Raw genomic sequence first — 57,671 nt, 5'->3', positions numbered from 1 at the left:
AAGACCATCACCGCCCTCGGCGCCTTCGGCACCAGCGCCATCACAGCCCTGACGGCGCAGAACACCTGCGGCGTCCGGCGAGTCATGTCCGTGGAGCCCGCGTTCGTGGCCGACCAGATCGACATGGTCCTGGAGGACATCGGCACCGACGCGGCCAAGACGGGCATGCTGGCGGGGCGCCCCGTTCTGGAAGCCGTGGCCGACCGCGTGCGCGTGCACGCGATCCGGCCGCTCGTGGTGGACCCCGTCATGGTGGCCGAGAGCGGCGCCCACCTGCTGGAGGACGACGCGCGGGCTGCCATGCGCGACGTGATGCTGCCCCTGGCGGAGGTGGCGACGCCGAACCTGCCCGAGGCGGAGGTCCTGACGGGGATGCGCATCGGGGACGTGCCGACGATGAAGGAGGCGGCCCGGCGTCTGCACGGGTTCGGCTGCCGCTGGGTGCTCGTCAAGGGCGGTCATCTGTGCGGCGACCCGGTGGACGTGCTGTTCGACGGGCACGGCTTCCTGGAGGTGCGGCGGCCGCGCGTGCCCACGCCCAACCGCCACGGCACCGGCTGCACGTATTCGGCGGCCATCGCCACGGGGCTGGCCTGGGGGCTGGCCGTGCCCGCCGCCGTGGAGTGGGCGCGCGACGCCGTGCAGGCCGGCCTGCAGGCGGCCCTGGACGTGGGCCGGTGCTCGGGGCCGCTGGGGCATGGGGCCCTGTTCGGGCGGCCCCGCCCCCGGTGACCGCCACGCGTTTTCGGCCTTGACAATCGGGGGGGCACGGGTAGGATACAGTCGGCAGTGCGGAGTGCCGTGTTCACACTCCTGGACTCAGCGGGGGGGGAGGGCAGCCGCATGAAGCGCGGATTCACGGCGCTGGAGCTGGTCGTCGTGCTGGTGATCGTCGCCATCCTGGGCGCGATGCTCGTGCCGATGCTCGATCAGGCGCGCACCGAGGCGGTGCGCACCAAGTGCCTGGGGCGCATCCGCCAGGTGGCCCTGGCCTTCGAGATGTACCAGATGGGCCACCAGGGGGAGTGGCCGTCGGCGCGCCTGAGCGTGTGCCCGCAGCGGCCCGACGGCGCCGATCCCACCGCCTCCCTGGCCGTGCTCTACCCCGAGTACGCCTCCAAGACCTACCTGTTCCAGTGCCCCGCTGCGGGCGACGTCGTGATCCTGAACGACGAGGGCAACGACTTCCGGAACTGCGAGCACTTCGACGTGCCGCCGGGCACCCGGGTCGCGCGCGGCGAGCCGGACGGGAGACGGCCGCCGTATCCGCCCAGCTACTTCTACGACTGCGCCGGGCCCGGCAGCGCCCCCATCCCTCGCGACGCCCCGCCGACGCGCGTGGTCTACGGCGACGAGTGCGTCCACGGCTACTGGGAGGACGACAGCGGCAAGGGGTTCTGGCTCGGGCAGAACAACCATCCGGCCGAAGGCGGCAGCTTCCTGTTCGCCGACAAGCACGTGGCATGGCTGCCGGTGGAGTGGACGGGCGCGCCGTACAAGAAGGGCGCCTCGGAGCCGTACGTGCCCAACCTGCAGGCCAGGGGCGGCGTGGCCGGCGGCCTGGTCATCTACCAGGACACCAACGTTTTCGCCGACGACACTCCGGGCGACGACCCCGACATCGATGCCGACCTGGCCGGCATGATGTGGGTGGGAGCGCAGTGGCTGGAGTTCTGAGCGCGCGCTACCCGCCGCGGGCCTTCCTGAGGATCTCGCCCAGGTTCTCGACCAGCAGCCGCTTGCGGCCGTCGTCGAAGGCCAGGATCTCCTGCAGCGCCTCGCCGATGTGGTCGATGTACGTGCTGATGTACTCGCGTCGGCGCTGCTCTTCGAGGTGCCGGCGGCGGCCGCTGATGTAGCGTCGCAGCCCGCGCGCGCATTCCTGCAGGGCCAGCACGATCTCGCGTTCGATCTCGGGGTAGGAGGCGATGGCCTCCTTGCTCTCGCTGGTGAAGGGCACCCACGGGCTGGCCACGTGGACCAGGATCAGCAGGGGGCCGGTCGGCAGACTGCCGTTGGACTGATCGACGCCGTACTGGCGCCAGTTGGCGTGCGCGATGGCCTGGCTGATGACGCAGGCGCCCGTGTTGTAGAGCAGGGGCACGCGGTTGGCGAACCGCATGAGCTTGGCCGAGGTGCCCTCCTTCATCTCGCCGCCGTAGGCGAGGCCGGCCTCGACCAGGAAGGGAATGCCGCGGTAGACGGTCGGCGGCCGGGTGACGCAGGCGTAGAAGTCCGCCGCGAAGTGCTTCCTCATGCCCGCTTCGATCAGGTCCTTCCCGATGGGCGAGATGCAGTCCATCGGCGGGTTCATCAGCTTCGTGTCGCGGATGGCGGCCAGCAGGCTGTCGGCCTCCTGCTGGGCGATTCGGCGCGGGCGGGCGTTCTCGTAGACACCCGCGCGCCGGCAGATCTCCAGGGCGTTGGCGCGGCTGACCCGGCTGAAATCGCTGTGGAGGAAGCCCTGGAGGGTGTTGGACCCGGTCTCCTGCAGCATCTTGATCAGCATGCCCAGTTCGATGCCGTACGGGTGCGGCTTGATCTCGCGGGGTTCCTGCGGAAGGACGTCGGCCGCGCGCTCCAGCACCGTCCGCTTGCCGTCCGGGGCCGAGTACACAATCTGCACGTGGGGGTTGGCGGTGGCGGTCTGCTCCAGGTACTCGTCGACGCTCCAGAGGCCGCGCTGGTAGATGCCCTCCAGCTCGATGACCACCTCGGTGCCGCGGCCGTGCTCCCAGTCGATGGTGGCTTCCTTCAGGATGGCCGGCTCGTTCACCTTCGTGTTGATGGCGACCTGGTAGTAGTGGGCCGGCTGGTCCGGGGCGGTGCGGCTGGTGATGGCGACGGGCCGGCCGGTGGTCAGATGGCCGTACATGCCGGCGGCGCTGATGCCGATGCCCTGCTGGCCGCGGCTCATCTTCAGGCGGTGGAACTTGCTGCCGTAGAGGAGCTTGCCGAAGATGCGGGGAATCTGCTCCTTGACGATTCCCGGGCCGTTGTCGCGCACGCAGACCGTGAACCGCTCGTCGCCGTTGGTCTGGCGGATGTCCACGGACACCTCGGGGAGCGTGCCGGACTCCTCGCAGGCGTCCAGGGAGTTGTCGACCGCTTCCTTGACGGTGGTCAGCAGGGCGCGGCGGGGGTTGTCGAAGCCGAGCAGGTGGCGGTTCTTCGTGAAGAACTCGCTGATGCTGATCTCCCGCTGCTGCAGGGCCATGTCGGCCGCCGTCAGGGGCGTTCGGGCTTTTTGGGCCTGCTTTTTCGCCATGTCGCCTCCATCGCTTCCGGCGCGCGCCCTCCGAGGTCGCCGCGCCCGTGTGCCGGCGGCCCTCGGCGGCTGCCATTGCGTTCCGCTGTTCCAAGTGTCGCGCGCGCAAGGACATGCACCGCCATACGACATCTGGCACCCCCGGCCGCCCCGCAGGGCTGCCGGAGGCACCGATCATAGGGTAACGAGAAGCCGCGGCCGAATGCAATCCGCCGCCTTGATTCGGCCGGCCGGAATGCCCTCTCATGTACGGGCTGTCATGTGGCAACCGCACCCCAGTGCACCCTGTCGGGGATGACCGACCGATGCGGAAGATCCTCGTGCTCAACCAGAAAGGCGGCGTGGGCAAGACCACCACCGTGGCCAACCTCGGCGCCGCCCTGGCCGAACGGGGCCGGAAGGTCCTCATGGTCGACGCCGACCCGCAGGCCAACCTGTCGATCCACTTCGGGATCGAACTCGAACGCGGCCAGCCGTCCCTCTATACCTTCATCATGGGGGAGAGCACCGTCCGCGACGTCGTCCGCGCCACGTCGATGCCGGGGCTGGGCATCATCCCGTCCAACATCGACATGGCCGGGCTGGCCGTCGAGCTGGCCGGCCAGCCCGACCGGCTGTTCGCCCTGCGCAGGTGCCTGGCGCAGGTGCCGGACGGCTTCGACTACGTGCTGATCGACTCGCCGCCGTCACTGGGGCTCGTGACGATCAACGGCATGTGCGCGGCCCGGGAGATCTTCATCCCGCTCCAGACGGAGTTCTTCGCGCTGCAGGGGCTCGGGAAGCTGACGCACACCGTGGACCTGGTGCGGGCCAAGGCCAACCCGGCCCTGGAGATCACCGGCGTGCTGCCGTGCATGCACGACCGGCGCACGTGCTTGGCGCACGAGATACTGTCCGACATCCGCAAACACTTCGGGCCGAAGGTGTTCGGCACGATCATCCGCAAGAACGTGCGCCTGGCCGAGGCGCCGGGGTTCGGCCTGCCGATCACGCTCTACGAGCCCGAGTGCAACGGGGCGGCGGACTACAGAGCGCTGGCCGCGGAGGTGGTCGCGATGGAAGCGGGCGCCGCAGCGCCGCCCGCCGCAGCCGATGCTGCGGTCGCATAGGATGCTGCGGTCGCATAGGATGCGTCGTACCTGAGGAGGCAAGGACGGGATGACCAACGAGCAGTCCGTGACCAGGAGCGCCGGCCCCGGCCGGCCGGGCGCCGCGCCCCCAACCGCCGTGCCGACCATCCGCCGTCCCGGCGAGGAGATAGCCAATCGGCCGCAGCTTCGCGTGAAGACCCGCGCCGAGGACGGCGAGGCGAGCGACCAGCCCGCCCCGTTGCGCCGCGTCGCGCCCATCACGACCGTCGCCCCGCCGGCCGACGCCCAGAAACAGCCGGACGCGGAGGAGAGGACCCGGACGGTCGTCCTGGCGCCCCCGCCGGCCCCGAACGGCCGCAACCCGTTTGCCACACACGGGCCTCCGCCCACGGACGAAGAGGCGGCGCGGGCGGAGCTGGCCGTGTTCGGCTCGGGCCTGCCCGAGCGCAGGTTCTCTACCGGATTCGTCCTCGGCGTGGCACTCGTCGTCGTGGTCCTGGTAGGCGGCATCTGGCTCAGCCGCCTGGGCAACAGGGTGGCCATGCTGGAGAACCGGCTCAATCGCGTCGAGGGCATTCCGGTGCAGACGGCCGCCCTGGACCAGCCGGGCCGCTGAGCGGGCCGCCTGAGCGGGCCCCAGGATGACATCAAGGGGCGGGCGCATGCGTCCAGGCAGGAACGGGTAGCGCGGCCGTCCTCGGCCGCGTGGGGCGGGGGACAGCGGCCGCAGCCGGGTGAGGCTGTGCCACACCGGCAACGGCGAGGTTCTTCGCGCCGCAGCATCTTGCCGCTGCTTGGGTGTCCTGTGTTCGAACGGCGAGATCCTTCACGCCGCCTGAGCGGCGCTCAGGATGACACACCGGCCTCCCTGCGCACGACCGGCGCCGAATCCTCTTTCCGCTTGAACCGAGGCCTCATAGGAGGATGACACTCCGGGGGTCGGCGCCGCGTGAGACGCCGCCGACGGCGGGCAGCAACCGCGCGCATGGCCGCCGGGCGCGACGCCCGGCGCTCGCCGCGCCTACTCCACGGCGAACCAGCCCAGGGCGTCCGCCTTCGTGTAGTAGAGCAGGCCCAGGAGCCGCATCTGGACGGTGGTGAGGTAGATCCAAACGCCATTCTGCAGCAGATAGCCCAGGAAGGGACCAGATGCGATCAGTGAGGGCAGCGCAAGGGCCCGAACGGCGCTGATGCCGACGAAGAGCGTGCAGATCGCTGCGTACTCGAGGGGAACACGCGCGATCCCGGCGACGATCGCCAGGGGGTTGAGCGCACTGACGGTCCGGTTCAGCGCGACCCCCAGCAAGGCCATCGGGAAGCAGGCCAGGCCGACAACGCGAAGAATGCCTGTTGCAGGGCCAATGTCTCGATCGACTGCGTGCCCCCATATCAGCAGTGCGATGAAGGGCAGCATGCAGGTGGCGAACGTGACGATCAGCCAGGCGGCGGGAACGAAGACGTCGTCGTAGAAGCTCGTCAGCGACGGCCACCGGGGCATGTCTACGTGACCCGATGCCGACTGCGCCACCACCTCGAACATGAAGGACGCCATGTAGCCAAGGATCAGAAACGTAGCCAGGAAGCCGTAGATCGGCACCATGCACATCAACCCCAGGATGCTGAGCAAGACCGCTCCCATCAGGAGCAGGTACTTGCCGTTCCCCCGCAACGGATAGACGAACGCTTCCGGGATGAGCGCGAAGAAGCTATCTGACTCGACTGTCGGATGCGGCACCATCCACCTGTTGTTGCGTTCGCCCATCGGCGGTCCCTCCTGTTGCGGGCGCACGGCTTTTCTGCGGAAGGATACGCATCGCCCCGCCGCTTTATTCACGCCGCCTGCGCGCGGTGAGCATCTGCACGAAGGCCTCCAGGCGCGTCCTGACCTGGCCGGAGAGGGGGCCGGGGCGGTCGGCTTCGAGCGTCAGAACGGGCAGACCCAGGTTGCGGCGCAGGAGGCCGTCCTCGATGCGGCGGTGGCAGAAGCTCTGCACGTAGTGGATGAGCCCGTGCAGGCGGCGCCGGCCGCACTCCGCCCGGATGTCCTCGATGCGCGGCGTCAGGCCGTACGGGTAGGTGTAGCGGGTGTACTGGGCAGAGAGCGAGTCGCCACCGACCGGCATGGAGAACTGCCGCTGCGTCTCGTTGTAGACGACCAGGGCGCCCATGCTCTCCACGAATCCGTAGAGTTCGGGCACGATGGGGGGCACTCCGCAGAGCCCCAGGCGCAGCAGGTGCGGGATGGGCGGGCGGTGCCCGGCGCGGTCCAGGAACCGATGGGCCTCGGCCCGGTAGCGGTCGGGGTCCGCGCAGAAGTCGCTCGTGCTGACCAGCCAGAGGTGGTTCTCGAGGCCCGTCACCCGGTCGTGTTCCCAGGCCAGGCGGTCGATCTGCGCGGCGGCCTCGCGGGCCGGCTGCAGCCGGGCGCGCCACCGCTCGGCCTCGGCGAGGTCCGCGCCGAGCGTTTCGGCCAGTTCGCGCAGGGCCGCCTGCATGCGGCGGGGCTCGGGTGCGCGCGGGTAGTCGAAGGCGATGCAGTCGATGCCCTCGCTGCGGAGCACTTCCAGGAGGGCCTCGGTGTTGCTGCAGTCGCCCCGCACGACGCCGACGACGCGGCCGATGCGGGCGTCGTGGACGGCGCCGTAGAGGCCCCGGGTCCAGCAGCAGCAGGTGCGGGGGAAGCCGGCGCGTTCGGCGGACTCGACCAGTTCGGCGCGGTGGGGGCTGGCCATGAACAGGTTGTTGACGTCCACCGGAACGAGCCCGGCGGCCAGGAGGACCTCGACGGGCAGGGTCGAGGTGATTGCCACGAGGCGGTCGCGGGGCGGGTGCGCCGGCAGGACGGGGGGAAGAATGGGCTCGAACATGGTGTGGATTCCGCGACGTACGGCGGGCGCCCGGAGCGGCGGGGCCGCGCTCAGGCGCCTTCGAGGAAGTCCTCGACGAAGTGCGTGTCGAACCGGCCGCTGGCGTAGCCGCCGTGGTTGATCAGATCGCGGTAGAAGGGGATGGTTGTGTGGATGCCCTCGATGGTGAACTCGGTGAGTGCGCGTCGGAGGCAGGCGAGGGCTTCGGCGCGGGTCGGCTGATGGACGATGAGCTTGCCGATCATGGAGTCGTAGCAGGGCTTCACTTCGTAGCCGCTGTAGCAGTGCGAATCGATTCGGACGCCGCGGCCGCCGGGGGGGTTGAAGCGGCGGACGGTGCCGGGCGAGGCGCGGAAGCCGTCGGCCGGGTTCTCCGCGTTGATGCGGCATTCGATGGCGCAGCCGCGGAATTCCACGCGCTTCTGCTGCAGCGTCAGCTCCTCTCCGGCGGCGATGCGGATCTGCTCCTTGACCAGGTCGAGTCCGGTGACCTCTTCGGTGACGGGGTGTTCGACCTGGAGGCGCGTGTTCATCTCGATGAAGAAGAACTGGCCTTCGGGGTTGACCAGGAACTCGATGGTTCCGGCCCCGGTGTAGTTGACGGCGCGTGCGATGCGCACGGCGGCGCGGGTGATCTTGCTTCGCAGGTCGCTGTCGATGCCCGGGCTGGGGGTCTCCTCGATGAGCTTCTGGAAGCGGCGCTGGATCGAGCAGTCCCGTTCGCCCAGATGGAGGACGTTGCCGTGGGAGTCGCCCAGGATCTGGACCTCAACGTGGCGGGCGGGGCTGACGACCTTCTCCACGTAGACCGAGGAGTCCTTGAAGGCGGCGCCGGCTTCGTTGCGGGCCAGCGCCAGCATGTTCTTCAGGCTGATGTCGTTGTGGGCGATGCGCATGCCGCGGCCGCCGCCGCCGGCTGCGGCCTTGATCATGACGGGGTAGCCGAGCTGGTGGGCCAGGCCGAGGGCCTCGTCCTCGTCGCCGACCACTCCTTCGCTGCCGGGGATGACGGGGACGCGGTTCTCTTTGGCGATCCTGCGCGCCTCGGCCTTGTTGCCCATCTTGCGCATGACGTCCGACCGCGGGCCGATGAAGACGATGTTGGACTCCTCGCAGATCTCCGCGAAGGTGTCGTCCTCGGCCAGAAAGCCGTAGCCGGGGTGGATGGCGTCGACGTTGGTGACCTCGGCGGCGCTGATGATGTGGGCCACGTTGAGGTAGCTTTCGGCCGGGGGCGCCGGGCCGATGCAGACGGAGTCGTCGGCCAGCTCGAGGTACTGGGAGCCGGCGTCGGCCTTCGAGTAGACGGCGACGGCTTCGACGCCCAGTTCCTTGCAGGCGCGGATGATGCGCAGGGCGATCTCGCCCCGGTTGGCCACCAATACCCGGGTGAACATGCCGGACACTACCTCTGCAAGGGTATCGTTCGCCCGCCCTGGAAGCAGCGGCTACTCGGCGATGGGTTCCAGCAGGAAGAGGACCTGCCCGAATTCGACGGGTTCGCCGTCTTCCACCAGAATCTCCACGACGGTGCCCGGCACCTCGGCCTTCATCTCGTTCATGACCTTCATCGCCTCGATGATGCAGACGACCGTCTCGGGGTCGACCTCGGTGCCGATGCTGACGTAGGGCTCGGCCCCCGGGCTGGACGACCGGTAGAACGTCCCGACCATGGGCGAGGTGATCTCCAGGAGGGTGTTGTCATGGACGGGGCCGCCGGGCTCTCCGCCCAGGCCGGGCACCTGGAGCGCCGTCTGAGGGGGCACAGACCCCTGCGGCGGCAGGGCCGCGTAGGCCAGGCCCGGCGGCGGGCTGTACTGAATGGGCACGTTCCTGCGCAGCTTGATCCTCAGGTCGGGCTCATCCACCTCGAGTTCGGCCAGGTCGTTGCTCGACATGATCTCGATCAGCTGGCGGACCCTTTCCACCGCATCCATCTATGGACTTCCTCAATGTCGGTGTTCAGCCGAATCGGGCGGCGCCAGAGCGTCCGGGCGCCGGGGCAGAGTACTCAACGTCCGGTGGCCGTCGGCCGTGATGACCACCATGTCTTCGATTCTCACGCCGGCCTGGCCGGGCAGATAGATGCCCGGTTCCACGGTGACGATCATGCCCGGCTGCAGCACCGTCTCGCTGTCGGGCCCCAGGCGGGGGGCCTCGTGCACGGCCAGACCCACGCCGTGGCCGATGCCGTGTCCGAATCGATCTCCGTATCCGGCCGCGGCGATCACGGCCCGTCCCGCCGCGTCGACGTCCCCGCAGCGGCTGCCGGGCTTCAGGCACTGGAAAACGGCTTCCTGGGCCTCCAGAACGACCTCGACAAGTGCGTGGAGGCCGTCCGGGATTCTACCGGTGCCCACCACGCGTGTCAAGTCGGAGCAGTAGCCGTCGAGCCGGGCGCCCCAGTCGAACAGGACGGCCGAATCGGGCGGCACCGGCGCCGCGCTGCTGGTCGCGTGCGGCATGCTGGCGCGCGGGCCGGCGGCACAGATCGTCTCGAAGGCGGGGCCTTCGGCCCCCCGCAGGCGCATCTCGTAGTCCAGGCGGGCCGCCAGTGCGCGCTCCGGGCCTCCCGGCTCCACGCGGTTCAGAAGCGCCTGGAACGATTCCTCGGCCACTGCGAGGGCCGCACGCACGGCCTCCACCTCGTCGGCGTCCTTGCACAGCCGCATCCGCTCGGCCGGTCCGTCCGAACGGCTCACGACCGCCGTCGGTTCGCAGGCCGCCACGGCCGCTTCATACTGCGCGTGGCTCACGTTCGAGGCCGTGATGCCCAGTCGGCGGATGCCGGCCGCCGCACAGACGGCGCCCAGCTCGGCGACCATGGGGCGCCGGCGGTTGATGACCCGGTCGGCACAGACCTCGTGCTCCGCCTGCTCGGCGTACCGGCTGTCGGTGATCAGCACGCATTCGGAGCCGGAGACGACCAGCGTGCTGTCGTGGCCGCTGAAGCCGCAGAGGTAGCGGACGTTCGCCGCATCGACGACCCAGTAGCCGTCCAGTCCTTCGGCGTCCGTCATCCGGCGGAATCGGTCCAGGCGGCCGGCGTGGTCCATTCGGGGCACCTCTGCAGTAGCAGGCAATTATACGTCCGCCCGGATGCCGGCTGCAAAGGGGACCGCCGGGGCGGCCGGTGGACAGCCCGGCGGCTCGGCGCCTATAATCGCCCGTGGAAGGCTCCTCTGCTCCCGCAGGAACACGCCGTGATGCGGACGCCGGACGACCAGAACTACCGGGGCGCCGTGCGCGTTGTGCGCCGCCTGCAGGAGGCCGGGCACGACGCCGTGCTGGCCGGGGGCTGCGTGCGCGATCTGCTGTGCGGCGCAACGCCCGGCGACTACGACGTGGCCACCGACGCGCGGCCCGGGGACGTGGAGGCGCTCTTTGCGGACACCCGCCCCGTCGGCCGCCGGTTCGGCGTGACCCTGGTGGTGCTCGACGGCCACACCTACGAGGTGGCGGCCTTCCGCACCGAGTCGGGCTATTCGGACGGACGCCGTCCGGACGCCGTTGCGTTCTGCGGGATCGAGGAGGACGCGCGGCGTCGCGACTTCACGATCAACGGCATGTTCTGGGATCCCGTCGAGGGCCGTCTGCTGGATGTCGTCGGCGGGCGGCGGGACCTCGAGCAGGGCGTCCTGCGCGCCATCGGGGAGCCGGAGGAGCGGTTCGGCGAGGACCACCTGCGGCTGCTCCGGGCCGTGCGCTTCGCCGCACGGCTGGGATTCCGCGTCGAGCCGGTCACCCGGGCGGCCATACGGAGGATGGCGCCCCTGCTGGCCCGGGTCAGCCCGGAGCGGATCCAGAGGGAACTGCGCCTGCTGCTGACCGACCGCGACCCGGCCGCCGCGCTGCGGCTGATGGACTCGCTGGGCCTGCTGGACGTCGTCTTCCCCGAGCTGGCCGACATGCGGGGCTGCGAGCAGCCGGAGAACTACCATCCCGAGGGCGACGTGTTCGTCCACACGCTCCTGACGGTCGAGAAGCTGGGCCCGCATCCCGACTTCGAGCTGGCCATGGCAGCGCTCCTGCACGACGCCGGCAAGCCCGAGGCGGCCCGCCGCAGCGGGGCGAAGCTGTTCCCGGAGCACTGCCAGCTTGGCGCTGCGATCGCCCGGAACGTCTGCCGGCGCCTGCGCCTGCCCACCGCCGAGACCGAGCGCATCTTCTGGCTGGTGAACCGGCACCTCTACTTCCGCGATGCCTTCAAGATGCGGCCGAGCACGCTCAAGAAGGCGTTCGCCCATCCGGGTTTCCGCCAACTGGCCGCCCTGCACCGGGCGGACGCCCTGGCGAGCTGGGGCAACCTGGAGATCTACGACTACGTGATGGCGAAGCGCCGCGAGCTGGCCGACGACCAGGTCGAGCCGGTGCCGCTGCTCACGGGCGACGATCTGATCGCGATGGGCTACCCGCCGGGCCCGCTCTTCGGGCGGGTGCTCGATGCCGTGCGCGACGCCCAGCTCGACGGCGAGGTGACGACCGAGGAGGAGGCGCGGGTGCTGGCCCTGCGCCTGGCCGAAGAGGCCGCCCCCTCATGACCCGTCCAGCAGGATGGGCAGCACCGCCCGCAGGTCCTCGCCGGGCACGACGTGGGCGGCGCCCGCGCGGGTGACGGCGTCGGCGGCGCCGAAGGCGATGCCGATGCGCGAGCGGCGGAACATGGCCACGTCGGACGGGCTGTCGCCGACGGACGCCACGGCGGAGCGGTCCAGTCCCAGTCGGGCGGCCAGGCGCCCCAGCAGAATGCCCTTGGCGGCGTAGGGCACGCGGACGTCCAGTTCGCCCGTGAGCCGGCCGTCGCGGACGACCACGCGGTTGGCGTGCGTGTGCGCGACGGCGAAGCCCTTCGAAAAGCGCTCGGCGACGCACAGGAGGCCGTTGGAGACGACGGCGACGGCGACGCCGCGTTCGGCCAGGGCCGCCAGCACCTCCGGGCAGCCGGCCATCAGGGGCACGTCGGCCGATGCGGCGCGGAGGTCCTCGACGGGGGCTCCCCGCCAGACGGCCACGTCCATGCGGGCGAACTCGTCGTAATCGAGCCCGCCGGCCCGGTAGCGCTCCCAGTAGGGCAGTCCGTGCGACGTCCACGTGTCCAGCCGGCGGTGCATGAGTTCCCACACGGTCGGGTCGGCGGTGAGGCAGCCCTCCATGTCGAAGGCGACCAGCCGGATGGGCGATTCCTTCATGGCGTTACGAGCCTTTGCGGGGCCTGGGGCGACGGCCGGCTCGCAGTTGGCCGCAGGCGGCCGATATGTCGCGTCCGCGCCGGTAGCGCTCGGTGATGTTCACGTGCCCTTCCTCCAGGACGGAGCGGAAGAACTGCACCTCGTTGGTGGAGGGCGGTCGGAACGGGGAGTCCGGCACGGAGTTGAACGGGATGAGGTTGACGAGGGCGTTCAGGTCCCTGGCGATGCGGCCGACGGCGCGTGCGGCGGCGGCGGAGGTGTTCACGCCGCCGAGGAGCACGTATTCGAGCGAGACGCGCCGGCCGGTGGTCTCGGAGTACTCGCGGCAGGCATTCAGCACCTCGGCCAGGGGGTGCATGCGGTTGACCGGCATCAGCTCGCTGCGCTGCTCCTCGAACGGGCTGTTGAGCGACAGGGCGAGTCTCGGGCGCACGGGCGAGCGGGCCAGCGCGCGGATGCCGTCCGGCAGGCCGGCCGTGGACACGGTGATGCGGCGGCTGCCGAGGGCGAGGCGCTGGGCGTCCGTGAGGGCCTCCAGGGCGGGCAGCAGGGCGTCCAGGTTCAGCAGCGGCTCGCCCATGCCCATGAAGACGACGTTCGCCGGCCAGGCGCGTTCGCGGGCCAGATGCTGCACCTGGCCCAGGACCTCGCCGGCGGCGAGGTTGCGGCCCGGTCCGCCGCCGCCGGTGGCGCAGAACCGGCAGCCGAGGGCGCACCCGGTCTGCGAAGAGATGCAGAACGTGACGCGGTCGCCCTTGCCCATCCAGACGCATTCGATCTGCTCGCCGTCGGCCAGTTCCAGGAGGCTCTTGCCGGTGCCGCCGTCCTGCGACGTCTGCTGCCGGACGGGCCGGAGCACCGGGAAGGAGTAGCCTTCCTCCAGCCGCCGGCGCAGGTCCAGGGACAGGTTCGTCATGGCCTCGAACGAGTCGACGTGTTCGGTGTGCAGCCAGCGCAGGAGCTGCTCGAGTCGGTAGCTCGGCTGGCCCTGGTCGGCCAGCCAGTGGGCCAGTTCGCGGGGGGTGGCCGTCAGGATGTCGTGTTGCTGAGGGGTCATCTGTGCCCGGGGTCTGAGGGAGAGAGCATCCTAACACGGGCCGCCGGCCGTGTGAATGCGCGAGGCCGCGTGCTCGCCCGCCAGGTAGCCGGTGGCGAGTGCGGCGTGCAGGTTGTGGCCGCCGGTGGGGCCGTGGGCGTCGAGCAGTTCGCCGGCGAAGAAGAGGCCCGGCACGCGCAGGGATTCCATCGTGCGCGGGTCGACTTCGTCGGGAGCGACGCCGCCCCCGGTCACGATCGCCTCGGCGATGGGGCGGGGGCCGGCCACGCGGAGCGGCAGGCACTTGAGCGTTTGCACGATGCGCACGCGTTCGGCGCGCGTGCACCGGGCCACCGGCAGGGCCGGGTCGAGCGCCAGGACGTCGGCCAGCACGCGCGCGGTCCGTTCCGGCAGCCGCTCGCGCAGGACGCGAAGGACGGTGTGGCGGCTTCCCGAGTCGGCCATTCGCTTCAGGTCGGCCTGCAGGGCGTCCTGCGGGGTCGAGGCGACCAGGTCGATCTCCAGCACCACGCTCCGTCCTTCCTGGAGGGCGCGCGTCACGGCCAGGCTGACGGCCAGCACGGCCGGGCCGGACACGCCGTAGTGGGTCCACATGAGGTCGCCGGCGTGGCGGCCGGGCGTCGCGTCGCCGTCGATGCGCGTGCGCACGGCGGCGCCCCGGGCCGCCGTGCCCTGCAGCCGCCCGGGCCACGTCTCGACCGTGCGGAGCGCGGTGACGGCGGCGTAGGGGGCGTGCACGGCATGGCCGGCCTGCCGGGCCAGTTCGTAGCCGTCGCCCGTGCTGCCCGTGGCCGGGTAGCTGAGGCCGCCGGTGGCGACGATGACGCACCCGGCCGCGTGCACGCGGTCGGCCGTGCGCACGCCGAGCAGCCGGCCGTCCTCGATCAGGAGCCCCTCCACGCGCTGTCCGTGCAGGAGTTCTGCACCCGCCGCGTGCAGGGCGCCCACCAGGGCGTCGCGCACGGACCGCGCGCGGCGGTCGGCCGGGAAGACGCGCCCGTGGTCCTCCTGCACCGTCCGGATGCCGTGCGCGGCCAGCCAGGCGGTCAGTGCGCGCAGGTCCAGGGTGGCCAGGGCCGTGCGCAGGAACCGGCCGGCGGGGCCGTAGGCGTGCAGGAACTGCGCCGCGGGGGCGGCGTTGCTCAGGTTGCAGCGGCCGTTGCCGGTCATCAGGAGCTTGCGGCCCGGTTCCGGCCCTCGCTCCAGCAGTTGCACGCGTGCGCCCCGTTCCGCTGCCCGTGCGGCGGCCATCATGCCCGCGGGGCCGGCGCCGACGACCACGACCTGTTGGGCGGGGGTCATGGCCTCTCCTCGGGCAGGTCGCGGAGCAGCCGGCGGACGGTCTTGCGGAGGACCGGATGGACGGCGTCCGCCGCGATGTGGTCGAGCGGTTCCAGGACGAACCGGCGCACGTGCATGAGCGGATGGGGCACCCGGAGGTCGGCTTCGGCGACGATCAGGTCGCCGCAGAGGAGGATGTCGAGATCGAGGGTGCGGGGGCCCCAGCGGGCGATGCGCCGGCGTCCGAAGCCCTGTTCGACCCTGTGGAGCCGATCGAGCAGCACGCGGGGCGGCAGGGGCGTGGCCAGGGCGGCGGCCGCGTTCAGGAAGGGCCCCTGCGGGGGGCCGCCGACGGGCAGGGTTTCGATGAACGGCGAGGCGGCGAGCACCTCGATGTCGTCCTCGGCGTCCAGCACACGCAGTGCGGCGCGGAGGGTCGATTCGCGGTCGCCCAGGTTGCTGCCCAGGCCGATGTGGACGACGTGTGGTTCGGGCACCGAGTCACCTCAGGCAGGCGGTCGAACGGATCTGAGTTTGCGGCCGTCCTCGGGTCATGATATGATAGGCAAAAGCTGTACTCCATTCCACGCAGCCGGACCAGACCGATGGTTCCTGACGACCGTGTGTATACGAAGCATCACGTGTGGGCCCGTCTCGGCACGACGCTGCTGGAGCTGGGTGCGACCGAGGCGCTGCTTCGGCGCGTGGGCGCGCTCGTGTCGGTGGATCTGCCGGACCCCGACGACGAGCTGAAGCTCGAGCTGCCGTTCGGGGACCTGGAGGGCCTCGAGGGGACGGTGCAGCTCCACTCGCCGGTCGAGTCGCGGATCGTCGAGGTGAATCGGGAACTCATCTGGAACACCGCGAAGCTCGAGAAGGACCCTTACGGAGAGGGCTGGCTTCTGCGGATCGAGGTTCGGGGGCCGGACGACCTGGCCGGCCTGATGAACGCCGAGGCCTACGAGCAGTTCTGTGCCGCAGAGGCGCCGGAGGGCGGGCCTGCCGATGAAGAGGGATGAGCGGGGATACGCGGTCGGCATCGTCGGCGCCGGCATGGTCGGAGAGATACTCGTCGAGGTGCTCGAGGAGCGGGGATTCCCCGTGCGGGCGCTGCGGATCATGGCGACCAGCGCGCGCCGCCAGGTGTTCGGGGGGCGGGAGCGCGACGTGATCGCCGCCTCGCCGGAGGCGTTCGAGGGGCTGGACATCGCTCTGTTCGCCGGGACGGAGGGGGAGTCCGGGGCGAGCCGGCTCTACGGCTGGCCGGCCGCCGAGCAGGGCATCCTGGTGATCGACAACGGCGGGGACTTCCGCATGGACCCGCGCGTGCCGCTCATCGTGCCCGAGGTGAATGCCGAGGCGATGCGCGGGCACCAGGGCTTCATCGCCAACCCGAACTGCAGCACGATCCAGATGGTGGCCGCGCTGGCGCCCCTGCACAGGGCCGCCGGGCTGAGGCGCGTCGTCGTGAGCACCTACCAGGCCGTCAGCGGCACGGGGCGGGCGGGCGTGCGCGCCCTGCAGCAGCAGGCGCAGGCGGCGCCGGCCGGGGGCGAGGCCGACACGGGGCCGTATCCCCATCCGATCTACGGCAACGTGCTGCCCCAGGTGGGCAGCCTGAAGGAGCACTGCCCGGGCTACTACAGCGAAGAGATCAAGATGATCGAGGAGACCCGCAAGATCTTCGGTTGCCCGGACCTCGGGGTGAGCGCCACGTGTGCGCGCGTGCCGGTGCAAAACGGGCACAGCGAGGCCATCAACGCCGAGTTCGAGCGCGAGATCAGCGTCGAGGAAGCGCGGCGCCTGCTGGCCGGCTTCCCGGGCATCCGGGTGGTGGACGACCCGGCCGCCTCGCAGTATCCCACCGCCCGGGAGGTCTCGGGCCGGGACGAGGTTTTCGTGGGGCGCATCCGCAAGGACCCGTCCAGGCCGAACTGCCTGGACCTGTGGTGCGTTGCGGACAACGTACGAAAGGGCGCCGCTCTGAACGCCGTGCAGATCGCCGAGAAGGCCGTGGAGATGGGCCTCCTCTGAGCCTGTGCGGGCCAACCCCTCCTTGCGCACGCGCAACCGCTGCGATGGCCGAACAAACGCCCGCCGGCCTGGGCTTCCGTTCCGTGCCGGCGGAGTACCGGAAGCGAGGCTACCGGCATACCGCCAGTGCCGTCTTCTGCGGCACGTTCACTGCGGTCGTGGCCGGCCAGGGGCCGTTCGTCATCCGCAAGCTGAACGGATCGGCCTTCCAGAGCCTCATCATCGACCTCGGGCTGGCGGTTCCCCTCATCTTCGCGTTCCTGTGGGGGCCGTTCCTCCGGCGGCGCAACCCCGTCCGGTTCACCGGGCTCTCCTTCATGGCCGGCGGGCTCCTGGTGCTCCTCAGCGGGCTGGCGCAGAGCCTGTGGGCGCTGGCGCTGGTGCTGGCCGGCGGCATGCTCATGACCGCGTTGTCCAGGCCGAGCATGGGCGTGGCCTTCCGCCAGGTCTACCCGGACCGGTGGAGGGGCAAGCTGCTGAGCCTGCCGAACGCGGTCGACGTGCTGGCGCAGGTGGTGGCACTGGCCGTGGTGGGGCTGATGCTCGAGCGCGATCTGGCGCTGCACCGCTGCGTCTTCCCGGCGGCGGGGGTCGCGCTGCTGGTGGGCGGCCTGCTGTTCCGAGGCATCCGGGGCAGTCGCGGCGACCGCACCGAGGACGCGGCGGTCGGCGGCCGGGGCGTGCTGGCCCAGGCGGCCCGCTCGGCGCGCGTCGCGCTGGGCAACCACGGCCTGCTGCTGTTCCTGCTGGGCTACTCGGTGACGACTCTGGGCAGCGTCAGCGCGATCAAGATCCTGCCCCTGTTTGCCAGCGACTGCCTGGACCTGACGACGCGCCAGTACGGCTACGCGCTGGCCGCCTACCAGGTCGCCATCGTGCTGAGCCTGTATCCGTGGGGGGTGGTGATGGACCGTTTCGGCGCGCCGGTGACGGCCGTGATGTCGTGGCTGCTGCAACTGGGCCTCTTCGTGGCGCTGTTCTTCGTCTCGACCTGGCCGGCGTTCTTCGTGCTGGTGGCGGCGCGGGGGCTGTTCCAGTCGGGGAACAACCTCGCGTTCTACCCCATCGTCATGCACTTCACGCGGGCGTCCGAGACGCAGCACGGGATGGCGCTGCACTTCACCATCTGGGGCCTTCGCTGGACGGCGATCACCTTCGGGCTGGCCTGGATCGTCGACGCGCAGTTGTTCCCCATGCGCTGGGTCTTCCTGGGGGGGGCCGTGATGGTGCTGGCCGGGGTGGCCGTGATGGTCGCGGCCTGGCGCCGCTACGGGAAGGCCCCCGTGGCCGAGGACGCCTGAGGGCAGGGGCGCCCGGCGGGCATTCGGTTGCAGGCGGTCTCTGCGGGCCGTCAGTGTAGGCGCAACGTGCCGAGGCGCGCACTTGGGAATGAGATGCGGAAGGCCATTGGGGGGCCGGGAGTGGTTTGCCAACAGGTATGTGCTGGGCGCGGTGGCGCTGACGATCGCGCTGCAGGCGGTGGCCGTGTACGCACCCGGGCTGAGGACGGTGCTGAAGACGGTGCCGCCGAAGCGGGCGGACTGGTTGGTGATCGGCGCCTGCGCGCTGATGCCGCTGGTGGTGGGCCAGGTGGTGCGGAGGCTGCGGGCCACAGCCTCCGCACCCTCGGCCTGACGGCTCAGTCGCGCGGGGCCCGGGCCAGGGCGATGCGGCCGGTGCGGGCCATCTCGCGGATGCCGAAGGGGCGCAGGAGGTCCAGGAACGCCTCGATCTTCTCCTCGGCGCCGGAGGTCTCGATCATCAGGTCGTTGCGGCCGACGTCGACGACGCGGGCGCGGAAGATGTCGACCAGTTCCAGAATGGCGCTGCGCCGCTCCTGCGGGGCGTGCACGCGCACCAGGGCCAGGTCGCGCTCCACGTGGGGGATGGCGCTGTAGTCCTGGATCTTGACGATGTCGATGACCTTGCCGAGCTGCTTGCGGACCTGTTCGAGGATGGCCTCATCGCCGTCCACGACGATGGTCATGCGGCTGAGGTCGGGCTGCTCGGTCTCGCCGACGGCCAGGCTGTCGATGTTGAATCCACGCGCGCTGAACAGCCCGGCCACGTGGGCCAGGACGCCGGGGCGGTTGGCGACCAGGGCGGAGATGATGTGCTTTGCCATGTGTGTGCGCGCCTTTCGTGCGGTAGGAGCGGTGGGCCTCATGCGATGCCGCCGATCATCTTGTCGATGGGCTGGCCGGCGGCCACCATGGGAAACACGTTCTCCTCGGGGGCCGTGCGCACGTCCAGGAGCACGGGGCCGTCGCCGACGGCGAGGGCTTCCCGGAGGGCCGGTTCGACCTGGTCGGGATCGCTCACGGCGATGCCGCGCGCGCCGTATGCCTCGGCGAGCCTGATGAAGTCCGGGTTCGCCGGCGCCAGGTGCGTATGGGAGTAGCGCCGGTTGAAGAACAGCTCCTGCCACTGGCGCACCATGCCGAGGTATCCGTTGTTCAGGACGACGAGGGCGATGGGCAGCTTGTGGTAGACGGCCGTGGCCATCTCCTGGATGTTCATCTGGATCGAGCCGTCGCTGGTGATCAGGACGGTTTTGCGGTCCGGGCAGCCGAAGGCGGCGCCGATGGCGGCCGGCAGGCCGTAGCCCATTGTGCCGAGGCCGCCGGAGCTGAGGAACGTGCGCGGCCGTCGGAAGCGGTAGTACTGGGCTGCCCACATCTGGTGCTGTCCGACGTCGGTGCACAGGATGGCCTCGCCGCCGGTGAGTTCGGAGACCTTCTCGATGACGGCCTGCGGCTTGATGACGCCGGGCTGCCGCTTGTAGGTGAGGGGGAAGTCGCGCTTCCAGGCGAGGATGCGGTCCATCCACTCCTTGCGTTCGCGGTGCTCCACCAGGGTCTGCAGCACCGAGAGCACGCTGCGGGCGTCGCCGACGACGGGGATGTCCACCGGCACGCTCTTGCTGATGGAGGTCGGGTCGACGTCGATGTGGACGACCTTCGCTTTCTTGGCGAACTTCTCGACCTTGCCGGTGATCCGGTCGTCGAAGCGGGCGCCGACGGCGATCAGCAGGTCGCAGTGCGTGACGGCGTAGTTCGCATACACCGTGCCGTGCATTCCGAGCATGTGCAGGGAGAGGGGGTCGTCGACCGGGAACGTGCCGATGCCCATCAGCGTGGTGGTGACGGGGATGTTGGCCTTGCGGGCCAGTTCCCGGAGTTCCTCGCTGGCCCCGGCGGAGATGACGCCGCCGCCGACGTAGAGGACCGGGCGCTCGGCGGCGTTGATCGCCTCGGCGGCGCGCTGGATCTGGCGCACGTGGCCGCCGGTCGTCGGCTTGTAGCCGGGCAGGCGCATGGTCGTGTCGGGTTCGTCCTCGAGGGTGTCCGTCATGACGTCGCTGGGCAGGTCGATCAGGACGGGGCCGGGCCGGCCGGTCGAGGCGATGTGGAAGGCCTCCTTGACCACGCGGGCGAGGTCCGCGACGTCCTTGACCAGGTAGTTGTGCTTGGTCACGGGGCGGGTGATGCCCGTCATGTCGGCTTCCTGGAAGGCGTCGTTGCCGATCAGGTGGGTCTTCACCTGGCCGGTCAGGGCGACCATGGGCACACTGTCCATGTGGGCCGTGGCGATGGCGGTGACGAGGTTCGTCGCGCCGGGGCCGCTGGTGGCGATGCAGACGCCGACCTTGCCCGTGGCGCGCGCGTAGCCGTCGGCCATGTGGCCGGCGCCCTGCTCGTGGCGTGTGAGGATCACCTTCAGGGGCGAATCGTAGAGGACGTCGAAGAGGGCGATCACCGCCCCGCCCGGCAGTCCGAAGACGTGTTCGACCTGATGCTCCAACAGGGAATCAACCAGAATGTTGGCTCCAGTCCTGCCCATGTCGGCCGGTTCCTCCCTGGCGCGGTTCCGGAGCCCGGGGCTCCGGGGGACCTCCACGCGCCCCAAAAAGAAGAAAGCCCTCCACCTGTGTGAGGCGGGAGGGCCTATTCGCGCCGTTCGACGGAACGGACAACAACCCTCTCGGCCCCACCGCTCGGATCGCATCCGAGCGCGGAAGGGGCCTACGCTACTAGGACGATTGCGCTGAGTGGGGTTGCAGTCCGATCCATGATGCACACCATTATAGGGCCGCCGGCCCCCGGCGTCAAGCGCCGAGAGGCCATGCGGCGCATGGCCATCCCTTCGCACGCCCGTCCCCGTCCCTTTGCGGACAGGTCGGAGGCGGGACGCCTCTGCCCGCATGCTCCATCGCCCGCCCGGTTGGCGGGTCCGCCGGCGCTCAGCGCCCGTCCACGTTGATGCTCATCAGGAATTCGGCGTTGTTCTGGGTCTTGGAGAGCCGGTTGCGCATCAGTTCGATGGCGTCGATGGGGTTCATCTCGTTCAACATCCGGTGCAGGAGCTGGATGCGGCGCAGCTCCTCCGGGTCCAGCAGGAGTTCTTCCTTGCGGGTGCCGCTGCGGGTGATGTCCAGGGCCGGCCAGATGCGCCGGTCGGCCAGGGCGCGGTCCAGGTGCAGCTCCATGTTGCCCGTGCCCTTGAACTCCTCGTAGATGACCTCGTCCATGCGGCTGCCGGTGTTGATCAGGGCGGTGGCGATGATGGTCAGGCTGCCGCCTTCCTCGAGCTTGCGGGCGCTGCCGAAGAACTTCTTCGGCTTCTGCAGCGCGCCGGCCTCGACGCCGCCGCTGAGGATCTTCCCGCTGTGGGGCACCTCCGTGTTGTGCGCCCGGGCCAGCCGCGTGATGCTGTCGAGCAGGATCACGACGTCCTTGCCGTATTCGACCTGCCGGCGGGCCATCTCGATGACCATCTTGGCGACCTGCACGTGCCGGCTGGCGGGCTCGTCGAAGGTGGAGCTGATGACCTGCGCGGCCGGCACGGTGCGCTGCATGTCGGTGACTTCCTCGGGGCGTTCGTCGATCAGCAGGATGATCAACTGCACCTCGGGGTGGTTCCTGGCGATGGAGTTGCCGATCTGCTGCAGCAGGATGGTCTTGCCGGTGCGCGGGGCGGCGACGATCAGGCCGCGCTGGCCCTTGCCGATCGGGGTGACCAGATCGACGATGCGCATGTCGAGTTCTTTGCCGTCGCGCTCCAGCATCAGGCGCTCGGTCGGGTGGAACGGGGTCAGGTCCTCGAAGACGGTCAGGTTCGCGACCGTCTCGGGGCTCTGGTAGTTGACGGCCTCGACCTTCAGCAGGGCGAAGTAGTGCTCCTTGTTCTCCTTCGGAGGCCGGATCTGGCCGGTGACCAGGTTGCCCGTGCGCAGGCCGAAGCGGCGGATCTGGCTGGGCGAGACGTAGATGTCGTCCGGGCTCGGCATGTAGCTGTAGTCCGGCGAGCGCAGGAACCCGAAGCCTCCGTCGGGCAGCACCTCCAGGACGCCCTCGCCGTACATGGCGCCGCTCTTGGAGACGCGCTTCTTCAGGATCTGGAAGATCAGGTCCTGCTTTTTGAGCCCGCTCGTGTTCTCCAGGCCCTCTTCCTTGGATGCCTCAAGCAGTTGCTTGACCGTCATCCTTTGCAGGTCGACGATGTGGAACTGGCTCGCGGGCGTCTCGGTGGCCACCTGGGTGTTCGCCGCGCGATTCCCGCCGGCGGCGTTGCCGCCGCCGGCGTTGTTGCCGTTTCCGTTGCTGTTCCGCGGTCGGCGTCCGTTCGGCATCCGCTTTCTTCCGTTCTTGCCCGACGAATTCGACGTGTTGCGTTCGCTGTCTGCGGCCAAGTCAAACACCTCCTGAAAGTCGGCACAGGTCAGGCCAGATCCGATCGATCTGCCTGGCCAGCTCCTCGATTGAGCCTGTATTGATGACTGTGTAGTCGGCCACTGCGGCCTTGACGTCGGTGGGCATCTGCGCCTGTTCGCGCACGGCGAACTGCTCGGGCGCGATGCCCCGGTTCTGCGCGGCGCGCCGGCGCCGTTCGTCCTCCGGCGCCTCGACGTACAGCAGCGCGCGGCAGACGTCCCTGTGCAGTTGCGTCTCCATCAGCAGCGGAGCGTCCAGCGCCACCAGCGGCACGTCCGGCCGGGCGCTGAACTCCCTCAACAGATCACTGATCCTTTGGATGATGATGGGATGAACGATTCCGTTGAGACGTTCCACCCTCTCGGGCGTGCCGAAGGCGACGGCGGCCAGCCGCCCGCGGTCCACACGCCCGTCCGGGCCGAGTATCCCGTGGCCGAATGCGTCCGTCAGGGCCGTACGGACGTGCGGAAGCTCCAGCACCTCGTGTCCGATGCGATCCGCATCGACCACGCACGCTCCGCGCTCGCGCATCAAGCGGGCCACGGTGCTCTTGCCGGCGGCCAGGCCGCCCACGAGGCCGATGACCGGCGCACGGCGCGTTTTGTCTCCGGTCGGTGTCACTTCGCCTCCGCCCAGTTCCTGCCGACGGCCAGGGAGACCTTCACCGGCACGTCCAGCGGCAACGCGTTGCGCATCCGCTCGGTGACGAACCGGCCGACGGCGTCCCGCTCGGCGTGGGGCACCTCGAAGACCAGTTCGTCGTGGATCTGCAGGCACATGCGCGCCCGCGCACTGACGGCCGGGAGCCCGCCGTGGATGTCGATCATGGCCAGCTTGATCATGTCGGCGGCGCTGCCCTGGATGACGGTATTGACGGCGATGCGCTCGGCGGCGCTGCGGGCGGCGCCGGAGGCGTTGATGCCTTCGACGCGCCGCCGGCGGCCGGCCAGCGTCCGCACGAAGCCGTCGCGCCGGGCGCGGTCGATGGTGGCGCCGATGAAGCGCCTCACCATCGGGTAGCGGTCGAAGTAGCTGCGGATGAAGCGCTCCGCCTCGGGCACGGGCAACCCGATCTGGTTGCTCAGCCCGTAGGCGCTGAGCCCGTAGATGATGCCGAAGTTCACGGCCTTCGCCTGCTGGCGCATCGCGTCGGTCACGTCCTGCTCGGCCACGTCGTTCACCTGGGCCGCCACGAACCGGTGGATGTCCCGGTCTTCCTCGAACGCACGGCGCAGGGCGGGGTCGCCCGAGCAGTGCGCCAGCACTCGCAGCTCCACCTGGGAGTAGTCCGCGCTCAGGAGCGACATGTCGTCCGCGCCGGCGATGAACGCCTGCCGGATGCGGCGCCCCAGCGGCGTGCGCACGGGGATGTTCTGCAGGTTGGGGTCGCTGCTGGAGAGCCGGCCGGTGGCCGTGACCGTCTGGTTGAACGACGTGTGCACGCGCCCGGTCTTGGGGCTGACCATGCCGACGAGGGCATCGGCATAGGTGGACTTGAGCTTGGCCAGTTCGCGGTAGCGCAGGACGCAGTCGGCGATCGGGTGCCTGTCGCGGAGCGTCTCCAGCACGTCGCTGGCGGTGGAGTGGCCGGTCGTCCGGCGTCCGCCGCGAGCGGGCAGGCCCAGTTCCTCGAACAGCACGCGGCTGAGCTGCCGGGGCGAGTTCACGTTGAACTCGTGGCCGGCGTGCCCGTGGATCCGGCGCTCCAGGGCGGCCAGTTCCTGGGCGATCTGTGCGCTGATGGCCGCCAGTTGATCGGCGGCCACGCGGATGCCCACCCACTCCATGTCCGCCAGGACGGGGATCAGCGGCATCTCGATGCGTGCCATCAGGTCGCCCAGGTCTTCGCGGTCGAGCCGTTCCGACAGCAGCCGGCAGAGCTGCAGGGCCACGTCGGCGTCTTCGCAGGCGTAGGGGGCGGCCCTGTCCACCGGCACGCGGTCCATGGTGATCGCGTTGCGTCCCTCGCCGATGAGTTCGGCGATCTTGACGGTCTCGTAGTTCAGGTGACGCCGCGCCAGCGCGTCGAGGCCGTGGCCCCGGCTGCCCGGGTCCAGCAGGTAGGAGGCCACCATGGCGTCGCACCGGAGGCCGGCGACGCGCACGTCGTGGTTGCGCAGCACGGTGATGTCGTATTTCAGGTTCTGCCCGAGCTTGGCGGGGCGTTCGGCTTCCAGGAGGGGGCGGAGCGCCTCGATCGCGGCCTCCAGGGGGCAGAGGGGGGCGCCGGGCGGGCCGTCGGTGGCCACGTAGACGGCCTGGCGGGGCCGCCAGCTCAGGGCGATGCCGACGATGCGGGCGTCCCTCGGCTGGAGGCTGGTCGTTTCCAGGTCGAAGGCGAAGGCGTCCTGGCGCGCCAGTTCCTCGACCAGCCGGGCCAGCCCGTCCGCGTCGGTGACGACCGAGTAGTCCGTCTCCACGGTGCGGATCGTGTCGAGTGTGGCGTGCGGGGCCGGCGGCGGTTCCTGGTCCTGGCCGAACAGGCCCGACTGCCGGGCGCGCTGCACCGGCGGCGCCTCCCGGATCAGCGAGCCGAAGCCCAGGGCACGGTAGAAGGCGTGGATCTTCGCCCGGTCGGCCGTGCCGGCCCGGCACCGCGCCAGGTCCAGGTCGATGGGCACGTCGGGGTTCAGCCGCACGAGGCGTTCGGCGGTCTCGACGGCGTCCCGATGCTCTTTCAGCTTCTTGCGGATGGAGTCGCGCGGCACCTGGTCGAGGTGCTCGTAGAGATTGCGCACGGTGTCGAACCGCCGGATCAGTTCGAGGGCCGTCTTCGGCCCGATGCCGGGGACGCCGGGCACGTTGTCGGTGCTGTCGCCGGTCAGCGACATCAGGTCGACCACCTGCCGGGGTTCGATGCCCTTGCGTTCCTTCAGGGCTCTGTCGTCGAGCATCTCCTCGCCGCTCTTGCGGATGTGCAGCACGCGTGTGCGGGGGCCGATCAGTTGTTCGGCGTCCTTGTCCGTCGTCACGATCACCGTGTCGATGTCCTCCTGAGCGGCCCGGGCGGCCACGGCGGCCAGCACGTCGTCGGCTTCGTGGCCCGGCGAGGTCAGCCGCGGTATCTCGTGCGCGTCCAGGAGTTCGGTGATGAGGGGCAACTGCCGCTCCAGGGGTTCGGGCATCGGGGGCCGGTTGGCCTTGTACTGCTCATAGACCTGGTGCCTGGCCAGTTCGCCGGGTCCGTCGAAGGCGACGGCCAGGTAGTCGGGCCTGTAGCGTTCCAGGATCATCTCGATCATGCGGGCGAAGCCATAGACCGCGTTCACCGGTTCTCCATCGGGGCCGGTGAGGCCCTTGATGGCATAGAAGAACTGGTAGATGTGCGCAAACGCGTCGATGACGAAACACGTCTTCGGCATGTCGCCGGGCGAGCTGAGTTGTGGTGAATCAGGCTGAGAAACGTACGTGGGACTCTGCACGTCGTTGAGATTGAACCGCGCAACATCTCCGCCGCAGACCGCTACGGCGGCGCAGTGCCGGGCACCGAGGACCATCGGCGCCCACCCGTCCCCGGGCGCCCTGTTGAGGGGGGCCGGGCCGGCGGGAGCCTGGCGCCGCGCGAGCGATCCCTCCGCAGAAGCGGACGGGACATCTCATCGCGGTTGCTGCTCTGGATGCGCTTCCCGGCAGGTCAGTTTGCGGTCAGACGCCCTGGAAGCGCCCGGCAACGCAACGAACGGAATGAATGCCCCTTGACGCGAGTACCTCTACCGTAACCCTTCCCATGGCGAATGTCAAGCGCGAGAACGGGCCTCCGCCGTCCGGCCGGGGCGCAGCCGCTCAGCAGGCGCGTTCAATGAAGGCGTAGACGAGGATGTGCGTGAGGACGAAGAAGGCATCCTCCAGGTGCCCCATGTGGTCGGTGGGGACGAGCAGGGGGACCTCGACCATGTCCTTGAGCCGGCCGCCAGTCGACGTGGTCAGGCCCACCGTGGTGACGCCCGCCCCGTTGGCGTACTCGACCGCGCGCAGCACGTTGGCGCTGTTGCCGCTGCCGCTGATGGCGATCAGCACGTCGCCCTTGGCGGCGAAGTTCCTGAGCGGTTCGACGAAGACCGATTCGTAGTCCACGTCGTTCGCCAGGGCCGTGATGGTGGCGATGCTGTCCGTGAGCGCCATCATCTTCATGCGCTTCTGGCGGCCATAGGACGCCCCCTTGACGATGTCGACCACCATCTGCGAGGCGATGCTGGCGCTGCCGCCGTTGCCGCAGCTATAGATGGTGCGGCCGGCATCGCGCGCCCGCCGCATGGCGTCGATTGCACGATGGATGGCGCCGGTGTCCAGGCGGGGCAGGACGCTGCAGAGTCCGTCGAGGTAGTTGCGCGCGAAGTGCTGTTGTGTCACGGCTGTGCCTCCTGTTGCTGCGTCAGCCAGAGTCCCAGGCGGTCGGGCAGTTCGTCGCGCCGGGCCGTGCCGGTGGTGGCCAGTTGCTGTATGGTGATCGAGGCGACCAGGCAGCCGACCAGGGCGGCCTCCGGCAGGGAGGCGCCGGCGGCCAGCGCCAGCACGCAGCCGGCCGTCATGCTGTCGCCGGCCCCGGTGGTGTCGGTCGGCCCGTCCACGCGCACGCCGGGCACGACGGTCGGCTCGGGGTCGGTGACGATGGCGCCCTTCTCGCCGCGTGTGGCGATCACGGGGGCGCCCACCTCGTCGCGCAGCCGCCGGAGCCCGGCGCGCAGCGTGTCGGCGTCGACTTCCATGCCGGGCAGGGGTTGGGCCACGCCGGCGACTTCGAACTGATTCGGCTTGATGATGAGGCCGCGGAACCGGCCGATGTGCGTGCGGCTGTCGGCGAAGAAGACCACGCCGGGGTGCGCGCGTGCCCTCTCGCTGAGTGCTGCGCGCACTCGCGCGGTGACGGCGCCGCAGTCGTCGGCCTCCACCTGGTCGGCCACGATGACGGCGTCGGCCCGGGCGAGTGCCCGGTCGAACGCGGCGATGATGCGGTCCTCCAGTTCGGCCGGGGTGGCCGTGCGGTTCTTTGTGTCGTAGCGTTCGTGCTCGCCCGCGAGTGTGGCATCGGTCAGGTTGCGGGGCTTGAGGTACTGCATGGTCATGCGGTCGGGCGCGGTCAGGAGCAGGTCGGTCGAGCAGCCGAGCGCGTGCAGGTCCTTGCGCAGGTCGCAGGCTTCGCCGTCGTCGCCGGTGAATCCGACGGCGTGCAGGGCCCCGGCATCCAGCGCGGCGAGGTTCTGCACCACGGTGCCTGCGGCTCCGGGGCTGTGGCGCACGCGCATGACCTGGTGGGCGGTGCGGCCGGACTCGACGCTCTTCTCGGCGATGCGGGGATCGCAGTCGAGGTACTTGTCCAGGAAGAAGTCCCCGATCACGGCGATGCGGAGGGAGGGGAAACGGTCGGTCAGCTCGCGCAGTCGGTCCTGGGTCATGGGCGGAATCGGTTTCATGGGCGGGCCTTCTCGATGATGCGGTCGTAGAGTGCCGGGACGGTGGCGGCGTGGTCGCCGCGGACATAGTGGCTTTCGCCGCCGTCGGCGACGGTGCGCACCAGCACGGTCTTGTAGGGGCGGAAGTAGTAGGCGGCCTCGGTCTTCGGCGCCTCCACGGAGACGTCCGCCGGCAGGGGGAGCATGTCGAAGACGGCCGTGGTGAATCGGCGTATCCGTTCGCCCCGCTGATGGGCGACGTTGCGGGCCATGGCGAGGGCCTTCAGGTAGACCTCGGGGCCCATGACGGCGGTGCCGATGTTGAGGAAGGCGCCGCCTTCCAGCCCTGCCACGCTCTGTGCGAACACGAGGAAATCCGTATAGGAGGCAGCGCCGGCGGCGGCGCCGTCGAAGTTGGGGTGCTCGTGGACGATGTCCTGTCCGATGGCCACGTGCACCGTGACGGGCACGCCCAGGCGCGCGCCGGCGGCCAGGACGCTTGCCTCCCGGCCGGGGAAGCGTTCGTCCTCGATCATGCGCCCGACGGCTTCGCCGAAGCCGAGCCCGGCCTCGGCCCCCGCCCGGACGGCGTCGTTGAGGCGGCCGGTCTCGTTCCAGAGGCCGAACTGGCCGTCGCTCACGTAGCGGGCCACGCTCTCGCAGGTCTGGCCGATCATGGCCAGCTCGAAGTCATGGATGGCGCCCGCGCCGTTGAGCGCCAGGTGGGTGAGCAGGCGGCGTTCCATCAGGTCGATCAGCAGGGGGCCGTTGCCTTTTCGGAGCACGTGCGCGCCGCATGCGAACAGGACGGTGGCCCCGCTGCGGCGGGCGGACACGATGCGGTCGGCGAGCACGGGCAGGGCGGCGTGCTCGAAGGGCACGCGCGGCCCGTCGGGGCGGATGAAGACGGAGGAGTCCAGGTCGTGCCGGCGCTCGGCGAGGGGCCGCAGACGCAGCCGGCTGCGGTCGAACTGCGGGAAGGGCATCGCGGGGCCTCCCAGGCAGGGCCGGGGGCGCTCAGGCGCCCCAGATGTAGTCGATCAGCGGGCGCCAGTCGCCGAAGTCGGGCACGATGATGTCGGCGCCGACGCCGATCAGGCGTTCGCGCTTCCAGGGGTCGGGCCGCCCGCTGCGGCCGGCCTCGTCGCTGGCCACACCGACGGCCAGGCCGCCGACGGACCGGACGTTTTCGATCTCGACATAGCCGTCGCCGAACCCGAGCAGGCGCGAGCCGTCGACCCGGTTGTCGCTCAGGATGCGGTCGATGACCGCCTGCTTGGAGAACCGTTTGTAGTCCCGCTGGGCGCCGTAGACGTGCGGGCCGAAGTAGGCATCCATGCCGAGCAGGCGCGCCTCCTCGTCGACGTATTCCTGGTCCGTGCCGCTGGCGAGGTAGAGGCGGACGTCACGTTCACGGAGCGCATCGAGCAGCTCGACGGAGCCCGGCACGAGCATCTCCTCGGGGCGTGCGCGGCCCGAGGAGAGCGCCTCGCGGCGGTGGCGGATGCGGTCCATCAGGCGCTCATGGTAGAGTTGCTTGTAGGCGAAGGGGTCCTGAGGCGTCCCTCGGCGGGCCTTGACCTCTTCGGCGAGGCGGATCATCTGGTAGATCGTCTGCTTGCCGCACAGGTCCATGACGAACGTGCGGCAGACCTGTTCGAGGGCCTCCGGCGTCTCGTCCGTGCCGGTGGCCTGCAGGATCTCGACCATCATGGGCACCATCACGTCCGGCCAGCCCTCGCGGATGAGGCTCAGGGTGCCGTCGAAGTCGAACAGGACCTCGCAGGGGGGCTGTGCCGGGCGGCGTTGGCGGAGGATCTCGATGGACGTGCCGGGGAGCACGCGGACGGAGTCGGGCCGCTCGGGGCGGTGTGGTTCGTTCATGATGGCGGGCATGAGGGCTCTGCAGAAGGGAAGGGCAGGCATCGGGCGCAGGCGCCGGCAAGGCACCCGCCGTGACAGGCCGTACGCCGCCATGCTATCGGCCCCCCGCCGGGGAGTCAAGCGGACCGGGTGCCGTGCGTCTGATTGACACCCTTGCGCCGGCGCGCGTATCATGCCTCACAGGCGGCGCATCGCACGTGCAGAATCGCGCCGAACCGTCCTCTGGGCGCAGGGAGGGATGTCCGTGAGCGCATGGCGGACGATCGTGTACATGGCCGTCCTGGCGGCAGTGGCCCACGGAGGGTCGATCTGCGCGGCGCAGGAGCAGGGCCTGAGACCGCTGTCCGACGGCCGCATCCAGCGGGGGCCGTATCTGCTGTTCGGGGATCCCCTGGGCGGGCTGGGCGTGATGAGGGGTTCCGAGATCACCGTCATGGGTGCCGGCGTCTTCTGCGGCTTCACGGGCAAGTCGGGCTACTGGCCCTACGACCGGATGCCCGAGAAGGCCCTGGACTACGGCGACGGGACGATCGGGTTCCGCGGCGCGATCCCGCAGGCCGGCGTTTCGTATCATCAGCAGGTTTCGATCGAGGGCGAACGCGTCCGGATCCGCATCCGCCGCGAGGGGACGTGGAACGACCGCCACTGGGAGAGCTTCTTCGTCCGGCTGCCCTTCAACAACTACCTGGGTGCGCGCGTCCGTGCAGACGGCCGCACGATCGACCTGCCGAGGACCTACTCCAGGGAGGGCGAGGTGATCGTCGCGGGCGCCCGTCGCCTCGAGTGCCACGTCGCCGATCCGTCCCTGAACCTGGTCTTCGAGTGCGAGCGCGGCATCCGCCTGGCCGACCGGCGCGGCATCAGCGACCCGTGCTACCTGCTCAGCGTGGAGATTCCGGAGGCGTCCGGCCAGCCGGTGGACGTCTACGTGACGCTGCCGGACCTGCCGGACGAAGCGGGCTACGCCGTGCGCTATTCGCCGATCGGCTACCCCGTGCGCGGCGAGAAGACCGTGGTGCTCGAATGGCCCAACCACCTGGAACGTCCGGCGGACGACCGCGTTCGCATCCAGCGGGCGGACGGGGCGGTGGTGAGGGAGGGGCGCTTCGGGCGGACGGTGACGTACCGGCACATGCAGGCGAGCTTCGCGCCGTTCGACTTCACGGACGTCCGCGAGCCGGGCGACTACCGCGCCCTCTGGGCCGGCGGCGAGGTGCGGTTCTCCCTGCGCGAGAGCATCTTCCAGGACGCCCTCTGGGAGCCGACACTCGACTGCTTCATCCCGTTCCAGATGTGCCACGCCCACGTGGACCTGGGGCCGGGCATCGTCGGCCACGCGCACTGCCACATGGATGACGGCATCCGCGTGCCGGCGCATTACGCGGGCACGGACGGCTTCGTCGGCTACGAGTGCACCGGCACGCCCTACGAGGCCGGCGATCCGATCCCCTGCGGCGTGGGCGGATGGCACGACGCCGGAGACTGCGACCTGAACATCTACGCGCAGGGCTACGCGACGTATCTTCTGGCGCTGGCCTATGAGGAGTTCGGCCTGGACCGCGACGTCTCGACGCTGGACGTGAGCACGCGGACGTTCCAGGCCGGCCGGCCCGATGGGACGCCCGACGTGCTGCAGCAGGTGGAGTGGGGCGCGCTCTGGCTGCTGAGCATGCTGCAGGAGGACGGCCGGAGCTACGTCGGCGTCGTGGTGCAGGCGAACCTCCGCCGCAACGATGTCCCCTGGAACGAGATGACGGACAACCGGCCCGGCACCGGGGACGAACGGCACGTGTACGTGGACTACCACGCCGACCTGCAGTGCATGCAGGCGGCGGCTCTGAGCGCGGCCGCTCGCGCACTGCGGGAGGCGCGGCCGGAACTGGCGCGCCGGTGCGTCGAGGGGGCGCGGCGTGCATACGAGCACTTCGGCTCCCGCCAGGAGGTCTACCGCAAGACCGCCTACTTCTACCCGAACACGAAGGGGCGGGACGGGAACGTCCTGACGGCGCTGGGCGAGCTGTACATGACCACCGCCGACCCCGCTTATCTGCGCCAACTGGAGGCGATGACGGAGACGATCGAGGCCCTGGACCTGGACTACCCGTCCAAGCAGGAGTCGACCAGTTCGTCCTACTGGTATGCGCCGCCCGTGCTGGCGCGCCTGGCGCGGCGTCTGCCGGAGGGCCGGCTGCGGTCGGCCTGCGTGAGCACCTGCCGCCGGGCCGCCCGGTTCCACGCCGAGCGCCTGGGCGGGCGCCCCTGGGCGGGGCACTATACGGACTTCGGCAAGGTGGGCAACACGGCGGCCCCGCACCGGCGGGCGTTCGACGTCTACTGGCTCTCCCAGGTCGCCGGCGACGTCGTCTCGATGGGGCAGGCCGTCCAGCCGATGCTGTGGACCTACGGGTTCCACCCCTTCAGCAACGTCTCGTTCGTGTCGGGGATCGGCCCCGACAGTCCGAAGAGCATCTTCTCGCTCCACTTGCGGGCTGTGCTCAAACCCCTGCTGGGCACCGTGCCGGGCGCGCCGGTGCCGGGCATGACGGCCATCCGGCCGTACTTCCCGGACGGGGTGCTCTACTACTTCGACGAAGGCAACGTCCCGAACGGCGAGAGCACGATCGCCGAGACGGCGGCCTATGTGTTCGCGGTCAACGCGATGGGGAAGGCCGGTTTCTGATATCTCGGGAGGGAACGTGTCCATGAGACGTGTTCGTGCACTATCGATGGCGGGCGTTCTGACGTGCATGCTGGCGGCGTCGGTGGCCAACGGCCAGGTCCAGGCCCTCCGGGCGCACCCGGACGGCCGCATCCAGCAGGGGCCGTACATGGTGCAGGGCGACTTGAACGGCGGCCTGCACGTGATGAAAGGCACGGAGATCATCGTCTTCAACGCCGGCATCTACTGCCAGGGGCAGGCCGGCTACTTCCCCTTCGGGCGGATGCCCGAGAAGGACGTCGACCTGGGCGTCGGCACGATCGCGTTCCAGGGCCGCATCCCTCAGGCGGGCGTGGCCTACGAGCAGCACGTGTCCATCGAGGGCAACCGGGTCCGCATCCGCTTCCGTCGGACGGGCACCTGGACGGGCAGCGCCTGGGAGAGCTTCTTCTTCGAGCTGCCGTTCAACAACTACCGCGCGGCGACCATCCGGGCGGACGGCCAGACCATCCGCCTGCCGGAGACCTACTCGGAGGACAAGCAGACGATCGCCTCCCGGGTGCGCAGGGTCGAGTGCAACGTGGATGATCCGTCCCTGAACCTGATTCTCGAGTGCGACCGGGGGATGACCGTCAGCGACCGGCGCCGTTGGAGCGACCTGAAGTACCTGGTCGGCATCTCGCTGCCGAGCGCGCCGGGCGAGTACACGGACCTGTACCTGACCCTGCCGCCGATGGCCGAACAGGACTCGTGGGCGGTCCGCTACTCGCCGATCGGCTACCCCGTGCGCGGCGAGAAGAAGGTCGTCCTGGAATGGCCCAAGCACCTGAACCGGCCCGGCGATGCGCGCGTCCAGCTTCAGCGGGCGGACGGCTCGCTCGTCAAGCAGGGCGTCTTCGGCGAGACGGTGGCGCCGCCCCACATGCAGGCGGCATTCGCCATGTTCGACTTCTCCGAGGTCCGCGAGCCCGGTGACTATCGCATCGTCTGGGCGCGGGGCACGGTGGAGTTCCCCATCCGCGAGAGCGTGTTCGGGGACGGGCTGTGGCAGCCGACGCTCGACTGCATGATCCCGTTCCAGATGTGCCACGCCGACGTGAACCTGGGGGCGAGCCTGCCCGGGCATTCGTTCTGTCACATGGACGACGGCAGCCGCGTTCCGGCGAACTACTCAGGCACGGACGGCTTCCGGTCCTACGAATGCACGGGTACGCCCTACAACGCCGGCGATCACGTCCCGTGCGGACGGGGCGGCTGGCACGACGCGGGCGACTGCGACCTGAACATCTATGCCCAGGGATTCTCGACCCTGGTGCTGGCCCTGGCCTACGAGGAGTTCGGCCTGGATCGCGATGCCGCCACGCTGGACGTGGGCGCCCAGACGTTCCGGCTCGGTCAGCCGGACGGCCAGCCGGACATCCTCCAGCAGGTCGAATGGGGCGCCCTCTGGCTGCTGAGCATGATGCAGCCGGACGGCCGCAGCTACGTCGGCGTTGTCGAGCAGCCCAGCCGGCGGAGCACCCCGGGCGGGTGGGACAAGGCGACCGACAACACCCCCGGCACGGACGACGAGCGGCACGTCTACGTGGACCATCACCCCGAACTGCAGTTGCTGCAGGCCACGACCCTCTGCGCGGTCAGCCGTGTGCTGAGGGAGAGCCGGCCGCAACTGGCCCGCACGTGCCTGGAGGCGGCCCGGAAGGCCTATGACCACTTCCGCGCGTTCGAGGACCAGAGCCTCTACCGCCCGACCGCCTACTTCTACAACAACCATAAGGGAAGCCGTGACCAGGGCGTGATCGGCGCGCTCGTGGAGCTGTACCTGACCACGAAGGACCCCTCCTACCTGCGCGAGCTGGAGGCCATGACCCGGCAGATCGCGGACCTGAACCTGAGCTACCCCAACAAGCGGGAGTCCGGCTGCTCATCGTTCTGGTACGCCGGACCGGCCCTCGCCCGACTGGCTCTCGAGCTGCCCGACGGTCCGCTGAAGCAGGCCTGCCTGAGCACCTGCCGCAGGGGCGCGCAGTACCATGCCGGGCTGCTGAGGGACCGGCCCTGGCCGGGGCACTACACCGACTTCGGCAAGCTCGGCAGCGCGCACTGCTGGCCGACGCGCGTCTACGACACCTACTGGATCTCGAAGGTTGTCCCCGAGGTCGTCTCGCTCGACAAGGCCGTGATGCCGATGCTGTGGCTCTACGGTTTCCACCCGATCCACAACCGGTCCTACTACGCGGCCCCCGGCCTGGACGGCCCCAAGGCCCTGCATTGCGGGCACCTGGGCTTCCTGTTCAGGCCCGAGAAGGGCTCCCTGCCGGGCGGCCTGGTGCCGGGCATGACGGCCGTGCGGCCGTACTATTCGGACAACATCCTGTACGATTTCGACGACGGCAACGTCGCGAACTGCGAGTACACGATTGCCGGGCTGTGCACCTACCTGTTCTCGGTGCCCGCGATGCAGAGCGCAGGCTACTGAGACGGGCCTTCTGTGGGTCGGGCCGGGCGGCAGTGCGGCTGGGGCTACGCCCAGCCGCACTGCCGCTGGATGCGGCGGATGGTCGGCCGGTGCGGGACGAACTGCGCGGGCGGCACGGCGGGCAGCGGCAGGGAGTGGGTCTCGGCGAAGGACGTGCGGCCGACGTGCATGTTGTAGGCCATCACCAGCAGCGTCTCCAGGCCCACGGTGTCCTGGACGTTGTAGGCCAGCAGCGTCTCCAGTGCGCGGGGGTCGCCGCTGCGGCGGTACTCCTGCCAGAGCAGCACGGCGAAGAACCCGTCCACCCCGGTCAGCTCGCCGCGGTCCAGGCCGAGCCGGCGCTCGCAGCCTTTGAGGCCGCCCCGGTAGCCCAGGCGGTGCAGCACGTAGCGCAGGTCCACGTGGGCCTGCGGCAGGCGGATGCCGAACTGCCGCTCCAGGAACGGGATGTCGAACGTTTTGCCGTTGTAGGTGACCAGCAGGCGGCAGTCGCGCACATCGTCCGGGAACGCCTCCAGGTTCTGTCCATGCACGTAGGTGCGCACGGCACGGCCGTCGTAGAGGGCGATTGTGGTCACGTGGTCCCACGCGCCGCCCAGGCCCGTCGTCTCGATGTCCAGGTAGGCCGTCGAATCGCGGAACTCCGGGAAGAGCCGCCAGTGCAGCGTGGACGGAAGGCCGTCGGCGAAGTAACCGGCGTCTTTCGCCGCGAGCCGAGCGAGGGACTCCTCCGCATGGCGGCGCACCAGGTCGCAGCGGGCCGGCGAGAGCGGCAGCGCCGTGCCCGCGCACGCGTCCTGCCACGAACGGATGCCTTCACTCCAGAGGCGTTCTTCCGCCTTGGGGCCGATGCCGGGGATGTGGCAGAACGTGTTGCGGAGCATGCCGGGAGGTTCCCTGGTCAGAGGTTCAAGCGCCAGATCGCGAAGTTCAGGGCCGTTGCGAACGTCACCCAGGCCAGGTAGGGGAACATGAGCAGTGCCGCGGCGCGGGCGCCGTTCCGGGTCCATACCAGCCAGGCCGCCACGGCCATGGCCGCATAGAGCACCGTCCAGACCGGCGCGAACAGCCAGCCGGGCGGGGTCCATGCGGGCTTCTGCAGATCGGCGTACCACGTCCCGACCGACCGGGCGTTCACCAGCCCGCCGGCGGCGGCCACGCCCAGGCAGAGCAGCAGGAGCGCGATCAGGATCGATGTCTTCCTCATGGGTCACCCCTGCACATCGTCCTCGACCGGCGCCCGGAATGCAATCGACGACCCGGGCGGCCGGGCATGGGTTGCGGTCGCCTTCCCGTTTGTGCTACGCTTGCGACGGATGCAACGGCGTGCTTCCGTGCGACCGGGATCGACCTTTGCGCCGCTGCCGGGAGTTCTTGTCTGCAAGCAGCTTACCCCCTGCCCTGAAAGGTCCGCCCATGTTCCCGGGTCCCCGCAGCCGCGAGATCATCGACCAGTTGAAGCGCTACGTCATTGTGGAGCCGCATCCGTTCGTGCTTGACCTGGAACGCTGCAGCGGCATGTACCTGGTGACCGTGGACGGCGAGCGCATCTTCGACTGGGCGGGCTACTACGGCTCCAAGCTCCTGGGGCACAACCACCCGCGCCTGCAGGAGCCGGCGTACCTGGCCCGACTGGCCCGGGCGGCCAACAACAAGACGGCGAACCCCGACTTCCTGACGCCCGAGTGCCTCGAGTACTACCGGCTCCTCCACCGCCTGGCCCCGCGCTGCATGCGCAACGAGCGCCTGGAGGTCTACGCCGTCAACTCGGGCGCCGAGGCGGTCGAGAACATGATGAAGTACTTCATCAACCTGCATGACGAGAAGCTGATGAAGCGGGGGCAGATCCCGAGCGTTCGCCGCTTCGTCTACTTCGACCGGGCGTTCCACGGGCGCACGGTCTTCGCGCTCGGCGTGACGCAGCTCGAGCATGACCCCGTCGTCACGCGGGACTTCCGGGGCTTCGTGCCGGGCAACCTGCAGGTGCCGTTCCCGTCCACCGACAGCAGCCAGCCCGCCGAGCGGAACGAGCGGCGCATGGCCACCAGCCTGTCGATCGTCGAGGACTGCCTGCGCAGCTACCGGGGCGAGGTGGTCGGCATGATCGTCGAGCCGATCCAGGGCGCCGGCGGCCAGCGCGCGGCCGATCCGGCCTTCTTCCGCGGGCTCAGCGAACTCGCGCACCGGTACGACGTCTTCCTGGGCTTCGACGAGGTGCAGACGGCGGGCGGACAGACGGGCACGGTGTTCGCCATCGACCAGTTCGACCTGCCGTATCCCCCGCAGGCCGTGGCGACGGCCAAGAAGTTCGCCAACGGCGCCGTCTACATGCTCTATCCGATGAGCGACCGCGGCGTGCTCGATTCCACCTGGGGCGGCAACCTGGCCGACATGGTGCGGTTCGTGCAGGAGATGCGCGTGGTCGAAGAGGAGGGCCTGATCGAGCAGGTGCCGGCGAAGGCCGAACGACTCGTGACGGGCCTCCAGGACCTGGCGGACCGCTTCCACGACCTCATCTTCAACATCCGCGGCATGGGCCTCTACCAGGGCTTCACCCTTCGGGTGGCGGAGCACAAGGGGCGCCTGCGCCAGATCGCCCTGGAGGCCGAGCAACTCCTCCTGCTCGGGGCGGGGACGCAGACGATCCGCTTCCGGCCGGTGCTGGACGTCACGGCGGAGGAGATCGACCGGATGCTGGGGCAACTGGGCCGCTGCCTGGAGCGCCTGGAGAAGGAGACGCCGGCCGGCGCGCCGGCCCCGCCTCCGTCGGTCGACTGAACGTCTGCCGGTACCTTCCGGCCGGTCGCGGCTGCGTCTGCGGGCGGATGGTCCTGTGCCGACGGTGCTGGCGTGCAGGGGGGCGCTCAGGTATCGTTTGCGGTGGGGCAAGCCACGGAACTTGGGAGGGTATGGCGATGGGGACGGTGTGGAAGGCGTGCATGGTCGTCGCGGTCGGTGCGTTGCTGCTGGGGGGCTCGGTCTGCCTGGCCCAGCCGCAGGCCCTGACGCCCCTGGAGAGGGGCCGCATCCGGCAGGGGCCGTACATGGTCTTCGGCGACGTCACCGGCGGGCTCCACGTCATGCGCGGTTCGGAGATCGTCGTCTACAACGCCGGCATCTACTGCCAGGGCAGGGCGGGCTACTTCCCCTTCGACCGCATGGCGGGGAGGAAGACGCTGGTGGAGGGCCAGGAGCGGGAGGAGGCGATGGGCGTCCTCGGGCTCGGCACGTTCGCCGTCCACGGGGAGGTGCCCGGCACGACCGTCACCTATGACCAGCAGGTCTCCATCGAGGGGGACCGAGTCCGCATCCGGCTGGTCCGCAACGGCGACTGGGCGGGCGACACGAGCGCCTGGGAGGGTTTCTTCTTCGAGCTGCCGTTCCAGAACTTTCGCGGAACCACCATCCGTGCGGATGGCGAGGCCATCAAGCTGCCGGAGACGTTCTCGCCGGATCACGTGACCCTCGTGCGCGACGCGCGCCGGATCGAGTGCAGCCTCGACGATCCGTCGCTGAACCTCATACTCGAATGCGACCACGGCATGAGCGTCAGCGACCGCCGGCGGTGGAAGGACCTCCGCTACCTCATCGACGTTGGCTTCCCGGCCGAGCCCGGCCGGCCCGTCGACCTCTACCTGACGCTCCCCCAGGTCAGCGAGGAGTCGACCTGGGCGGTTCGCCGTTCCCTGGTCGGCTACCCCGCCGCGGGGGAGAAGAAGGTCGTGCTCGAATGGCCCCGGCATCTGCGGCGACCCGCCGACGACTCCGTGCGCCTGGAACGGGCCGACGGAACCGTCGTGAAGCAGGGGCGCTTTGCCGACACCGTCCGGCCGTACGAGCACATGCAGAGCGACTTCGCGGTCTTCGATTTCTCCGAGGTCGTCGAGGCGGGCGACTACCGCATCGTCTGGGCCCGGGGTGCGCTCGACGTCGCCGTCCGCCCGAGCGTCTTCGAGGATGCGCTCTGGGAGCCGACCCTCGACTACTTCCTGCCGTTCCAGATGTGCCATGCCGCGGTCGACCTGGGGCCGGACTGCGCCGGGCATCCGGCCTGCCACATGGACGACGGCATCCGCGTGCCGGCCCGCGGCGGCCGGGGGAGCGTCGACGGCTTTCGGTCCTACGAGTGCGAGGGCACGCCGTATGACGCCGGAGACCCGATCCCCTGCGCCAGGGGCGGCTGGCACGACGCCGGCGACTGCGACCTGAACATCTACGCGCAGGGCTTCGCGGTCCTTCAACTGGCGCTGGCCTACGAGGAGTTCGGGCTGAGCCGCGATGTTGCGACGGCCGACTTCGACGCCCGGACCTGGACGCTCGGTCGGCCGGATGAGACGCCGGACATCCTCCAACAGGTCGAGTGGGGTGCCCTCTGGCTGCTGAGCATGATGCAGCCGGACGGGCGCAGCTACGTCGGGGTGGTCGACCAGCCGACGCGGCGCAGCAGCCCGGGCGGCTGGGACAAGTCCACCGACAACGTGCCGGGCACCGGCGACGAGCGCGAGGTCTACGTCGACTACCATGCCGAACTCCAGTGCATGCAGGCGACCGCGCTCTGCGCCGCCGGTCGGGTTCTGAGGGCGTCCAACCCCGCGCTGTCGGCGGAGTGCATCGAGGCCGCCCGGCGGGCCTACGAGTACTTCCGTACGCACGAGGAGGTCTACCGCAACACGGCGTACTTCAACACGCGGACCATCGGCCGCGACGGCAACGTCGCCTGTGCGCTGGCCGAGCTTCACATGACCACCGGCGATCCCCGCTACCTGCAGGAACTCGAGGCGATGACGGACAAGATCGACAACCTGCCGATGGACTGGCCCGCCAGGGAGGCATCCGGCAGCGGGTCGTTCTGGTTCGCGCCCCCCGTGCTGGTCCGGCTCGTGCCCGGCCTGCCCGACGGTGCTCTGAAGGAGGCCATCCTGAAGGTCTGCCGGCAGAACGCCGACTACCTGGATGGTATGCTCGGCGGCCGGCCCTGGGCCGGGCACTACACCGACTTCGGCAAGTGCGGGAACGCCGTCTTCGCCGCCCAGCGCGTCTACGACGCCTACTGGATCTCGAAGGTCCTGCCGGAGCGCAGGCTCCTGGAGAAGGCCGTGCTCCCCATGCTGTGGCTGTACGGCCTCCATCCGATCAGCGACCACGTGTTCGTCTCCGGCATCGGCCTCGACGGGCCGAAGCACCTGCACTCGGGGCACCTGTTTCACGTCTACGCGCCCGAGGGCGGCATCGTGCCGGGCGTGCCCGTGCCGGGCTACACGACGATCCGCCCTTACCGGCCGCAGGACAACGCCCTCTACTTCCTGGACGACGGCAACGTGGCCAACATGGAGTCGACCATCGGCGAGATCGGCCACTACATCTTCGCGGTCAACGCCATGAAGGCCGCCGGCTTCTGATCACGCGCCTTCGGGCGCCGTGCTGCGGCCCTGCGCGGCGGCTCCGGCCGGCCACCCGTTCCGATGGCCTACCCCGGACCGCCGCGCGTTCTTGGGGGAGGCGATTGCCTGCGGGCGCGGGGGCGCGTATCATGCCGTGCGCGGGCCACGCCGGCCCGAGTGCCGAAGGGAGGGCGTCTGATGGGTCGACAGACGGTGGCCGTTCTGGGCGGGGGAGCAGGGGCGCACACGATGGCGGTCGACCTGACCGACCGGGGCTACGATGTTCACCTGTGCGAGCATCCGGATTTCGCGGGGACGTTCCAGGCCACCCTGGACGCCCAGGCCATCGAGGCCACGGGCATCGGGCCGCAGGGCACCTTCCCGATCCACAGGGTCGGCACCGATATTCCGGCGGCCCTCGCCGAAGCCGAATGGCTGCACGTCGTCATGCCCGCCATTGGCCATGAGGTGTTCTTCCGGGAGATGATCCCTCTGTTCCGCGACGGGCACAAGGTGGTGGTGTGGGCCGGGGATTTCGGCTCGCTGCGCTTGCGCCGGATGCTGGAGGAGGCCGGCCGGCTCGGGGCCGTCACGATCCTCGAGACGAGCACCCTGCCGTACGGCACGCGGATCACCGGCCCGGGCCGGATCAAGCTTCTGCTGACGGCCCCGCACGTGCTTGCGGGGGCGCTGCCGGCGGCTTGCACGGCCGAGGTCGTCCAGGCCCTGCACGAGATGTTCCCGTGCATCTCGCCCTGCCGCAACGTGCTCGCGGCGGCGTTCAACAACGTCAATCCGATCGTCCATCCCCCGGGCTCGCTGCTCAGCACGGGCCGCATCGAGTATTCGGGGGGCGACTTCAACATGTACCGCGAGGGCATCACCGAGTCGGTCGCGCGGGTCATTCGGGGCGTCTACGAGGAATCGCGCAATGTGGCGCGCGCGCTCGAGTTCGACATGACCGAGTATCGCGACATCGACTTCCGCACGACCTCCAGCATCATGGGCGTGGAGTTCACGGCCCCGTTCGACACGGCGGGCGTCCTGGCGGGCATCGTCGGCCCCCGCACGGTGCATGATCGCTACATCACCGAGGACCTGCCCTTCGGGCTGGTGCCGCGCTCGCAGTTCGGGCAGGCGGTCGGCCTCCGCACGCCGTTGACCGACGGCATCGTGTCCATCGGCTCCGCGGTGTGCGGGGAGGACTACTGGCAGACGGGCCGGACGCTGGACAAGCTCGGGCTGGCCGGCCTGGACAAGGCCGGCATCCTGGAAGTGATCGAGGGCTGACCGACCGACAGATCCCCGTTCTGCATGGAGGGCCTTCGATGGACGCGGCGCGCGAGGCTCGGCGCATCCGGCCGTACGCCGGCAACCCCCGTTACTGGCAGCACAAGGGCCGTCCCGTCGTGTTGCTCGGCGGCACGGTCGACGACAACCTGTTCCAGATCCCGGACCTGGAGGAGCACCTGGACCTGCTCGCCTCCGTCGGCGGCAACTACATCCGCAACACGATGAGCGACCGGCCGGACCAGGGCTACGAGGTCAAGGCCTTCAAGCGATTGGACGACGGGCGCTACGAGCTCAATCAGTGGAATGACGTCTACTGGGATCGCTTCGAGACCATGCTTCGCCTCACGGCCGAGCGCGATGTTGTGGTGCAGATCGAGCTGTGGGACCGCTTCGACCACAGCCGGGGCAACTGGGAGAGCGACCCGTTCAACCCGGGGAACAACGTCAATTACACCTTTGAGGAGTCGGGTCTCGCGCCCGAATACCCGGAGCACCCGCTCCACAACAAGCAGCCGTTCTTCTTCACGGTGCCGACGTTGCAGAACAACGCCGTCGTGCTGCCGTTCCAGAAGAAGTTCGTGGACAAGGTGCTGTCGTACACTCTCCCGCACGATCACGTCCTCTACTGCATGGACAACGAGACGTGCGGGGTGCCGGAATGGGGCGCCTACTGGGCGGGGTACATCCGTGACCGGGCACGGGGGGCCGGCGTGACGGTTGAACTGACCGAGATGTGGGACCAGTGGGACGTGACCGGGCCGATGCACCGGGCCACGTTCGACCATCCGGAGCTGTACACGTTCGTCGACATCTCGCAGAACAGCCAGACGACCGGGGAGGCGAACTGGGACAACGCCCAATGGGTGCGCGCATACCTGGCCGACCACCCGCGCCCCATGAACGAGACGAAGATCTACGGGGCCGACACGTCGAAGTGGCTGGACCGCGGCATCGACTCCACCCACGGGATGCAGACGTTCTGGCGGAACATCCTCGGCGGCTTCGCCTCCAGCCGCTTCCATCGGCCGCCGTCGGGCCTGGGGCTCAGCGAGACGGCGCAGGCCCAGCTCCGCAGCGCGCGCCTGCTGCTGGCGGAACTCGACATCTTCCGCTGCGAGCCCGATTCGGGCCACTCGCTCCTGGTGGGCCGGGAGACGAACGCCGCCTACCTGACGCGCATCGACGGGGAGCAGTACGCCGTCTACTTCCCGGACGGCGGCCGCGTGGGACTGGACCTGCGGCGGGCGACCGGGCGGTTCGAGTGCCGGTGGCTGGCCGTGGACGGGAGCCGATGGGCCGGGACGCGGGAGGTCTCCGGCGGCGACGTCGTGCCGCTGGCCCCGCCGGCGTCGGGCCAGTGGGTGGCCCTGCTGTGTCGCGCGGCCGGCACGTAGGGGCCGAGCCCCGTCTCCGCCGGCGCAGCCTTACGGAGTCGGCGCGCCGGAGGCCGTGCCGCTGCCGTGCAGCGCGTCCCGGGCGTGCCCGAGCTTCTGCGTGAAGCTCCCCTTGCGGAACCGCTCCGTCCACTTGCGGATGATGCGCCATCCGGCGACGCCCACCAGGCTGTTCCACCACCGGTGCGACCATCGCTGCCATCCGGCCCGCAGGTTGTGCAGGTGGAGCACGATGCCGGGGAACGACAGGACGTTCAGCCCGACCGAGAAGACGTGCGTGAAGCGGTAGAAGCGGCCCATGATCCTGCGGATCGACGCCTGCAGCTCCTCGGCCGTCAGCGGGGCGTCCGGTTCGAACAGCGGGAAGTTCCCGTCGTAGTACTCCCATCCGACGTGGCGGGTCGAGTAGACGCGGTTCTGCCCGGCCAGCCGGCGGCGCAACTCGGTGCCCGGCAGTGGCACGGGCAGGAGCACCTGCACCGTGTCGATGCGCGCCTTGCGGATGAACCGGCGGAAGCGCTTCACTCGCTCGCCGGCCTCCATGTGGAACTCGTGTCCCGGCTGCATCGGGTAGCCGAAGATGAACATGCCGTGCACCCAGAAGCCCGCCCGGCGGTAGAGGTGCGCCAGGGCGATCATGGCCTCGGGCTTCAGGTGCTTGTTCATGGCGTCGAGCTCCTCGGTGATGGGCGACTCGAACCCGATGGCCACCGTATTGATGCGGGCCGCGCGCATGTGGCGCAGCAGCTCGGCGTCGCGGGCTTTGTCGAGGCGGATCTGCACCGTGATGCTGAACCGCGCCCCCACGAGGTCCTGGTAGTCGCGGAGCATCCCGCACAGCCGCAGCGTCTCGTCGCGGTCCTGGCCGAACAGGTCGTCGACGATGAAGAACTTGCGCGCACCGTGCCTTTCGAACAGCGCCGTGAACTGGTCCATGAGCCGCTCGGGCGAGGCGTAGCGCGGCCTGCCCTTGACGGTGCAGAACTCGCAGTTCATGCCGCATCCGCGCACCCGGCCGACCGGGTAGATGCTGACCTGCCCGTACCGCAGCAGGGAGAAGTCGGGCACGGGCAGGGCGTTCAGGTCCTCGATGGATGCGCGGGGCGACCGGCGGACGCGGCCGGTCTCGTCCCGGTAGGCCACGCCCCGGACGTCTTCCCGGCGCCGCCGGCCGTCGAAGACCTCCAGCAGTTCGCGCATCACCTCCTCGCCCTCGCCGTCCGCCACGTAGTCCAAGCCGCCGTCCAGCGCCTCGGGCACGTTCTCCTCGACGAAGTGCTGTCCGCCCGCCACGGTGGCCACGCCGAGTTCATGGTAGACGGCGGCCACCTGCAGGAGCCGCGGGATCGTGCTGGTCAGCCCGCCGTAGAAGCCCACGGCGTCCGCCGGCCGTGCGCTCTGGAGAGTGCGGTGGTCCGGCAGGCCGGCCTCATCGCGCGGCGCCCCCCGGCGGTAGTTGTTCTCGTCGATCACCTCGACGTCCCACCCCTCGATGTCGTTGACGGCCGTGGCCACGCAGATGGGGCCGAGGGCCGTCATCTTGTCCGCGACGCCGGAGTAGATGTTGAACGCCGGATACGCCGGAATCACCATGCGGAATCTGCGGCGCCGGCGGCATGCGCTGTCCTGTGTCTGCACCATCGAGGATCCCCCGCAAGCGAATGTGCCCATCATCACGGATCATAGCACGTCGGGACCGCAAGCACGGAGGGATTCCGCCGGTGCGGGCCGCTACGCCGTGGCGCGGCGGTAGAGGATTCCGGCGCGCCGGCGGCCGGTGGGCACGATCTCCCCGAGGGTGCGCAGGCAGTAGGCCATCTGCTGGGCGCGGCGGCGCGTGGAGTCGACCGCCTCGGCCAGGTCGGCCGTGGTGAAGGGCTCCTGCAGCGACCTCGGCAGCAGGGCTCGGAGGTCTCCGGTCGTCTCAAAGCGGTAGCCGTGCAGGACTTCCAGCAGCCGGCGCTCCTGGACGACCCAGTGGCGGCGCCGCCAGGCGCGCTGCGGGTCGTAGCGGCGGACCTCCTCCTCGTGGATCATCAGCACCTCCAGCGACACGCCGGGCAGGGCCAGCAGTTGCGGCAGGCTCACCATCTCCTCGAACACGTCGTGCAGGGCGCCGCGCCGGGGGGACCTGCGGCGCCCCAGCCGCCGGTCGCCCTCCTGCGACATGCGCACGATCCACTTCCGCTCGGCGATCGGGTAGACGAGCCGCACGCGATGGCCCTGCGCCAGTCGCTGCAGCTTGCGCCGGACGGCGCCCAGGTTGCCCGTCTGGATCTCGATCAGCAGGTCGCCGCGGACCAGGTCCACCAGGAAGCCGTCCACCGGGGTCTCGGTCAGGTCGCCCGGCTCGCGGTACCATTCCTTGAGGGCGGCGTGCAAGGGCTTCTCGTTGAGCGTGCCGATCCTCCGGCGCGGGTCGGCGGGCGTCCTGGGCATGGGGGCCTCCGGGCCTCTGTCGGCGGGCCGCAAGGGTCTTCGTCCACGCCGGTCAGCCTACCTGCCCCGGCAGGGCGGATGCAATGCACGGCGTGCACAGGGGGGGGGCGCCGCCCTGCCGGGCAGGCGGCCGTGCATGTGCGCATCTCTGCCCGGTGTGTTTGCCCGCCGGGAGGTCGGGCGCTATGATGGGAGCGTATCTGGGAACGATGCCTGCGAGCACAGTGTGAAGGAGGCAGGGTCATGGCAGGGACGTTTCGCTTCTCCTTTGGCCCGTGGAACATCCATGAGGGCAACGATCCCTTCGGGCCGACCGTCCGGGAGCCGCTGCCGTTTGCGGAGAAGCTCAAGCTCTACGCGGGGCTCGGTTTCGAGGGCGTCCAGTTCCATGATGACGACGCCGTGCCCGAGCTGAGCAGCATGACTGCGCCCGAGGTGGTCGAGGAGGCGGCCGAGGTGCGCCGGGTGCTCGACGGGGAGGGGCTGACGGCGGAGTTCGTCGCCCCGCGCCTCTGGGAGGACGTGCGCGGCGTCGACGGCGCCTACACCTCCAACGATCCGGCCTGCCGGCAGTGGGCGTTGGATCGCAGCCGCCTGGCCATCGACATCGCCAACGAGCTGGGCACGAAGCTGATCGTGCTCTGGCTGGCCCGCGAGGGCACCTACATCCGGGAGTCCAAGGACAGCAAGGTCGCCGTGGACCGTATCGTCGAGGCGGTCAACGACATGCTGGACTACGACCCGGAGGTCAGGATCGCCGTCGAACCGAAGCCCAATGAGCCGATGGACCATGCCTACATGCCGACCACCGGCCACGCGATGGCCCTGGGCCTGCTGGCGAGCGATCCGGCGCGGGTGGGCGTGAACATCGAGAGTGCGCACGCCATCCTGGCGGGGCTCGATCCCTCCGATGAGATGGGCTTCGCGCTGGCGTTCGACAAGCTGTTCACCGTGCACCTGAACGATCAGAACGGGCTGAAGTTCGACCAGGACCGCTCGTTCGGCGCCGTCGACCTGCGGCGCGCGTTCAACCAGGTGCGCATCCTGGACCGGTACGACTATGGTTCCCGCGGCGAGTTCGTCGGCCTCGACGTGAAGGCCATGCGCTCGGAGCGCGGCACGGGCGTTACGACGCACCTGTCCAACAGCCGGGAGGTCTTCCTGATGCTGCTCGACCTTGTCCGCAGCCTGGACACCGCGGCCGTGGACGCGCTGATCGCCGAGCGGCAGTACGAGGCGCTCGATCTGCTCATCACCCGGCACCTTCTGGGCCGGTAGTCGCTTCCGATGTCCCCTGACGACGGACGCTGTGGCCTGAAGGAGGCTCCGATGGACCGGTATGCCGAACGACGTGCGACCGTTCTGTGTCTGCTGATCGCTTCTCTCTTCTGCCTGGAGGCCGCCGTGTCCGCTCAGGCGCAGGCGACCCTGCCCGCGGGGGTCAAGGCGGAGTGGGACGTCGGGAAGGCGTGGCGCGAGGGCACACCCACTCGTGAGCGCATCTGCATCAACGGACTGTGGCGCTGGCAGCCGGCCGTCGAGGCGGAGGAGGCCGCGCCGCAGCGCGCCTGGGGCTTCTACAAGGTCCCCGGGCCGTGGCCGGGCATCACGTCCTACATCCAGAAGGAAAGCCAGACGCTCTATCCGCACCCGAGCTGGGCCGACACCCGCCTGCGGGATGTCAACACGGCCTGGTATCAGCGGGAGATCGCCGTGCCTGCGGACTGGGACGGGCGCCGGGTCACGCTGTGGGCCGAGTACGTGAACTCCCACGTGGACGTGTTCGTAAACGGCGTGAGCGCCGGCCGCCTGTCATACCCCGCCGGAGAGGTCGATCTGACGGAGGCCTGCCGTCCGGGCGGCCGCTACGTGCTGACGCTGCGCGTGCGGGCGCTGCCGCTGGCGGAAGTGGTGGCCATCTTCAGCGACACGGGCGCGCCTCGGCAGGGGAGGGGCTCGGTGGCCCGGCGCGGGCTCTGCGGCGACGTCTTCCTGACAGGGACGCCGGCCGGCCCGCGCGTGGACGACGTGAAGGTCGATACGTCCGTGCGCAACTGGCAAATCGCCTTCGACACGGCCGTCAACGGGCTTGCGCCTGACCGCACGTACCGGCTTCAGGCCCGCGTCATGGACGGCGAGGAAGCCGTCAAGGAGATCGCCGGCGCGCCGTTCACGTTGGCCGACGTGAAGAACGGCCGCATCACGTTCAGCGAATCCTGGCAGCCGGAGAAGCTCTGGGATACGCACACGCCCGAGAACATGTACCACGTCCAGGTGACCCTGGCTGAGGCCTCGGGGCAGGAGTTGGACGTCTTCTATCCGCAACGCTTCGGATTCCGCGAGTTCTGGATCAACGGACGCGACTTCTACCTGAACGGCACACGCATCAACTGCTTCCTGGGCTCGAGCCACGAGCCGCTGATCGGCGCCGCCTGGGCCACGTATGAGGCCGCCCGGGAGGCCCTGCTGCGTCACAAGACCTTCGGCATCAACGTCGTCCACACGCATCACTTCGGCGTCGAGCCGGGCACGCACCTGTCCCACCGCGAACTCCTGCGGGCGGCCGACGACGTGGGCATGCTGGTCTCGTTCTCGATGCCGCACCTGGGGCAGTACCAGTGGGACGAGCCGGACGCCCGGGAAAAGAACGGCTACGCGCGGCACGCGGAGTTTTACGTGCGGGTGGCCCAGAACCATCCCTCGGTCGTGATGTACACCATGAACCACAACGCCCTGAGCTACGGAGGCTCTTCCGATCCCGACAGGATCGACGGGCTCCACAACGAGCGCGGGGAGATCGGGCCGCGCCTGTACGCCGGCGCAGAGCGGGGGCTGCTCGTGCAATCGATCGTCGAAGGCTTCGATCCCACGCGCGTGGTCTACCACCACTCGTCGGGCAACCTCGGCAACATGCACACGAACAACCTGTACCTGAACTTCACGCCGATCCGGGAGGTCTCGGACTGGTTCGAGCACTGGGCGACGGAGGGCGTCAAGCCCTTGCTGTTGTGCGAGTACGACACGCCCTACGACCTCGATTGGACGATGTACCGCGGCTGGATCAACGGCCAGAGATCGTTCGGCTCGACTCCGGTGAAGTGGGAGTACTGCCCGGCGGAGTGGGCCTCGCAGTTCCTTGGCGACAAGGGGTTTGACCTGCCCGAGACCGACAAGGCGAACCTGCGTTGGGAGGCCAACAACTTCCGAACGCGCGACTCCTGGTACCGCTGGGACTACCCGCGCGCCATCGTCGGGGCCTCCACGCAGGGCAACCCGATCAAGCAGCAGGTCCGGGGGATGTACATCACCGACAACGTGCGCGCATTCCGCACGTGGGGCGTCTCGTGCTACAACCAGTTCAGCTACGGGAGCTTCTGGTCGCTGCGCGAGGGCGTGAACCGGGGCCGTCAGGACTTTGCCGTGGACTGGGACCAACTGCAGCGTCCGGGGTTCAGCCCGGATTACGTCGATCGGCCCCATGAGAACATGGCGACGGCCTATGAGGCCGAGGACTGGATTCCGGGCGCGGCCGCCCGGGCGCTGTACCGCAACAGCATGCCGCTGCTCGCCTACATCGGCGGCAAGGCCGAGCGGTTCACGACCAAGGACCATAACGCCCTGCCCGGACAGGAGTTGCACAAGCAGCTCATCGTCATCAACAACTCGCGCGAGACCGTCACCGCCGATTGCTCATGGTCGCTGGGCCTCCCGCAGCCGCTGGCGGGGCAGACGTCCGTGACGATCGAGCCCGGCCTGCAGGAGCGGATCCCGCTTGCGTTCCGCCTGCCGGAAGGTCTGTCCGCCGGTGCCTACTCGCTGACGGCCGTCGTCCGGTTCAGCACCGGGGAGACCCAGGAGGATGCGTTCCAGGTGGACGTCATGGCGCCGCCTCCGGCGGCTGCCCCCGCCTCCGGCGCGCAGATCGCGCTGTTCGACCCGGCCGGCGAGACGGCCCGGCTCCTGACCGCCCTGGGGGTGTCCTTCCGGCCCGTCGCGGCGGATGCCGTTCCGGATGGATACGACGTGCTCGTGGTCGGGAAGGGCGCGCTGACGGTCGACGGCCCGGCTCCCGACATCAGCCGGCTTCGCGACGGGCTGAGGGTCGTGATGTTCGAGCAGAAGGCCGACGTGCTGGAGGGGCGGTTCGGGTTCCGCATCGCCGAGTACGGACTGCGCCGGGCGTTCGCACGGGTGCCGGACCATCCGCTGCTGGCGGGCGTTTCCACCGAGAACCTGCACGACTGGCAGGGCGCCGCCACGCTTCTGCCGCCGCGCCTGGAAGGCTACACGATCCGCCAGCGCAGCGGCGAGAAGCTCAAGCAATGGTGCGGCATCGAGATGACGCGACGCGCCCGCTGCGGCAACTGGGGCAGCGTGGCCTCCGTGCTCATCGAGAAGCCGGGCCGGGGCGATTTCCTGCCCGTGGCCGACGGCGGCTTCAGCCTGCAGTACAGCCCCCTCATGGTGAGCCGCGAGGGCAGCGGCATGATGATCCTCTGCCAGTTCGACGTGACCGGCCGCACGGAGGACGACCCCGCCGCGCGGCGCCTTGCGGCCAACATCCTCGACTACGCGGCGTCCTATCGCCCGGAAGCGGCTCGCACGGCGGTCTACGTCGGTGAAGATGCCGGCCGCGCCCACCTCGAGAAGGCGGGCGTGTCGATGGCCGCTTACCAGGGAGGAGCGTTGAGCCCCGACCAGGTGCTCGTGGTCGGCCCCGGCGGCGGCCGGACGCTGGCCGCGAACGCGACGGCCGTCCGGCAGTGGCTGGCGGCCGGCGGGCGCCTGCTCGCGCTCGGGCTGTCGGGCAGCGAGGCGGGGTCATTCCTGCCCGCGCCGCTGCGGACCGCCAGGGGCGAACACATCTGCACCGTGTTCGAGCCTCCGGACGCGGCGTCCATGCTGGCCGGCGTCGGGTCCGCGGACGTGATGAACCGCGATCCGCGCGAGGTCGAGCTGATCACGGGCGGCGCGCAGGCGCTCGGCAACGGTGTGCTTGCGATCGCTGCGGACGGGAACGCAGTCCTGTGCCAGATGGCCCCCTGGCAGTTCGACTACGAGAAGTACTACAACCAGAAACGGACGTTCCGCCGCACGGCTTTCCTGGTTGCGCGCGTCCTGAGCAACATGGGCTGCGGCGCACGGACGCCACTGGTCGAGCGTTTCTCAGAGCCGGTGGCGCAAGGCGAGGCCCCGCGCTGGGCAGACGGCTTCTATCTGGATCAGCCCGAGGAGTTCGACGACCCCTACCGTTCCTTCGGCTGGTAGCCGCTGGACGGACGGGCACGGAGGGAGGACGGATGCGCACCGCGGTCCTCGGTTCGGGAAACGGCGGCTGTGCCGTGGCCTTCGACTGCGCGAGCCATGGCCATGACGTGCGGCTGTTCGATTTCGAGGAGTTCCCGGACTCCGTTGCGGCTGTCGCTGCTGCAGGCGGCGTTAGCGCCGAGGGCGAACTGAACGGGTTCGCCCCGGTCACGTACGCCGGCCATGACGTCGAGGCGGCGCTGGACGGCGCGGACGTGATCCTGGCCGTCGGGCCGGCCTACAGCATCCGCCACTTTGCCGCTGCCTGCCGCCCGCACCTGAGGGAGGGGCAGATGGTCGTCGTCTGCCCCGGCTCGTCCGGAGGGGCCGTCGAGTTCAAGAGCGTCGCCGGCCTGTCCCTGGGCGACCGCCGCATCGTCATCGCCGAGACCCACACGCTGCCCTATGCCGTCCGCATGGGCGAGCCGGGCCGTATCCGCATCTTCCTCAAGCTCAAGGCGGCCGTCCTCGTGGCCGCGGCGCCGGCGGTGGATACACCGGCGGTGATCGAGGCGCTGGGCGACGTCTATCCCTGCCTGGAGCCCGCACGGAACGTCCTCCAGACGAGCCTGCAGAACGCGAATCCGGTCATCCATCCGGCCGTGACGCTTCTGAACGCCGCGCTGATCGAGCGGACCGGCGGCGACTTCCGCTTCTACGAAGACGGCGTCACGCCGGCCGTGGGACGCGTGATCGAGGCGCTGGACCGCGAGCGGATCGCGATCGGCAAACGGCTGGGGGTCGAGGTGCTGCCCGATCCGGAGCTCGGCGTCCGCCAGGGCTACATGACCGAGGCTACCTACGACGCCGGCTACTCGGAGGCGCCCGGCTTCCTGGGCATCATGGCGCAGAGCCGGCTCGACCACCGCTACCTGAACGAGGACGTCGGCTACGGCCTCGTCTTCATGGCCGATCTTGCCCGGCAGGTGCGCGTGCCGACGCCTTGTATGGACGCGGTGATCCGACTTGCGTCGGCCGCCATGGGCCGCGACTACGCCGGGGAGGCGAAACGCACGATGGCGTCCCTCGGCCTGGCGGGCAAGACGGCCGACGAGATGGAGCGCCTGCTGGGCTGACCGTCGCGCCCGTCAGATCACCACGGCGCCGGCGGCTGCCAGGGCCCGGCGCAGGCTCTGCGCGTCGACCGAGGCCACATCGGTTCCCGCCTGCAGCGACAGCGCGGCGGCCGTGCCGGCGGCCTCGCCGAACTGGTTGCAGTTCACCATCACGCGCAGGGCGCCGTAGGCCCCGCGGTCGGCGTCGATCAGGCGGCCGGCCACGAGCACGTTGCACGCGCCCCGGGGCACGAGGCAGCGGTAGGGCACCTGGTAGAACGTCGGGTCCTCGCCCGTCGGTTCACGCCACCGCCCCTCGACGCTCAGCCGACCGGGCACGTGGTAGGTCTCGCGTCCGTCCAGGTAGCGGAAGGTCAGGCCCGGCTTGTCGCTGTGGTGGACGTCGACGCGATAGGTCCCGTTGGCAATGGCATCGGGGAACCGCACGCCCCCGAGCAACTCCGACTCGGTGATGCGGTGCAGGCAGCGCGCATGGCGGGTCTCGCGCACGCCGATGGTGGCCGGCAGGGCGTCCAGACCGATGGACCTTCCCTCCGGCAGCCGTTCGCGGAGCGCATCGTGGATGACGCGCACCTGGCGGCGGCCCTCGATCTCGGCCCGGGTCAACTGATCGGCCTCGGAGCAGTCCGCGCCGGGCACGCGCGTGCCGGCAACCATCACGGCGTCGCCCACACCCGGCAGGTTGGCGGACCAGAGGAAGCCGAGCGGCAGCCGGTCGCCCGTCGCTTCGTTGAAGACCGCGTTCTCAATCGACAGCCCGGGCGCGCGGGCGAGGGCAGCTTGAAGTCCTGAGAACCTGGCGCACGTCGTCGGTGGCTGCAGGTCGTCCCATTTCTCGGCCGTCAGCCCGAGGTCGCGGATCAGGTCCCCGTCCCCGCTTGCGTCGATGAAGCAGCGGGCGCGCACTGCCCGGCGACCGGATTTGTCCTGGATGATGGCGGCCACGGGTCGGCCGTCCTCGGCGACCGCGCCGGCGTACCAGGTGTTCAGAAACGGCTGCACTCCGGCATCGATGACCAGGCGGTCCAGCTCGATCTTCAGTTCCTCGGTATTGAGCACGAAGTGATCCGGGCGCTCATCGACGGCGTCGCGCGCTCGGAGGCGCTCGATCACTTCGCGGGTGAGGCCGCCGATGACCTCGCGCCGTCCGGCCGTGTCGCGCAGCCCGTGCCAGATTGCGACGAGCCCCGCGGTGGCGGTGCCGCCGAAGAAGCCCTGACGTTCGATGACGGCGGCGCGCATGCCGAGCCGGGCCGCGGCCACGGCAGCGAACACTCCGGTGGCACTCCCGCCCACGGACAGCACATCCACCTCGTCGGCAATGGGCACGTCTCGCGCAGGCTCTCGGATCGTTCGACTCACGCCTCTCTCCTCAGTGGCTCCGCCCGGTGGCGGTTCCTTGCCTCGCGCTACGGTCCGTCTTCCGTGATGCGCGAAAGCGCCTTGCGGATCGAGTCGTCCGGATAGGTGAGGGAGATGCGGAAGTAGCCCTCGCCCCACTGCCCGAACCCGAGGCCCGGGCTGACCACCACTCCGGTGCGTTCCAGCAGGTCCGTGGCGAACGACGCACTCGACCCCCCGTAGCCGTCCGGCACAGGCGCCCAGACGTACATGGTCGCCTTCGGCTTCTCGAGCGACCATCCGGCGGCGTTCAGCGCGTCGATGACCATGTCCCGGCGGCGCCGGTAGACCGCGTTGATGGGCGGGATCAGCTCCTCGGCCATGTCCAGCGCTTTTGCCGCCGCGAACTGCACGGCCCGCAGGGTGCCGTTGTCCACGTTCTCCTTGGTCGCCTGGAGCGCCCGTACGACGTCCGCGTTGCCGGCCAGGAAGGCGACGCGCCAGCCCGTCATGCAGAACGCCTTGCTGAGAGAGAACAGCTCGACCGCGACCTCGGACGCCCCTTCCACCTGCAGGATGCTCGGCGCGCGGTAGCCGTCGTAGGTGTTCTCGCCGTAGGCGTTGTCGTGGACGATGACGACGTCGTGCCGGCGGGCGAACTCGACGGCGCGTTCGAAGAAGGCGAGGTCCGCCGTCGCCGTCGTCGGGTTGTTCGGGTAGTTCAGCCAGAGCACGCGGGCCAGCCGGCGCGCCTCCTGGGGGATGGCATCGAAATCCACCAGGAAGTCGTTCTCCTTCAGCAGCGGTGCCTGGTACGTGACGGCGCCCGAGAAGACGTGGCCGATGTTGTAGGTCGGATAGCCGGGGCTGGGGGCGATGGCCAGGTCGCCCGGATTGAGGATCGACAGGGCGAGCTTGACGATGGCATCCTTGCCGCCCATCGTGGGGACGACCTGGTCGGTGGCCAGCTCAACGCCGTAGCGCCGGCGGTAGAAGCTGCGGGCCGCTTCTGCAAACGCCGGCACGGGCACGTCGCAGCCGTAACGGTGGCGGTTCGGATCCCCTGTGTCCCGCAGGGCCCGGCACATCTCCGCCACGACGGGCTCGGGCGTCGGCATGTCGGGGTCGCCGATGCTCAGGTTGATGACGTCGACGCCGCGCCGGACGGCGGCCGTGCGCTTGCGGCGCAGGTCGGCGAACAGATAGGGGGGCAGTTTGTCCAGCTTTCGGGCGGGTTCGAAGGGCATGGGGCAGACTCCTGGAGCTTCCGAAATGCGGACCGCGCGGCACGCGCGCCGAAGGCGCACCGCCGGCGGGTGCCGGCGGGTGTGCGAGCAGTCTACCCGCCGGCGGCCGCATGTCAAGCGCGGCGGGCGGTTGCAGGCCGCCGCAGTCACCCGTAGACTGATGATGTCGGGCCGGCACGGGCCGGGCGGGCGCTGAGCGGCAGCCATGGAGGTTCGGCATGCACAGATGGGCGGTGGTTGTGTTCGTGTGCCTGGCCCTGCTGGCCGGCGGCGCGTGGATCGTCCTGGGCGGTCTGAGGGGGTCGGAGGATGAGCCCTCGCTGGCGGAGTTGATCGAACGCGGCGAGACCGAGACCGTGATCAGGAAGCTGGAAGCCGGCGCGGACCCCAACGAAGGGGAAGGGGACCGGTACCCGCTCTTCGCGGCGGTGACCAATGACCAATACGACCTCGTGAAGCTCCTTCTGGAGAAGGGCGCCCGGCCGGAGACACTGACCGTCGGCGGGCGAGCGCTCCTCCACGTCGCCGCTGAACGCGACGACGCGGAGATGCTGCGGGTGTTTCTCGACCGCGGCGCGGACCCGAACGTCCTGAGCGCACAGGGGTTCACCCCGGCGGTCGCGGCCCTCCTGGCGGGCAAGGGGAACGCCTTGGCCGTGCTGCGCGGCTACGGCGGGAAGCTCGTGTTCGGCGACCTTCGCGCCGACTACGTGGTGGGGGTGTGCCAGTCCGATGACATCAGCGCGCTGACCGAGGTGCTGGACGAGGGCGCCGACCCGAACGAGCCGGACGGTACGGGCCTGCTGCCCCTGCACGTGGTCACCGTGCGGGGCCAGGCGGCGATGGCAGCGCTGCTGCTCGAACGCGGAGCGGACCCGAATGCGCGTGACGCCAGGGGGATGACCGCGCTGCATCAGGCCGCACGCTGGGGCCGGGCGGACATTGCCGAGCTGCTGGTGGCGGGCGGGGCCGACGCGGACGCCCGCGATGACCAGGGCGCCTCGGCGGCCATTGTCGCCGTCGCGAGCGGCCAGTTCGAACTGGCCGAGTGCCTGGCGCCCCTCGGCACCCGGCCCTGGTGGCACGATGCCGAGGGCGGCGAGTTGCTGGCGGCCGTCTACCGAGGAGACGCGGCGGCGCTGACGGCACTGCTGAACGCGGGGCAGAACGCCAGCGTCGTGGGGCCGGACCGGCTCACCCCGCTGCACCTGGCCGTCATGCTGCGCCGCCCGGAGCTTGTCAAGGCCCTGCTGGCCGGCGACGCCTACGTCGGGTCGACCCGGCAGTCGGGCCGCACGCCGCTCCACGTCGCCGCCGGCCTGGGCGACGTCGAGACGGCCGGGCTGCTCCTGGATTCCGGCGCAGACGTGAACTGCGCCGACGCCGAGGGCCGCACACCGGCCGCCCTGGCCGACGAGGCGGGGCAAGAGGCGATGGTCGAGTACCTGCTGAGCCAGGGAGGCCGTCTGTTTGCGCTGGATGCGGGGGCGGGCGATCCGATCTGGATGGACCCCAGGGTCGGCCGTCCGTACCGGCGGTAGTCCCTTCTGGCGGGAGGTGCAGCATGGCCGGCAGGGCCTGGAAGGCGCTCGAGCTGGACGCGCGGCTCGCGGAGGTCGTGGCGGCGCCGGTCTTCGTGCTGTCGGGGGACGACGACGGCCTGCGCTCGCACTGCCTGGGGGTTCTGAAGTCCGCGCTGGCGCCGGCGGATTCGCCCGGCAGCACCGTGCGGGTATTCGAGGGGCCGGCCTCGGCCCGCGAGGTGTTCGAGGAACTGCGCACGATCCCGTTCCTGGGCCTGGCGGGCCGTCGGGTGGTCGTCGTTGAGCGGGGCGATGCCTTCCTCCAGGCGCATTGGCCGCCGCTGCTGCGCTTCCTGCAGAAGCCGTCCGCGGACGGGCGGCTGATCCTGTGCGTCGGCCGCCTGAACCCGAACTCGCCCCCGCGCGGCTCCGGCGCCAGGGGCGATGCTCAGGCAGACCGGGCGGCGGACTGGCGGACGCTCATGGGCCTGATGGCGTCGGAGGGCGTGGTGATCGACTGCGCCCGGCTGACGTGGCAGGACGCCAAGGCGTGGGTGCGGACCTACGCCGAGAGCCTGGGCGGCAACGTGACGCCGCGCGGGGCCGACGCCCTGGTGGAGGCGTTGGGGCCGAACCTGCCGGCCCTGCGCACCGAGGTGGATAAGTTGTGCACGCGGGCCGGCACGTCGGCCGTGACCGAACGCGAGGTCGAGGCGATGGCCTCGCAGGGGCGCAGCCGTTCGGCCTTCGACCTGGCCGAGGCGGTGGCTCGGGCCGACGCCCCGGCCGCACTGCAGTTGTGCGGTCGGCTCATGCTGCAGGGCGAGAGCCGGGAGGCCATCGTGGCCGTCCTGGCCCTGCAACTGCGTCGACTCTGGCAGATCAAGCGATTCCGTCAGGCCGGGCTGAGCGAACAGGAAGCGGGCCGACGCGCCAATACGCCGGCGTTCGCCGTTCGCCGGGCGTTGCGGGTGGTCGGTTCACTGTCGGAGGGGCGATTCGCGCGGCAGATCGCCCTGCTCGCGGAAGCCGATGCGGAGTCGAAGGCCGCATCCCTGCGGACGCAGGAGGAGCAGGTGTGGCTGGAGGGCCTGCTGGTCCGGCTGTGCCGTGCCTGAGGGAGAGACGGCCGAGAACCCGTCAGTAGTTCTCGGCCTCCATCGTCTCCATCGTCTCGGGCACTTCGATCGGGTCGCCGTCCAGGACATCGTCAAACGGGTCCCCGAACTCATCATTGAAGTCCGCGGCGATGCTCTCGCGCGGCTTCAGGATCAACTCGCGATGCCTCTTCTTGATCAACTCGAGTCTGCTGAGGCGTGCGGCCTGGCAGGGCGCGCCGCCGTCCGTTGTGGAATTGCTGGCCATACGAACATCCTTCTCCCCGATAGTGGATTTCCGACGGATCTGCCCGATGCGGGCTTCTTGCGCTCTGCCCCCGCGACAACGCAGGCACGTGCCTGTGGCGGCAAGAATCCGGACCTGTCAACAACCGACCGTGCGGACGTCCACAGCGGCGCACCACACCCTCAGCCGCTTCTCGCACACAGGGCGGACGGTTGCCGGTCGGCAACTTAACAAGAACTGGAAAGTCTACACCAGCTCCGAATCCGTGTCAATACAGAAAATTCCTGATTGTCAACCGCAGATAGAAATGTCCGCTATACACGGCAGATAGAAATGTCCGGTTGTTGCCGCAGCTATAAATGCGCGGGCATGTTCTGGTAGCCTTGGCGCCAGGGGTGGTCCGGCGCTGGACG

General features: G+C 69.9%; 46 protein-coding genes (1 of these 46 running past the window's edge). 20 read left to right on the top strand and 26 right to left on the bottom strand.

Annotated elements, in window-relative coordinates:
* Window positions 1-732, top strand: the 3' portion of a protein-coding gene (gene thiD / locus GXY85_00365) for a bifunctional hydroxymethylpyrimidine kinase/phosphomethylpyrimidine kinase (GenBank protein ID NLW49282.1). It extends 69 nt beyond the left edge of the window; only the last 732 of its 801 coding nucleotides appear in the window; the start codon falls outside the window, past its left edge; the stop codon is at window positions 730-732.
* 111 nt (window positions 733-843) lie between these two features.
* A complete protein-coding gene (locus GXY85_00360; GenBank protein NLW49281.1) occupies window positions 844-1,677 on the top strand; it encodes a prepilin-type N-terminal cleavage/methylation domain-containing protein in 834 nt (277 codons plus the stop codon).
* 7 nt (window positions 1,678-1,684) lie between these two features.
* Here the strand turns inward: GXY85_00360 and GXY85_00355 are convergent, their stop codons facing one another.
* Window positions 1,685-3,232: a DNA topoisomerase VI subunit B gene (locus GXY85_00355; GenBank protein ID NLW49280.1), complete on the bottom strand. Its 1,548-nt coding sequence runs from the start codon at window positions 3,230-3,232 to the stop codon at window positions 1,685-1,687.
* Between the two features lie 341 nt (window positions 3,233-3,573).
* On the opposite strand from GXY85_00355, the gene GXY85_00350 reads away from it, so the two are divergent.
* The gene (locus tag GXY85_00350; GenBank protein NLW49279.1) at window positions 3,574-4,377 is read left to right on the top strand and encodes a ParA family protein; all 804 of its coding nucleotides are present in this window, start codon (window positions 3,574-3,576) and stop codon (window positions 4,375-4,377) included.
* Between the two features lie 49 nt (window positions 4,378-4,426).
* Window positions 4,427-4,975 (top strand): hypothetical protein, encoded by a 549-nt coding sequence (locus GXY85_00345; GenBank protein NLW49278.1) that lies wholly within the window; start codon window positions 4,427-4,429, stop codon window positions 4,973-4,975.
* Window positions 4,976-5,380: 405 nt separating this feature from the next.
* Here the strand turns inward: GXY85_00345 and GXY85_00340 are convergent, their stop codons facing one another.
* The 5 genes from GXY85_00340 to GXY85_00320 all read right to left on the bottom strand — a co-directional run bounded on the left by GXY85_00340 (window position 5,381) and on the right by GXY85_00320 (window position 10,282).
* Window positions 5,381-6,121: a hypothetical protein gene (locus tag GXY85_00340; protein NLW49277.1), complete on the bottom strand. Its 741-nt coding sequence runs from the start codon at window positions 6,119-6,121 to the stop codon at window positions 5,381-5,383.
* Between the two features lie 64 nt (window positions 6,122-6,185).
* On the bottom strand, window positions 6,186-7,226 hold the full coding sequence (locus GXY85_00335; GenBank protein ID NLW49276.1) for a 2-hydroxyacyl-CoA dehydratase: 1,041 nt from the start codon (window positions 7,224-7,226) through the stop codon (window positions 6,186-6,188).
* Between the two features lie 50 nt (window positions 7,227-7,276).
* The gene (gene accC, locus GXY85_00330) at window positions 7,277-8,623 is read right to left on the bottom strand and encodes an acetyl-CoA carboxylase biotin carboxylase subunit (protein NLW49275.1); all 1,347 of its coding nucleotides are present in this window, start codon (window positions 8,621-8,623) and stop codon (window positions 7,277-7,279) included.
* Between the two features lie 51 nt (window positions 8,624-8,674).
* Window positions 8,675-9,163 (bottom strand): acetyl-CoA carboxylase biotin carboxyl carrier protein, encoded by a 489-nt coding sequence (gene accB, locus GXY85_00325; GenBank protein NLW49274.1) that lies wholly within the window; start codon window positions 9,161-9,163, stop codon window positions 8,675-8,677.
* Between the two features lie 12 nt (window positions 9,164-9,175).
* On the bottom strand, window positions 9,176-10,282 hold the full coding sequence (locus tag GXY85_00320) for an aminopeptidase P family protein (GenBank protein NLW49273.1): 1,107 nt from the start codon (window positions 10,280-10,282) through the stop codon (window positions 9,176-9,178).
* Between the two features lie 150 nt (window positions 10,283-10,432).
* On the opposite strand from GXY85_00320, the gene GXY85_00315 reads away from it, so the two are divergent.
* Complete coding sequence (locus GXY85_00315; protein NLW49272.1) at window positions 10,433-11,767, top strand: CCA tRNA nucleotidyltransferase; 1,335 nt, start codon at window positions 10,433-10,435, stop codon at window positions 11,765-11,767.
* Here the strand turns inward: GXY85_00315 and GXY85_00310 are convergent.
* From GXY85_00310 to folK, 4 genes are read right to left on the bottom strand one after another with little or no spacing between them, the layout of a single operon-like run.
* On the bottom strand, window positions 11,762-12,415 hold the full coding sequence (locus tag GXY85_00310; protein NLW49271.1) for an HAD-IB family phosphatase: 654 nt from the start codon (window positions 12,413-12,415) through the stop codon (window positions 11,762-11,764). The two genes, GXY85_00315 and GXY85_00310, sit on opposite strands and share 6 nt — an antisense overlap.
* A gap of 4 nt (window positions 12,416-12,419) precedes the next feature.
* Entirely contained in the window at window positions 12,420-13,472 is a 1,053-nt protein-coding gene (gene rlmN, locus GXY85_00305) for a 23S rRNA (adenine(2503)-C(2))-methyltransferase RlmN (GenBank protein ID NLW49270.1), read from the bottom strand.
* A gap of 30 nt (window positions 13,473-13,502) precedes the next feature.
* A complete protein-coding gene (locus tag GXY85_00300) occupies window positions 13,503-14,774 on the bottom strand; it encodes an aminoacetone oxidase family FAD-binding enzyme (GenBank protein NLW49269.1) in 1,272 nt (423 codons plus the stop codon).
* Window positions 14,771-15,250: a 2-amino-4-hydroxy-6-hydroxymethyldihydropteridine diphosphokinase gene (gene folK, locus GXY85_00295; GenBank protein ID NLW49268.1), complete on the bottom strand. Its 480-nt coding sequence runs from the start codon at window positions 15,248-15,250 to the stop codon at window positions 14,771-14,773. Before folK ends, GXY85_00300 begins: the two co-directional genes overlap by 4 nt.
* Before the next feature lie 144 nt (window positions 15,251-15,394).
* Here folK and GXY85_00290 point away from each other — a divergent pair, with 144 nt between their 5' ends.
* From GXY85_00290 to GXY85_00275, 4 genes are all read left to right on the top strand, one after another.
* The gene (locus tag GXY85_00290) at window positions 15,395-15,772 is read left to right on the top strand and encodes a glycine cleavage system protein H (protein ID NLW49267.1); all 378 of its coding nucleotides are present in this window, start codon (window positions 15,395-15,397) and stop codon (window positions 15,770-15,772) included.
* Window positions 15,759-16,787: an aspartate-semialdehyde dehydrogenase gene (locus tag GXY85_00285; GenBank protein ID NLW49266.1), complete on the top strand. Its 1,029-nt coding sequence runs from the start codon at window positions 15,759-15,761 to the stop codon at window positions 16,785-16,787. Before GXY85_00290 ends, GXY85_00285 begins: the two co-directional genes overlap by 14 nt.
* A gap of 44 nt (window positions 16,788-16,831) precedes the next feature.
* A complete protein-coding gene (locus GXY85_00280) occupies window positions 16,832-18,088 on the top strand; it encodes an MFS transporter (protein NLW49265.1) in 1,257 nt (418 codons plus the stop codon).
* Window positions 18,089-18,176: 88 nt separating this feature from the next.
* Window positions 18,177-18,422 (top strand): hypothetical protein, encoded by a 246-nt coding sequence (locus tag GXY85_00275; protein NLW49264.1) that lies wholly within the window; start codon window positions 18,177-18,179, stop codon window positions 18,420-18,422.
* Between the two features lie 4 nt (window positions 18,423-18,426).
* Here the strand turns inward: GXY85_00275 and ilvN are convergent, their stop codons facing one another.
* From ilvN to GXY85_00230, 9 genes are all read right to left on the bottom strand, one after another.
* Complete coding sequence (ilvN, locus tag GXY85_00270; GenBank protein NLW49263.1) at window positions 18,427-18,912, bottom strand: acetolactate synthase small subunit; 486 nt, start codon at window positions 18,910-18,912, stop codon at window positions 18,427-18,429.
* 38 nt (window positions 18,913-18,950) lie between these two features.
* A complete protein-coding gene (gene ilvB / locus GXY85_00265) occupies window positions 18,951-20,630 on the bottom strand; it encodes a biosynthetic-type acetolactate synthase large subunit (GenBank protein NLW49262.1) in 1,680 nt (559 codons plus the stop codon).
* A gap of 400 nt (window positions 20,631-21,030) precedes the next feature.
* Window positions 21,031-22,419 (bottom strand): transcription termination factor Rho, encoded by a 1,389-nt coding sequence (locus GXY85_00260; GenBank protein ID NLW49261.1) that lies wholly within the window; start codon window positions 22,417-22,419, stop codon window positions 21,031-21,033.
* A gap of 61 nt (window positions 22,420-22,480) precedes the next feature.
* Window positions 22,481-23,122, bottom strand: coding sequence for a dephospho-CoA kinase (locus tag GXY85_00255; GenBank protein ID NLW49260.1), 642 nt, complete (start codon window positions 23,120-23,122; stop codon window positions 22,481-22,483).
* On the bottom strand, window positions 23,119-25,863 hold the full coding sequence (gene polA, locus GXY85_00250; GenBank protein ID NLW49259.1) for a DNA polymerase I: 2,745 nt from the start codon (window positions 25,861-25,863) through the stop codon (window positions 23,119-23,121). Before polA ends, GXY85_00255 begins: the two co-directional genes overlap by 4 nt.
* Before the next feature lie 421 nt (window positions 25,864-26,284).
* Complete coding sequence (locus GXY85_00245) at window positions 26,285-26,800, bottom strand: SIS domain-containing protein (GenBank protein ID NLW49258.1); 516 nt, start codon at window positions 26,798-26,800, stop codon at window positions 26,285-26,287.
* 47 nt (window positions 26,801-26,847) lie between these two features.
* Window positions 26,848-27,894: a carbohydrate kinase gene (locus GXY85_00240; GenBank protein ID NLW49257.1), complete on the bottom strand. Its 1,047-nt coding sequence runs from the start codon at window positions 27,892-27,894 to the stop codon at window positions 26,848-26,850.
* Window positions 27,895-27,908: 14 nt separating this feature from the next.
* On the bottom strand, window positions 27,909-28,877 hold the full coding sequence (locus GXY85_00235) for a hypothetical protein (GenBank protein ID NLW49256.1): 969 nt from the start codon (window positions 28,875-28,877) through the stop codon (window positions 27,909-27,911).
* 31 nt (window positions 28,878-28,908) lie between these two features.
* Window positions 28,909-29,775, bottom strand: coding sequence for an HAD family hydrolase (locus GXY85_00230; protein ID NLW49255.1), 867 nt, complete (start codon window positions 29,773-29,775; stop codon window positions 28,909-28,911).
* Window positions 29,776-30,019: 244 nt separating this feature from the next.
* On the opposite strand from GXY85_00230, the gene GXY85_00225 reads away from it, so the two are divergent.
* Window positions 30,020-32,455, top strand: a complete 2,436-nt coding sequence (locus tag GXY85_00225; protein ID NLW49254.1) for a hypothetical protein — start codon at window positions 30,020-30,022, stop codon at window positions 32,453-32,455.
* A 22-nt stretch (window positions 32,456-32,477) separates the two neighbouring features.
* Entirely contained in the window at window positions 32,478-34,913 is a 2,436-nt protein-coding gene (locus GXY85_00220) for a hypothetical protein (GenBank protein NLW49253.1), read from the top strand.
* Window positions 34,914-34,957: 44 nt separating this feature from the next.
* Here GXY85_00220 and GXY85_00215 read toward each other — a convergent pair whose 3' ends face one another.
* Together GXY85_00215 and GXY85_00210 are read right to left on the bottom strand one after the other, a co-directional pair.
* Complete coding sequence (locus GXY85_00215) at window positions 34,958-35,797, bottom strand: ribonuclease H-like domain-containing protein (GenBank protein ID NLW49252.1); 840 nt, start codon at window positions 35,795-35,797, stop codon at window positions 34,958-34,960.
* A gap of 17 nt (window positions 35,798-35,814) precedes the next feature.
* Window positions 35,815-36,120, bottom strand: a complete 306-nt coding sequence (locus GXY85_00210; GenBank protein NLW49251.1) for a tryptophan-rich sensory protein — start codon at window positions 36,118-36,120, stop codon at window positions 35,815-35,817.
* 209 nt (window positions 36,121-36,329) lie between these two features.
* Here GXY85_00210 and GXY85_00205 point away from each other — a divergent pair, with 209 nt between their 5' ends.
* From GXY85_00205 to GXY85_00190, 4 genes are all read left to right on the top strand, one after another.
* Window positions 36,330-37,691, top strand: coding sequence for an aminotransferase class III-fold pyridoxal phosphate-dependent enzyme (locus GXY85_00205; protein NLW49250.1), 1,362 nt, complete (start codon window positions 36,330-36,332; stop codon window positions 37,689-37,691).
* Window positions 37,692-37,822: 131 nt separating this feature from the next.
* Window positions 37,823-40,312, top strand: coding sequence for a hypothetical protein (locus GXY85_00200; protein NLW49249.1), 2,490 nt, complete (start codon window positions 37,823-37,825; stop codon window positions 40,310-40,312).
* A 180-nt stretch (window positions 40,313-40,492) separates the two neighbouring features.
* Window positions 40,493-41,584 carry a hypothetical protein gene (locus GXY85_00195; GenBank protein NLW49248.1) on the top strand — a complete coding sequence of 364 codons (1,092 nt, stop codon included), beginning with the start codon at window positions 40,493-40,495 and terminating at the stop codon, window positions 41,582-41,584.
* Window positions 41,585-41,622: 38 nt separating this feature from the next.
* Window positions 41,623-42,981, top strand: a complete 1,359-nt coding sequence (locus GXY85_00190; GenBank protein NLW49247.1) for a hypothetical protein — start codon at window positions 41,623-41,625, stop codon at window positions 42,979-42,981.
* A gap of 30 nt (window positions 42,982-43,011) precedes the next feature.
* Here GXY85_00190 and GXY85_00185 read toward each other — a convergent pair whose 3' ends face one another.
* A complete protein-coding gene (locus GXY85_00185) occupies window positions 43,012-44,574 on the bottom strand; it encodes a B12-binding domain-containing radical SAM protein (protein NLW49246.1) in 1,563 nt (520 codons plus the stop codon).
* A 138-nt stretch (window positions 44,575-44,712) separates the two neighbouring features.
* Window positions 44,713-45,420, bottom strand: a complete 708-nt coding sequence (locus GXY85_00180) for a hypothetical protein (protein NLW49245.1) — start codon at window positions 45,418-45,420, stop codon at window positions 44,713-44,715.
* Window positions 45,421-45,663: 243 nt separating this feature from the next.
* Between GXY85_00180 and GXY85_00175 the strand changes: the two genes are divergently transcribed.
* The 3 genes from GXY85_00175 to GXY85_00165 are packed head-to-tail and all read left to right on the top strand — an operon-like array spanning window position 45,664 to window position 51,803.
* A complete protein-coding gene (locus GXY85_00175) occupies window positions 45,664-46,698 on the top strand; it encodes a TIM barrel protein (GenBank protein ID NLW49244.1) in 1,035 nt (344 codons plus the stop codon).
* 51 nt (window positions 46,699-46,749) lie between these two features.
* Entirely contained in the window at window positions 46,750-50,688 is a 3,939-nt protein-coding gene (locus tag GXY85_00170; protein NLW49243.1) for a hypothetical protein, read from the top strand.
* 32 nt (window positions 50,689-50,720) lie between these two features.
* Window positions 50,721-51,803: an opine dehydrogenase gene (locus GXY85_00165; GenBank protein ID NLW49242.1), complete on the top strand. Its 1,083-nt coding sequence runs from the start codon at window positions 50,721-50,723 to the stop codon at window positions 51,801-51,803.
* 12 nt (window positions 51,804-51,815) lie between these two features.
* On the opposite strand, the gene GXY85_00160 is transcribed toward GXY85_00165, so the two are convergent.
* Window positions 51,816-53,165, bottom strand: a complete 1,350-nt coding sequence (locus GXY85_00160; GenBank protein ID NLW49241.1) for an FAD-dependent oxidoreductase — start codon at window positions 53,163-53,165, stop codon at window positions 51,816-51,818.
* A 47-nt stretch (window positions 53,166-53,212) separates the two neighbouring features.
* The gene (locus GXY85_00155) at window positions 53,213-54,391 is read right to left on the bottom strand and encodes an aminotransferase class I/II-fold pyridoxal phosphate-dependent enzyme (GenBank protein NLW49240.1); all 1,179 of its coding nucleotides are present in this window, start codon (window positions 54,389-54,391) and stop codon (window positions 53,213-53,215) included.
* 218 nt (window positions 54,392-54,609) lie between these two features.
* Between GXY85_00155 and GXY85_00150 the strand changes: the two genes are divergently transcribed.
* Both GXY85_00150 and holA read left to right on the top strand, forming a co-directional pair.
* Window positions 54,610-55,932, top strand: a complete 1,323-nt coding sequence (locus tag GXY85_00150) for a hypothetical protein (protein ID NLW49239.1) — start codon at window positions 54,610-54,612, stop codon at window positions 55,930-55,932.
* Window positions 55,933-55,955: 23 nt separating this feature from the next.
* On the top strand, window positions 55,956-57,032 hold the full coding sequence (gene holA / locus GXY85_00145) for a DNA polymerase III subunit delta (protein ID NLW49238.1): 1,077 nt from the start codon (window positions 55,956-55,958) through the stop codon (window positions 57,030-57,032).
* A gap of 22 nt (window positions 57,033-57,054) precedes the next feature.
* On the opposite strand, the gene GXY85_00140 is transcribed toward holA, so the two are convergent.
* Window positions 57,055-57,279 (bottom strand): hypothetical protein, encoded by a 225-nt coding sequence (locus GXY85_00140; GenBank protein NLW49237.1) that lies wholly within the window; start codon window positions 57,277-57,279, stop codon window positions 57,055-57,057.
* Between the last annotated feature and the right edge of the window lie 392 nt (window positions 57,280-57,671).

It is taken from the genome of Candidatus Brocadiaceae bacterium (assembly GCA_012728835.1).
GTDB lineage: Bacteria > Planctomycetota > Brocadiia > SM23-32 > SM23-32 > JAAYEJ01.
This window is presented reverse-complemented; position numbering and strand designations above follow the sequence as displayed.

Coding starts and splice junctions, on each gene's coding strand:
- GXY85_00360 (NLW49281.1), top strand. CDS start 844: ATGAAGCGCGGATTCACGGCGCTGGAGCTGGTCGTCGTGCTGGTGATC.
- GXY85_00350 (NLW49279.1), top strand. CDS start 3,574: ATGCGGAAGATCCTCGTGCTCAACCAGAAAGGCGGCGTGGGCAAGACC.
- GXY85_00345 (NLW49278.1), top strand. CDS start 4,427: ATGACCAACGAGCAGTCCGTGACCAGGAGCGCCGGCCCCGGCCGGCCG.
- GXY85_00340 (NLW49277.1), bottom strand. CDS start 6,121: ATGGGCGAACGCAACAACAGGTGGATGGTGCCGCATCCGACAGTCGAG.
- GXY85_00335 (NLW49276.1), bottom strand. CDS start 7,226: ATGTTCGAGCCCATTCTTCCCCCCGTCCTGCCGGCGCACCCGCCCCGC.
- accC (NLW49275.1), bottom strand. CDS start 8,623: ATGTTCACCCGGGTATTGGTGGCCAACCGGGGCGAGATCGCCCTGCGC.
- accB (NLW49274.1), bottom strand. CDS start 9,163: ATGGATGCGGTGGAAAGGGTCCGCCAGCTGATCGAGATCATGTCGAGC.
- GXY85_00320 (NLW49273.1), bottom strand. CDS start 10,282: ATGGACCACGCCGGCCGCCTGGACCGATTCCGCCGGATGACGGACGCC.
- GXY85_00315 (NLW49272.1), top strand. CDS start 10,433: ATGCGGACGCCGGACGACCAGAACTACCGGGGCGCCGTGCGCGTTGTG.
- GXY85_00310 (NLW49271.1), bottom strand. CDS start 12,415: ATGAAGGAATCGCCCATCCGGCTGGTCGCCTTCGACATGGAGGGCTGC.
- rlmN (NLW49270.1), bottom strand. CDS start 13,472: ATGACCCCTCAGCAACACGACATCCTGACGGCCACCCCCCGCGAACTG.
- GXY85_00300 (NLW49269.1), bottom strand. CDS start 14,774: ATGACCCCCGCCCAACAGGTCGTGGTCGTCGGCGCCGGCCCCGCGGGC.
- GXY85_00285 (NLW49266.1), top strand. CDS start 15,759: ATGAAGAGGGATGAGCGGGGATACGCGGTCGGCATCGTCGGCGCCGGC.
- GXY85_00280 (NLW49265.1), top strand. CDS start 16,832: ATGGCCGAACAAACGCCCGCCGGCCTGGGCTTCCGTTCCGTGCCGGCG.
- GXY85_00275 (NLW49264.1), top strand. CDS start 18,177: ATGAGATGCGGAAGGCCATTGGGGGGCCGGGAGTGGTTTGCCAACAGG.
- ilvN (NLW49263.1), bottom strand. CDS start 18,912: ATGGCAAAGCACATCATCTCCGCCCTGGTCGCCAACCGCCCCGGCGTC.
- ilvB (NLW49262.1), bottom strand. CDS start 20,630: ATGGGCAGGACTGGAGCCAACATTCTGGTTGATTCCCTGTTGGAGCAT.
- GXY85_00260 (NLW49261.1), bottom strand. CDS start 22,419: ATGCCGAACGGACGCCGACCGCGGAACAGCAACGGAAACGGCAACAAC.
- polA (NLW49259.1), bottom strand. CDS start 25,863: ATGCCGAAGACGTGTTTCGTCATCGACGCGTTTGCGCACATCTACCAG.
- GXY85_00240 (NLW49257.1), bottom strand. CDS start 27,894: ATGACCCAGGACCGACTGCGCGAGCTGACCGACCGTTTCCCCTCCCTC.
- GXY85_00235 (NLW49256.1), bottom strand. CDS start 28,877: ATGCCCTTCCCGCAGTTCGACCGCAGCCGGCTGCGTCTGCGGCCCCTC.
- GXY85_00230 (NLW49255.1), bottom strand. CDS start 29,775: ATGAACGAACCACACCGCCCCGAGCGGCCCGACTCCGTCCGCGTGCTC.
- GXY85_00220 (NLW49253.1), top strand. CDS start 32,478: ATGAGACGTGTTCGTGCACTATCGATGGCGGGCGTTCTGACGTGCATG.
- GXY85_00215 (NLW49252.1), bottom strand. CDS start 35,797: ATGCTCCGCAACACGTTCTGCCACATCCCCGGCATCGGCCCCAAGGCG.
- GXY85_00210 (NLW49251.1), bottom strand. CDS start 36,120: ATGAGGAAGACATCGATCCTGATCGCGCTCCTGCTGCTCTGCCTGGGC.
- GXY85_00205 (NLW49250.1), top strand. CDS start 36,330: ATGTTCCCGGGTCCCCGCAGCCGCGAGATCATCGACCAGTTGAAGCGC.
- GXY85_00200 (NLW49249.1), top strand. CDS start 37,823: ATGGCGATGGGGACGGTGTGGAAGGCGTGCATGGTCGTCGCGGTCGGT.
- GXY85_00195 (NLW49248.1), top strand. CDS start 40,493: ATGGGTCGACAGACGGTGGCCGTTCTGGGCGGGGGAGCAGGGGCGCAC.
- GXY85_00190 (NLW49247.1), top strand. CDS start 41,623: ATGGACGCGGCGCGCGAGGCTCGGCGCATCCGGCCGTACGCCGGCAAC.
- GXY85_00185 (NLW49246.1), bottom strand. CDS start 44,574: ATGGTGATTCCGGCGTATCCGGCGTTCAACATCTACTCCGGCGTCGCG.
- GXY85_00180 (NLW49245.1), bottom strand. CDS start 45,420: ATGCCCAGGACGCCCGCCGACCCGCGCCGGAGGATCGGCACGCTCAAC.
- GXY85_00175 (NLW49244.1), top strand. CDS start 45,664: ATGGCAGGGACGTTTCGCTTCTCCTTTGGCCCGTGGAACATCCATGAG.
- GXY85_00170 (NLW49243.1), top strand. CDS start 46,750: ATGGACCGGTATGCCGAACGACGTGCGACCGTTCTGTGTCTGCTGATC.
- GXY85_00165 (NLW49242.1), top strand. CDS start 50,721: ATGCGCACCGCGGTCCTCGGTTCGGGAAACGGCGGCTGTGCCGTGGCC.
- GXY85_00155 (NLW49240.1), bottom strand. CDS start 54,391: ATGCCCTTCGAACCCGCCCGAAAGCTGGACAAACTGCCCCCCTATCTG.
- GXY85_00150 (NLW49239.1), top strand. CDS start 54,610: ATGCACAGATGGGCGGTGGTTGTGTTCGTGTGCCTGGCCCTGCTGGCC.
- holA (NLW49238.1), top strand. CDS start 55,956: ATGGCCGGCAGGGCCTGGAAGGCGCTCGAGCTGGACGCGCGGCTCGCG.
- GXY85_00140 (NLW49237.1), bottom strand. CDS start 57,279: ATGGCCAGCAATTCCACAACGGACGGCGGCGCGCCCTGCCAGGCCGCA.